Here is a 52,765-nt window from a genome sequence, read left to right on the forward strand (position 1 = left end):
GTGGGAAAAGGCATCTCGTGCGCACCTGATGCAAGGGTGCGGCGCATGACCGAATGGGGAACTGGCCACGAACCAGACCCCGACGAGCTGGTAGATTTCCTGACAAACGAGGGATGCGGCCCGGTGCGAGTGCCGGAGATCACGCCGCACCCAGTCCCGCTTCATGAGTCGGAGGAGGGGTTGATGGATGAGGAGATTTTGCCGTTGTTTCGTGATTGGCAACGAGGGCCGAAAGTAGCTTAGGCTGGCTCTCCACAACCACGAGGAAAGGATTCCGCCATGACTGAGAAAAATCACGAAATCGTTTTGACCGAAGACACAGTTCTTTCGCCGGGGGACAAAGTTAGAGTTGGCCCCAATGTAGACACTCCGTTCAAAAGTAAAGTTGGTGAAAATGGGGAGTGCGTACATTCTGTAAATTCTTCCAAAGGGCTTCCGGTTGAAATACAGTTTGATGATGGCACTATTATCGAGGGCTTCCGTGATGGCTTGATCCTGACGGAATTTCACACGGGCGCAGCTCCCGGCGGAGCTGAATAAGCTGCCCATGTGTACAACCCTGTGGATAGCGGGTACTGTCGCAAAATAACGACACGTAAAAACGCAGGGTGGCGCACGTTTTTGCTGTACATGCGCGGGGGTTTGTGATTCTCTTGGGGGATGAAAAGCCATCGTAAAAAGTGTGCATTTTTCCGCAAGCGTGGGAAAGGTCCATTCTCGCCTAAAGTGAGAGAGCGCGGAGAGCGGGACGATGATTAAGCCGCCATTTTACCCCGGAAACTCCGGAATCTACGCGCCGCCCCGGAACTGGGATGTGGCGTGTGCGCTTTGCAACCTGCGGGCAGGCGTGCCGTTGACTGAGGCACAGAAGGCTTTGGTGATATGTCAATCCGAGAAGGAAGTGATATGAAAAAATACATCATCGTTTCCAATGACAGATGCGAGATGACGGGCGATAGAAAGATGTGGCAATTTTTTGCGGCATCAAAGCGCGGCAAGATGCAGGCGCAGAAAGCGGCGGTCGCATGTGGGATTAATGTCCTGGGTGTATTTGGTCCCAAAGAGAGGAGCGCTGCATTCTCTCTATCCTTGGCCCGATAAGAGGCTTGGAGAAAAATGAACCAGAAACTCAAGAAAGACCTGCTTTCGGTCAAGAAACCCAATAACGGCGATGGAACCGTGACATGGAAAGCGTCAAGTTCCAGAACGCCTCGTTCTGCGCATCAAAACAACGGGATGGTGAGAGCAGATTTGCATCCAATCTCCGAGCCGGTGAGCGATTTTGTGGACGGTCGTTTCAACTGCCGGGGCGACTATGTGACGCGAGGGGGCCGTTAATATGCAGAAAACACTGACGCGCCCACGCTATGAAATCCCCGTTGCCGAGGATAACGGCCCTACGCCCGAGCGGGCGGCTAAGTCGGTGTTTACCAAGGGACCGCCATCAAAAGTCCTGACAGCGGCTCAGTCGTTGCTCAACTCCGAAGAAATTACCCAGGAAGCATTCAATGCTGGCGAGTGCTGGCATCGTGATTGGGTTTTTGCGTATCGCGGGGTGATTGAATTTCCTGATAACCACGCCTCCAATACCGAGGTGCGCCATGATGATGTGTCGTGGCTCATGACCCGCGCCAATGCTGCGGGCAGGCTTCGGGATGTGCGGGATGCCTTGGGCGTATGCGGCGAAGTCAGATTGAAGGCGATGCTTGTGGACGAGCTTAGCTTTGCAAAAATTGGCAAGGCCATCTTCCCTGCGCTGGCCGAAAGTTCTGCTCGGCGCAAGGTTGCCACTCAATGCGCGCTGGTTCTTGAGCAACTCGCTGAGTTTTATAAATCGCAGTGGCGCAAAGAAAAAGAAAAGTCTTGTACCCCGCGCGCGGTTATGGCATCAAATTCATAACAATCGCATACGTGCGAGCAAGAGCCACCTTCGGGTGGATTTTTTCGTTTTTGGCGTTTGATTTAATCACGCTGCATAGCGCAGAAAACTGCCAACGTTTGAAAAACTAATCAAAAGTTTGAATATGGCACAGCGAGGCGGAGCAAGGCCGGGAGCCGGTCGAAAAAAAGGAGGCGTGTCCGAGTTCAAAGAGGTCGGGCGCAAAGTAAGCTCTCGTGTCGCTGGAAAGTTGGCTTCTGAAAACGCAACGCCCCTTGAGATCATGGCCCGCGTCATGGCGGGCGACACAACGGTAACCGAAATGCAGTTCGAGGCGGCCAAAGCGGCGGCCCCCTACATACACCCAAAGCTGTCTGCCGTTCAGATGAATGCAACCGTGCGCAGGTCAGTCGAAGATATGACAGATGAGGAACTTGCCGCGCTCGCAAATGATGGAGAGGGTGAGGGAGAAGGCTAGAGCCGAACTCTCTGCCCGACAGTCTGCCCGGGCAGGCTGCCTCAGTTTCGCGCAATACACGATGCCGGGTTATCGGGTTGGCCCCCAACACAAACTTCTATGCGACAAGCTGGACGCTGTGGAGCGCGGCGAGATCAAGCGCCTTATGGTGTTCATGCCGCCCCGGCACGGCAAGTCCGAGTTAACCAGCAAGCGTTTCCCTGCGTGGTTCCTTGGTCGCAACCCGGATAAACAGATTATCACGGCGTCCTATGGGGCCACGCTGGCGCAGGGTTTCGGGCGCGATGTGCGGAACATTGTTGCGTCTCCTGAGTTTTCGGCCCTGTTTCCCGGCGTTGGTGTTGCCGCTGACAGTTCGGCCCGGGATAACTGGCATACGACCAAGGGCGGCATTTACACCGCCATGGGCGTAGGTGGTGGCCTCACTGGTAAGGGCGCTCATGTTGCACTGATAGATGACCCGATCAAAGACCGGCAGGACGCGGAAAGCCCCGTAATCCGTGAGGCTGCATGGGATTGGTACCGCTCTGTTTTGCGTACCCGGCTAATGCCCGGAGGCGCAATCGTTCTTGTTCTCACGCGCTGGCATCCTGACGATTTGGCAGGGCGCTTGCTGGATGAAATGGAGAACGGGACTGGCGAGAGCTGGGAGGTTCTTTCGCTGCCTGCCATTGCCGACCGTGCGGATGATGCGCTTGGTCGCAGTTTGGGGGAAGCGCTCTGGCCTGATGTATTCCCGCTTTCTGAGTTGAGGAATATTGAGCGCAGTATCGGGCCCCGTGAGTGGTCGGCGCTTTACCAGCAGCAGCCTACTCCCGGCGAGGGCGTCTTGATTAAAACGGCCATGCTTGGCGTGGCTGATGAGGCCCCGGTAGGCGGAACGATTGTTCGCAGGTGGGATTTGGCTGCAACGCGCCAGATGGGCACGCGAGACCCAGACTGGACAGTTGGCCTTAAAATGTCCCGTGCTCCTGACGGTCGTTTTTACATTCTGGATATGGTGCGCTTTCGCGGCGGTCCTGATGAAGTTGAGGCCGCAATCAAGGCCACAGCGGAGCAGGACGGCAGGGGCGTGCATGTCGTCATACCGCAGGACCCCGGGCAGGCCGGTGTGGCGCAGGCTCAGTATCTAGCAAGGCTTCTTGCGCGCTACCGGGTGACCGCAGTCAGGGAAACCGGAGACAAGGCAACTCGTGCCGCTCCGTTTGCCTCTCAGGTCAATGCGGGGAATGTGTCGATGGTTCGCGCGGCGTGGAACCGGGCGTTCATAGAAGAATGCGCCTCTTTCCCGGCTGGCACGCATGACGATCAGGTAGATGCGGCGTCTGGGGCTTTCGAGATCGTGTGCCCGCCCGAGCGGCGCATGCCTCGGTTTACTCCCGACATTGTCAATAAAATAGCCCAACAGGGACGAAGATGAAGCTATCCAACTGGTTCAAGCGCAAGCCGGAGCCTATGCCCGCTTCTGCGCGCGTGGAGCCTGTTGTGGCGACTAAGGAGCGTCGCGCGATGCCGCAGTTCGTCGTCAAGACGCCAGAGGATTTGCAGGCGCTTGCCGAGAAGCTGTTCAAGCCGTACCAGCCGCCCAAGGGTGTGCGTGGTGACGGCACGTCCGGCCTGTCCATGGATAGCGCCCTGTCCTCGTACATGGGCGCGAATTACAACATCGTCAGCAACTTCATTGCCGATGGCCTGAACTTCAAGGGCTATGCAGACCTTGCCGCGATGATGCTGCGCGCCGAGTTCCGCAAGCCTGTGGAGACGATTGCCAAGGAAGCCACGCGCGAGTGGATCAGGTTCCGTTCGACCGATACCGACGAGGACGAAGACGACACGGAAGTTGCCGACAAAATCCGTGAGCTTGAAAAAGAGTTCCTGCGCCTGCGTGTGCGCGATGTGGTGCGCCGTCAGGTCATGCATGGGCTTGGGTACGGGCTGGGGCATATCTGGATTGGGATCAAGGGCAGGCCGCTCACGTCCGCCTATCAGAACCTCCCTTTGAGGATCAGCGCCAACGGCGTGGCCAAGGGGACACTTGACCGGCTGGTGAATGTTGACCCCATCTGGACCAACCCGAACACCTACAACGCGGGTAACCCGCTCAAGGAAAACTACTACCGGCCCGACAACTGGTGGGTGCAGGGCGTGCTTGTCCATCATACCCGCCTGCTGACAGTGGTGCCGTATGAAGTGCCGGACATTCTCAAGCCCGCGTTCAACTTCGGCGGCCTATCCCTGACGCAGCAGCTTGAAGCCTACGTGCACAACTTCCTGCGCACCCGGCAGTCTGTTTCCGACATGGTGAGCAACTTTGCCACCAAGGTTCTGAAAACGGACATGACCGGCAACATGCAGTCCGATGCCTGCATGAGCTATGGCGACATAGACGCGGACAGCGTGACGGGGCGCGTTGCGGCCATGAACGTATGGCAGAGCAACAACGGCACGTTCGTGATCGACAAGGAAAACGAGGACTTCGATATAAAGACCGCGCCACTCTCCGGGCTTGGAGAGTTGCAGGCGCAGTCGCAGGAGTTCATGGCTGGTATCCCCGGCATCCCTCTGGTCAAGCTGTTCGGCATCCAGCCGCAAGGCCTGAACGCCAGCAGCGAAGGCGAGATCAGGGTCTTTTACGATGAGATCGCGGCGTTTCAGGAGGCCAATGTTGGCCCGACTGTGCGCGCCATCTTCAATCTGGCCCAGATCAACCTCTGGGGCGAGATCGACGAGCGGCTTGATTTTGAATTCATCCACCTGTGGCAGCTTTCTGAGAAAGAGGCGGCAGAGGTTGAGAAGATCAAGACCGACACGGATGCGGTGAACGTGCAGGCGGGGGTTGTCGCTCCCGAGGAAGCGCGCAAGCGGCAGGCCGCAGACCCACAGAGCATTTACCGAAACGTCAGTCTGGCCGGGCCACCGCCCGAACCGCCAGACCCTGAAACGGATGGCGCGGGCCTTGAGGGGCTGTTTCGGCGTGGTGAGGAAAGCGAGGACGGTTAGTGGTTCAACTCCGATGTCAGTCAGCGCAGGGCAAGCGCATTGCCCCTGTGCGGGCTAATGCCGGGATCGAGGCGCAATACTACCAAGCCATGCACGCCATGCTCCGGCGGATGCACAAGGAAGTCCTGAACGACCTTGCCAATGCCTACAAGGCTGCGGAACCACAGATCGCGCAGGACGCATCCCCGCTGGCCCGGCTGGTAAAGGTCATGGACCAGCTTACGGCCAAGTGGCGCAAGCGGTTCGATGATGCCGCCGACGACATGGCCGAGCGGTTTGTGAAGTCGGCCCAGACCTACACACAGAGTTCGTTTCAGGCCGAATTGAAGCGCAACGGGTTCACCGTGCAGTTCAAGCCTACGCGCTATGTGCAGAGCATGGTGCAAAGCGCCATTAACGAAAACGTCAATCTCATCAAGGGAATGACGAACGACCACCTCAAGGACATTCGCACGGCTGTAAACCTCTCGGTCCAGAATGGCCGTGACCTGTCCAGCCTGAGTGAAGCGCTCCAGAAGCAATACGGCATCAGCCGCCGCCGGGCAGCCTTCATTGCCCGCGATCAGAACAACAAGGCCACGTCCGTTATCAACCGGGCGCGGCAGACTGAACTGGGGCTGAAAGAGGGCATATGGGTGCACTCATCGGGCGGGAAGCATCCAAGGCCAGACCATGTGAAGGCCGGGAAAGACCGGCTTCGCTTTGATCTGACCAAGGGTGCCTACATCGGGGAGCGCTGGATACACCCCGGCGAAGAACCCAACTGCCGCTGCACTTGGTCGGTGATTATTCCGGGGTTTGATGATGACTGACACAATAATCGCGCTAGACCGCTCTGTGCGGCGCATAGACGCGGACGGACACCTGTTTGTTGAGCGCTGCATCCTCAGCGCCGCAGTGGTGTCCCCATACTATGGCAGGGAAATTCCGGGCGCGGAAGCGTTGGGCCTGAACCCTGACCAGATATACCAGCTTTACCGCGATGCAGACGCTCTGCGCGCCGCTGCCGACACGATGAACGGCAAGCCCATCCTCGACATTCACCAGCCGGTCAATGCCGAGGACCACCCGCGAGAAATTACGGTCGGCTCAGTCAGTAACGCACGGTTTGAAGCCCCCAACCTGGTTGGTGAGCTTTCCGTGTGGGATGGCGATGCGATCAAGGCAATTCAGGATGGCTCCAAACGCTGCGTGTCCGCTGGATACGCATACGATGCCGTTCCGGAAACTGGCGAAATAGACGGCCAGCCCTATACGCTCAAGATGGTGAACATCCGCTTCAACCATCTGGCGCTTGTTGAAAACCCCCGCGTGCCGACTGCCATTATTGGCGATGGTGCGCTTTCACCCAAAAAGGAACAGAGCATGGCCGTACGTGTGCCCATGTCTGCGGTGGCCAAGGTTGCTGCCGCCCTGAAGTCTGGCCGTCTGGCGCTCGACGCATCCGAAGAGGATGTGAAGAAGTGCATGGATGACGATGATACCGAGGCTGAAGACGAAACGCCCGAAGAAAAAGAGGCGCGCGAAAAGGCGGCAGCAGAAAAGAAGGCCGCTGACGAAGCCGCCGAAGCCGAGGCCAAGAAAAAGGCCGAGGACGAAGCGGAAGAAGAGCGCAAGCGCAAAGAAGCTGCTGGCGGTCGCAAGGCCAATGAGGAGCTTGAGGGCGAGGAAAAGGAAAAGAAGCGCCTTGAAGCTCAGGATGCGGCAATCAAGCTGGCAGTGGATGCCGCCATCAAAGCTGAACGCAACCGCAATGGCGAAGCAGAAGAAGCCAAGCGCCTCGTTGCTCCGTTGGTGGGCGAAGTCCACGGCCTCGACAGTGCCGATGCCATTCTCCGCTACGCCCTGAAAGACTGCGGTGTGATGGGTCTGGACGGCGTGAACACGGCGGGCCTCAAGGCGCTGGTGAGCGCGCAGGTTGGCGCGCTTGCTCCCGCCCCGGTCATGGCCACCGACAGCGCGCCTGACAAGGATAGTGTCCTGTCTGGCGTCAAAGCCCCCCGCAAGATGTAAGGAAACAGGCACATGCCTTTTCAGAACACAGTAAATTACACATGGACGGCGGGCTTTCCCGGTCGCTGGGCCAGTGAAAACCCCCGCCGCATCGTGATCCCCGGCCCCAACGGATTCCGGGCTGGCGCGGGCGGCCTGACCATCGCGCGCTTTGCGTGGGTTCAGCCTGACGGCGTGACGCTGCTCAACACAGCACCCACAGCCACGGCAGGCTCTGGGGCCACGGCCACGGCTGTTCTGTCCTCTGCCACGGTTTATACTGTGTCTGCACTGGCGGTGAACGCAGGCGGTACGGGTTACGCTGTAGGGGATACTGAGACCTTCACCGGCGGCACAGCCACGGTTTCGACCATTGGCGCAAGTGGCGTGGTTACTGGCGTTACGATCAAGACCGCCACGGCTCAGTCCACCGACCCCACAGCAACCGGTGTGGCCACCACCAGCAGCGGTGCGGGCACGGGCCTGACCCTGAACGTGACGGCCACTGCCAGCCAAGAATCTGCCGGGGGCGTTGCGTCCATCGCGGTTTCCGATGGGGGCACGGATTATTCCGCAACCCCGATTGTCTCCCTCACTGGCGGTGGCGGGACCGGGGCTACGGCTGTTGCCGTTGTGACTGCTGGCGTTGTGACCGCCATTAACGTGGTCAGCGCAGGGACGGGCTACACGTCCGCCCCCACTGTGGTCATTACGGCCCAGACCGTGCCGAATGGTGCGCCGCAGGGTTTCGTCTATGCCGACCAGCAGGGGCTGGATACCCGGTATCTTCAAGAAGCCACCATGCTACTTCCTCAGGGGTTCATGGCGCAGTTGGCGGCAGGTGGGGACGTGTACGCATACTCCAGCACCCCGGCCCTTATCGGGCAGTCCGTGTTTGCCTCCACCACAGATGGCAGCATCAGCACCGGCACCGCAGGCGCGACCATCGCGGGCTCTGTCGAAACCGCGTGGAAGGTCTCGCAGGGCAACGCTGCTGGCTCGCCCATCATCATCACCGGCCCGGTTGCGGCTGCATAAGGAACCACGAGTATGAACATGTTCCGCAAGGACGCGACCCGGCTTGCACAGGACTGGGGCGTGGTTATGCCCGGCGTGCGCGGGTATTACTCCGAGATGGCAGCTGACGCGCTGCCGCCCGGGCTGCCCGTTACCGCGCCGAATAGCGGTATCCCCGCGATCTTCACGACCTACACGGACCCGAAGATCATCAAGGCGATCATCACGCCTACCAAGTCCGAGGACATTTACGGCAGTGCCAAAAAGGGCGATTGGGTGACTGACACCGCGCAGTTCCCCATGGTCGAACTGTCCGGCTACACCGTGGCGTATGATGATTACAGCCCGGCGGGCGACACGGACGCCAACGCCAACTGGCCCCAGCGCCAGAGCTTCCATTACCAGACGTGGACCAAATGGGGCGAACGCGAGGTTGAGCGCATGGGCGCGGCCAAGATCGACTGGGTGAACCAGAAGAACGAAGCCTCCATTTCCGTCCTGAACAAGAACCAGAACCTGATTAACCTGTTTGGCATGTCGGGGCTGGAACTGTACGGCGCGCTGAACGACCCCAACCTGCCCGCAGCCATTGCCCCGCTGCCCAAGTTGACCGTCTCCGGCACGTCTGGCGGCAATACCTGGCTGGATACGTCCGACCCGATTGCTGTGTACAATGACATTCTGAAAGCGTTTCAGAAACTCACTGTGCAGATGGGTGGCAACCTGACGCTCGAAACGCCCATGACGCTGGTCATTCCGACCGAGCGGCAGCAGTGCCTGCTTTACACTAACCAGTTTCAGGTGGTGTTGAGCGACCTGCTCAAAAAGAACCTGCCCAACCTCAAGATTGAGACCCTGCCGGAAGCCGGGACCACTCTGAGCGGGGGCAACTCCAGCGTAACCATGATGCAGCTTTTTGTTGACGCTGTGGACGGACAGGAAACTGTCACCACCGCGTTTACCGAAAAACTGCGCGCCCATGCCGTTGAACGGTATTCCTCCAACTTCCGGCAGAAAAAGTCTCAGGGCTCTTGGGGAACCATCTGGTTCTATCCCATGGCCTGCGTGACCATGACGGGGATTTAAAAACCAATGACAGCAACATCTTCCAGAAGCGGCGCAACTGTGACCGTTATTTGTCGTATGCCGTCCGGCCTTGTGCTGGACCTGTACGACGAAGGTGCATTGCAGGCTCCAGCGCGTCAGGGTGCGCTGCCTGCCATTAAGGATAGTGTCCGCTTGAAGGGGGCGTGGCGTGACCCGCGCTACCACAAGAAGGACAACATCATGCTGGGAATGGGTGGCCGTACCGAGGTGGCCGCCGATTTCTGGGAGGCATGGACCAAGCAGAACGCCGAGTTTATGCCGCTCAAAAAGGGTCTGGTCTTTGCCATGCCCAAAGAAGCCGATGCCGTCTCCCGCCTTTCTGAGTTGCGGGAGGAACGCACCGGCCTTGAGGGTCTGAACAAGGACAAGATGCCCGGCATTACTCCCTTTGCCCGCGAGGATGACTAATGACCTGCTCGACCACGAATGGTGTTGTCACGTTCGATTACGCGGCGTGGTCGGCCCGGTATCCAGCGCTTGCCCAGAATGTGGATGCAACGCTGGCCCAGTCATACTTTGACGCGGCTACGTTCTACCTGAGCAACACGCCATGCAGCCCGGTGCGCGACCCGACAAAGCGCGCGCTTCTACTCGGGCTTCTGGTGGCGCATCTGGCTACCCTCTACTTGCCCCAATCTCAGGGCGGCACCGGGGGACTGGTCGGGCGCGTGGCTTCCGCAACCCGTGGCAGCGTTTCTGTCGGCACCGATATGGGCAACCAGCAGGAACGGGCCGCGTGGTTTAACCAGACCCAATTCGGCGCATCGTTCTGGGCCGCTACCCGCTACCTGCGGCAGGCCCGGTACGTTCCCGGCTTTCCGCAAAGGCCCCGCATATGGCCGTGAAGATCAAGTCTGTTGGCGGCGTTGGGTTTGATAACGCCGTTAAGCAGTTGCTGGAGAAGCTTGGGAAGGGCGGCCATGTGCGCTCCGGGTTTCTGGAGGGCGCGACCTATCCAGATGGAACGCCAGTGGCGCAAGTGGCCTATTGGGACGAATACGGGACAAAGACGGCACCGCCTCGCCCGTTTATGCGCACGGCCATCGCCAACAACAAGGGCGATTGGGGGCGGCTTATGGAGGCGGCGCTCAAGGCCACGGGGTACAATGTCGATCAGGCATTGGCTCTGGTCGGTGATAAGATCACTGATCAGGTGAAGGAGGAGATCGTTTCTTTCACGGCCCCCGAAAACGCCATGCTGACCAACATCCTAAAGGACCGTTTCCCCAAGGGCGGTTACACCAAGGATGAGTTTTTGCAGGCGGTGAGAGACCTCAAGCATGGGGCCACAGCGCCGCCCGGAAAGCCGCTTGTCTGGTCGGGTGATATGCTTGATGCCACAGCCTACGACATAAAGGACGGCCCGGAATGATCGACATATTCGCCCCAGCCGGGAACCTCTGCGCACCCATCAACCCGCACATAACGGGCACCCTGCAAGGCAGCACAGGCAACGTCATCAACGACGATGGCTCAGTGACGCCCCAATACACCACTGTTTCCGTGGAGATGGAGGTGCAGGCTGTCAGTTCCCAAGACTTGCGGCAGATCGAGAACATCAACCAGCAGGCCGATATGCGCTCAGTTTACGTGCGCGGAGCCGTACGGGCGCTGAACAGGCCGCTCCAGATGGGCGGCGACATTCTCACATTTTACGGCTCTGACTGGCTGGTTACGCAGCAGTTGGAGGAATGGGGCAACGGCGAATGGTCGAAGGTTCTGGTAACGCGGCAGATGCCTACTACGTCATAAGCCCAACAGAGAGCGAGATTTACACGGCCATGCGGGCTTGGCTGATAGCCATTCTGCCCGCAGGCATGGCCGTTGTCCAAGGCCAGCAGAACAGGAACGCCGCTCCGCGCGACCCCTTTGCGGTCATGGTCATTATTGGTCGCCAGCGCATAGCTACAAACGGTTGGACCTATGACGGCGAGGGCACGCGCACCCTGACAGAACAGGTGCAGGTGACCATGCAGGTCAATCTGTTCGGCCCGGCCTCCAGCAATCAGATGCAGATGGTCACAGCCCTGTGGCGCGATATGCAGGCGGTCGATTTCTTCCGCGCATCAGGCGTGCCCATTGCGCCCCTGACCACATCCACCACCCGGCAGCTTGGGTTTGAGACTGGTGAGCGCCAGTACGATGACCTGTGGACCGTGGACCTCACCATGCAGGTGACGCTGACCACCCGCCTGCCACAGCAGTTTGCAACATCCATTCCCTTCACACTGGAGGAGGTCGTAACGACCTATCCACCAACGGAGTAAGTCATGGGCAATATCCCCATTTCTCAAGTTGTCAAAGTCACCCCCGGCGTACTGGCGGCAGGGTCTGGCCTGAATAATCTTTCTGCCCTTTTCGCAACCACAGCGTCCAGCGTATTGGCAGCAGGTGCGGTTATGTCCTTCACGTCTGCTGCTGATGTGGGGACGGCCTTTGGCGAAACCTCCATGCTGTACCAGATGGCGCAGGTCTATTTCTCGGGCTATGAAACCGCCGTCATGACGCCGGGAACGCTGTATGTGGGCGCGATTGCTTCCGCAGGGACCGGGGCGACCGCAACGGCAACGGTAACAGGCGGCGAGGTCACGGGGTTGGTAGTTGGTAACGGCGGGACCGGCTACACAACCGCCCCGCTGGTCGCCATAACGGGTGGGGGCGGAGCGGGCGCCACGGCCACAGCCACAGTATCGGGCGGCGCTGTAACGGGCTTTACAGTGACCAACCCCGGCTCTGGCTACACCTCGGCGCCCACGGTGACGCTGACGCCAGCCGCCACAAGCAATATTGGCCCACAGCTTGATGCCCTGCGCTCTGCCGAGGGCGGGTGGAATGGTCTGGCGTTTGATGCGGAACTGGACGCGGATACCAAGGAAGCCGCCGCGCAGTGGGTAGGTGAGCAGAACAGTCAGGTATTCGCGGCCATTGTGGACAGCGCCACCAGCGCCACGGAAAACGGAAGCCAGACTGCCTTTGGTGTGTGGCTCCAGTCCCAAAGCATCAGTGGCGTAACGGCTTTGTACAGCACGTCCCCTCTGGTGGGAGCACTGGCCATGGCATGGATGGGGTCGATCTCCTTCGCAACAACCAATGGCCGCCAGACGCTGGCCTACGTGACGGATGCCTCAGGGCTGGTTGAGCCGGACGTAACGGATGGGGCAACAGCCTCCAACCTGGTTGCCAATGGCTACTCGTTTTATGGATCCTACGCCAATGGGGCATCCCAGTTCGTGTTCATGCGGCCGGGGCAGGTATCGGGCAAGTTCCTGTGGGCAGACAGCTACATCAACCAGATATGGCTGAACTCCAACCTGACCAGCAACCTTGTGAACCTGCTCCTGACCACGGGGAACATTCCGTACAACACGGAGGGAGACACACTGGTTGAGGCGGCGCTCAAGGACACGATCAATGAGGCTCTGGCATTTGGTGCGATCCGCACCGGCGTGAACCTGACCACGCTCCAGCGCCAGCAGATCAACAACGCGGCAGGCGTTGCCACGGCGGCGGATAGCGTGGTGAACAGCGGGTATTACCTCAAGCCCAACATCAGCACCGCCCCGGCCTCTTTCCGTGTGACGCGCACAACCCCGCCTGCGCGCCTGTGGTACGCGGACGGGCAGAGCGTGCAGTCCATCAACCTGAACAGCGTGGAAGTGCAGTAACATGGCGCTTGATATTACGGCAGCAAACAGCATCTTTGTGATTACGGTCACGTCGCTGTTCAATGCGCCTGTGCGGCTGGAGAACTACGCCGCAGACCGCGCATGGGATGCCCCGGAACTGGAGGTGGCGGAAACGGCCATGTCCATTGATGGCTACCTGAACGCGGGCTGGGTACCGAACCCCGTTGACCAGACCGTATCCCTCTCCCCCGCCAGCTCCAGCATCGCGGTGTTTGAGGCTATCCTGACCGCGCAGCAGACGGCGCGCTCCATTTACCGGCTGGGGGGTGAGGTTACGCTGACCAGCACAGGCCGCAAATACACCATGGTCAACGGCCTTCTGCGCGCGGCATCCGTGCTGCCAGCCGCCGGGCGCGTACTGGAAACACGGACCTTTGCCATCCGCTGGCAGTCCGTAATTCCGGCGGGGGTGTGACATGACAAAATCGGTAACAGTCGTCTGTCCCCATGAAGGGGCGGACAAGGGCAAGCGGTTTGTCATTACCCGCATGAGCGCCGTGGCGGCAGACCGGTGGGGTCGGCATTGCCTGCAGGCGGCGGCGTCCTCAGGGTCAGACATTGCCGGGGTAGCGCAGGGAGGTGGCCTTGCTGCCGTGGCGGCTGCTGGCATTGGCATCTTTGCCGCCATGGACCCGGAGCGTATGGACGCGCTGATAGATCAGCTTCTCCAGTGCGTGCAGATGCAGCCGGACCCGGCCAACCCCGGCGTGTTGCTTGCGTGGGACGTGGTTTCCGCTGGCGGCCAGATTGAGGAAATCCCCACCGTTGGCTGGCTCCAGAAGGAAGCATTTGCCCTGCACGTGGATTTTTTCAAAGGCGTAGGCCAGTTGTTCTCCCTTCTCACGCTCATGCTGGGGACGGAAAGCAACGTCCCTGCGCCCGCGTCTGCAACGTAGATGAACGGCACGCCCTGGTAGTTATGGAGGGGCTTGCGTCCCTCCACGAACTCCAGAGCGTTTACGACAGCGAGGACTTTGAAGACTTGCTGGAAATGGCCGTTGTGAAGCGGTTTAATGGAGGTTAAAGGTGTCTGACACAGCAAAAACACTCCCTCTTACGGTTACTCTTTCATTTTCTGAAGGACTTCCTGAGGGCATCGCGGATCTGGCTGATTTGATCGCTGGCCGCCTGCGTGATTTCGGGCAGGCTATCGTTAATGAATTGCCGTTTTGTATCAGCGAGACGCCCGAGGTGAGCCCCGCAGGACGTACAGACAACCTCACTGTCGTCTGTGGCATCTCTGCGGTCGAATTCGACCGCAAGCTTGAGATTGCCCTTAAACGCGCACTTGAGTCTTTTACGTCTCCTCCATTGACGGAAGATTACGGATCAGGGACGCATGGAGGAAAGGCGTGTGATGGGGATGATCTATAGATCCCATGTTCTTTTGGGATCGCTGAACCAAGCTGACAACTTTGGGGCGCGGTAAGCTGTCCACCCCTTCTTTTTCTGCCGTATGACGATCAATCTGTCATGACTCGGGTAGGGAAGTATTTTCATCATATCATCTATGATTGTTTCGGTTGGTTTTAACGTATCCAAAAACCACACTGATTCCACAGGATGCCTGCACTCATAAGTGCGAAGATAGTCGTAAAGGGCATCGTACCCCTTATCGCCGGGCTTATGCAGATCGTAAGTGACCATAATTACTGACATATGGGATTCTCCTTCCCGCCCAGCCTGCCAGTACACCCAAGCCCCCACCAATCACATTTCCCGAGAAAGCCCTCCCCATGGCCACAGTAATCGACGCCCTCGTTGTCACTCTCGGGCTGGACCCTAATGGCGTGCAGAAGGGAGGGAAGGAGGCTGGAGAGGCTTTTGACAAGACAAAGGCCAAGGCGGAGAAGGTCGGGAAGGATATTGAGGCCAGCGGCGTAAAGCCTGCTGAGTTCTTCACCAAAATGCGCAACAGCGCGCTATCGTTCTTTGCCGTCATGACCGCCGGGAAAACCCTAAAGGCGTTTGTGTCGGATACGGTGGCCAGCAATGCCAGCCTAGAGCGTACTTCTCGCCGCCTGAACATGACGACCAAAGATGTATATGCGCTGCAAAAGGCGGTAGACTCTGTGGGCGGTTCTGGGGATGCTGCAACGGCATCCATACAGAACATTCAGAGCGCCATGACGGACCCGGCGCAGGCCGCCCAGCTTGCGCAAAGGCTCTCCCAGTTGGGGGTGAGTGATGGCATTGACATCAAGACAGGCCAGATCAATGACATTAGCAAGTTTTACCAAAATCTTGCTGAAAATAGGACCAAGCTAGCCAATGCTCCGCGCGTTGGTCTCTTGCAGGATATTGGTCTGGATCAGGGGTCTATTGATCTCGTCCTCAAGGGAGGCAACGCGGTCAAGTCCACGTTTTCCACATATGAATCCTTCGGGAAAAGGATGCAGGAGAACGCGGAAGCATCGGAAAAGCTGCAAGCGCAATACAAGGAACTGATCGAGCAGAACCGGGTGTATGCGCAGGAATTGGAAGGACACCTGCTCCCAGCCCTGACCAGCATTACCGGGGCCATGTCCGACTTTGAAAAAAACAATCCGGGCCTGACCAAAGGGCTGATTGGCACCTCTGCGGCCATTGCTGGCGTTGGAACCGCAATACTTGGCGTTCTCAGCATTGTTGGGGGCGTCCGTTTCCTACGCGCTCTGAAAAACATCGAGCGTCTGGTTGAGGGCGGGAAAATTGCGGGAAAGGCAGAGAAAGCAGCAGAAAAGGGAGCCGGTGAGGCCGCAAAGGAAGCAGCGCCAGCCGCAACCAAGGCATCGCGCGCCGCCAGAATTGGCCGCATAGCCTCCCGCGCCTTTGGGGGACTGAACATTGCCGTTGATGCCTATACAGTGGGCGATATGTTCTGGAACGGGGCATCGCCTTCCCTTTCCAAGAATGACACCAATAATGCCGCGAAAAAGATGTTCCTGAGCAAGCTGGACGCACAATACGGGCTACCTGCTGGGTTTATGGATGCCATATGGGCGCGTGAGAGTTCACGCGGGGCCAATGCTAAGCCATCCTCTGCCGGGGCGCTGGGTGACTTCCAGATCATGCCCGGCGTAGCCAAGGAAGCGGGCGTGGACCCCATGAACTTTGAACAGGCTGCACGCTATGCCGCAAAGCGGTTCCACAACAATTTTGCGAACTATGGCGGTTCCTTGTCTGCAAGCATTGCCGAATACAACTGGGGCGGCGGCAACCTGAGCAAGAGCATGTCTCAGTATGGCGGAGACTGGCAGGCCCATGCCCCGCGTGAGACCCAGAACTATATATCCGGGGTGAACGCGGCCTTGGATGCCGTGCGGGGTATGCCGCGAGGCGCGGCTGATGCGAGCCAGAACACCACGCACAACACGGTTAACGTGGGGGAGATTAAAGTGGTCGCGCCCAGCCCGGAGCGGGCCGGGGACGCTGTGCAGCGCAAGATTGTAGAAATGAGAACAGCGGCTTCATTCTCTAACTCTGGGGCTGCGTAGTTATGATCTTACTTTGCAGGCAATGGCTTATCTACTGTCGCTCCATGGAGAAGCAGCAAGCCTGCTGTATTTCTGCATATCGGCAAGGAAAACTGTGCCTGACAGTCGGACAAAAATTTGTCCCTCTCGCCGCTGCACCCCAGCATGGCATCGGCCAGAGTCTCTCTGGACTCAGCAAACCCGTGCTTTTCTCCGAATGAGCGCGCGCATGAATGCAAGGCAGATACATCGCCGTTATGATTGGCATTCATGTATCCCATAGATGCCGCTGTATTCCGCATAGACTCTTGCTCTGCGGGCGTGAAGTCCTGCCCCCACCCCACCCCCGGCACCGCAAGGGCCGCGATCACAAGCAGTAAACGTCTCAAATCCGCCTCCATTACATTTTGGTAGGGAGGATAGCGGGGATCAGGGGAGGTGGGGAGGGTTATTTGGAGAGGCGGATGGACATAAAAAAGCCCGCACTAGGCGGGCTTAGTTTTTAGCAGGGCATCGTGCGGGTTCGGCGTAGAACTCTGCGAGATATCTTCTCTTCTATGCAAAGCTCTGCAGGAGCGCGCCACCCTCGGCCCTCAATCCTTTCTCCGCTATTGGGCATCACCAAAATGAGCAGAGGTGCAGATAGGCAGCAGACAACCAAGAATACGGCGGCCAGAAATGGATTAGCGGCAAATGCACTCACAATAGAATCGTTAGCAATTTGCTCCACTTCTTTCCTGCGATATGCTGGCAAGACATGCTCACGCCCCCGCTCTTTAACTGCAATTGCCAGAAAAATCGGGAAGAGAAGGATAATGGGGAGAAATGTCCAAGGACTTACGGAATCTTTTATCGCCGTTTTTACATATATGCGCGAGATCGTCGGAAGGTTAGTATCCTCTAGAAGCTCCCACGCCTTTTTCCTTAGCCGTTTCCTCGGCTCTTGCACCATTTCTCCGGCGAGTCGGGCCGCAATAGGGTACAGAAAACCCAATACGACTACCGTGCCCAAGGCGACAGGTAACTCGTTGGTCATGGGTGTTTTCCTTTTCCACTTTTATGCGAATGATGAGTGGTGGAGTGCGTGCTGGCAGGGGGTGTTAGCATAGTCTTTTTTTGATTAGCGTTCCAACTATCATACATAATCCAGTTTATAAGGATAAAGAAAGCAGATACTAGCGTCACAGATATGCGATTTTGCCCAACAAAAATATGGAATGTCTCATCGAATCCATAAAGCCAAGAAATGCCTTGCATAGCAGTTAAAACGATAAAAAATCGCTTTAAGCTCGCAAAAAAAGCCTTCACGTTTCCTCTCAACCGCACGGCGTTGAACGGTCGAAATCCGAACTCTCCATGCTTTGCATCATTGAATTTGCGCGAAGTAGTGATGCAGTTGGGGAGGCCCGTCAAGACGGTTTAGAATTTAAACGCGTAAATGCGCAGTGAAGTTCCGCTGCGTCATATAATTTATATGGTGATTTGGCGATTGTATTTTCAAGGCCCCAAGGGAGCAATACAGCCATTGTTACCTAAAATTCTCACAGCCCGAGCGCAGCGTCAAGCCCTCCTTGTACCCACCCCCCAACCTGTACTACGCTGCCTCCACCATTCAGGAGCCATTCATGGTCATGCAAACGGTGGCCCAGCCGGTCACAGCCAATGTTATTCCGGGCGCGGGCGTTCCCAAACTCTGGTCCACGGTCATTTCCGATGCGGAGGCCGTGGCCTCGGTCGAACTGGACACGCTGCTGCAAAACTACCTGATCCAGCAGGCAGACAAGCAGTGGGGTATTTTCGACAGTAAGGGCGTGGCCGTGGTCACGTCTGGCCGGGTGCGGGCGGTGGATATTCGCGCCGGGTATATGATCTCTGACGCGCCGTTAGAGGATGGCGCGTTCATGTCCTACAACAAGGTCAAGCGGCCGAGCGAGATCATGGTGGAAATGCTGTGTGATGGTACCGCCATGAGTTACGGGAACCTGAGCGCCATTAGCAACCTGTTGTCAGCTACAGGTATTGCTGGCCCCTCCAAGGAGCAGAAGGCCCGTACCAGCTTTACCAAAGCGCTTGATGCGCTGGTGGCGGACCTGAACCTCTACCATGTGACCACGCCCGAGCAGAGCTACACGAACATGAACGTGGTGGAGTATTCCCTGCGCCGTTCGGTTGAGCGCGGGATAACCCTGCTGTGGGCAGATGTTCGGTTGCAAGAGGTGCGGTTGACCTCCTCCAACCAGCTGACAAAAACCGTAAAGCCTAGTGGCGAGGACAAGGCTTTTTCTGGTCCGGTTTCGACCGAGACCGCAACCAGCGCTCAAGCTGCTTCTATAAGTGGGTGAAAAATGGCTGATCCCGTTGTTATTCCCCTGAACGCCGTTGCCCAGCAATCGGTTCAGGTCACTTTATCCAGCCAGTCTGTGCAGCTTGATATTCAGCAGCGCACCACCGGCCTGTACATGAATATCTGGCTGAATGGGACAATGATTATCGCCGGACTGTTGTGCCAGGACAGAACGTGGATTGTGCAGAAATCCTATTTCGGCATGCCCGGAGATATGATGTTCGCTGACCAAGAGGGGAAAAGTGACCCAGATTACTCCGGCCTTAGCGGTCGATATGTTCTGATGTATCAGGAGGGTGTGAATGTCTGAAACAAACGATCCCCCAATTGAAGTTGTTGGAAAACTGACATCTGGAAAACTTCACATCCGCAAACTGGATGTGAATTTCAATCTCGTTACGGGAGGCTTTGGGCCCGGAGGCAAAGATAACTTGACCCTTTCGGGGCATAGGGTCCGCGCTCACATCACAAACGCAGGTATGGCTTCGGGTTCATCTCTCTCCCTGCGCATCGAGGGGATGACATTAAGCGAAATGAACAGAATGTCTGTTATTCGTGCGCGGCAAACTTGGCAGAACGCAAACCGGATAACCCTTTATGGGGGCGATGAAAAAACGCCCATGACTACTATATTTTCAGGTTATGTTACTGCTGCCTTTACAGACTTTACTGGTGCACCCAATGCGGCGTTCCAAGTGGAGGCAAATAATTTGTGCTTGGCTGCGGCAAAAATCATTCCGACAATCTCATTTTCTTCCGCAGTCTCTCTGGTGACAGTGGCTTCTGTTGTTGCGAACGCAATGGGATGGACGCTTGTGAACCACGGCGTACACACTGTTTTTCCCAGCTTCTATGGATGGGGTGACGCCAGAAGTATTTTGGAGCGCCTTGCCTTGGCGGCAAAGGTAGTTTTCCATGTAAACGAAGATCTGGAATCATTGCATATATGGCCCTTAGACAGTGTGGACATATCCGCAGAAAAAGACATGCCGGATATTAGCGCCAAGAATGGCCTTATCGGCTACCCGGCTTACAGTGATGCGGGCGTTCTGTTCGAGTGCCTGTTCAACCCCAATATCCGGTACAATTCCCCCCTTCGCCTCAAAAGCGATTACGCCCCGGCTGGGTGGGTTGATAACCAGAATGGGCAGGTGCCAGTCCAGACATCCCCGGCCAATGGCATCTGGACCCCGTACATCATCGAGCACAATCTGGAATCAGAAGTGCCGGACGGACAATGGACAACCTTTGTAGGAGCAACGCGCGGTGACAACCCCACAAACTTCAAGTTCGGGTAATCTCCCCGGCTCTTGGCAGCGGCCAGATGGGGCTTCCGGCTTCAACGTCACCAATGCCGCAATCCGCCGCATCCTCGCCATGATCGGCGCAGATACGCTAGTGCAGGTAAAGGGCGTCCACGCCACAGGTCTGGAGCCGGTCGGCACGGTGGACGTGCAGATTATGGTGCACCAGCAGGACGGGGCGGGGCGCACGGTACCGCACGGCATTATCTACGGTATTCCCTATTTCCGCCTACAGGGCGGCACGAGGGCGGTGATCTGCGACCCGGCTGTAGGGGACATTGGCGCGCTCATTGTGTGCGGTCGGGACATATCCGGCGTAAAGGCCAACCGCGCCCCGTCCGCCCCCGGCAGCTTCCGCCAGCATGATTACGCGGATGCGCTATACATCGGCGGCTTTCTCAATGCGGCCCCGGTGGAATACATCGGCTGGGTCGGAGGCGATGTGCACGTCAAGACGGCTGGCAAGTTTGTGGTGGATGCTGCCGAGTGCGACATTAACTGCAATGTGAACGTGGCCGGGTCCGTGACAGCCACCGGGGACGTGAAGGCGGGTAGCATCAGCCTTGAGGGCCACAAGCACTCGGGCGTGCAGACGGGCAGCGGGAATACAGGAGGGCCGGAGTGATGGGGTTTTTATCAAATGGAGGGTATTTGGCCGTTGCCTCTATCACCATTTGCGCCTGTCAGTGGATGATACTTGTTACCATTAAAGACCTTGGCCGCCTATTACGCGACTTGCGGGATATTTCGAGAGGGGCTTCTCATGCCAAGCAACACTGATCTTGACTTGCCCATAGACTGCATCGGGAGTTTATCGGAGGGGTTTCCTTTTCACCCCTTCGATAACATGGCAGATGTGCCGCGCAAGGTGCCGGACTTTGCTCTTGATTACATGCGGCCTAATGCCTGTATCTGCTACCAGTTGGACGAAAAGGCGATCTGGGCAGTGGTCGGGTGGCGTTTCCACACCCGTGCGGAGCTGGATGCATGTCTAGCGGATCATCCGGACTTGCCGATCCTTAAGTTTTCTCGAAACTGAGTGAATGTATCCATCGCTTTTTTGCATGAGAAAAAGCGGTCGTTGTCTCGAGCCTTGCATTTAATTTGCTCATCAATGGGGACAATAAATCTCCCGTCTGGCCGCAAAACAATTTTAGCCCCGCAATCAGGGCAGGTTAAATCTGACATTATGAATCCTCCATAAAGGAGAACCCTGCCAGTACCCGGCCGCCCCCAAAAGGTACACAGATGGGGAACATCTATCTCTTGTACCCGCGCGCGGTTTTTGGCATAGTTCCTCTACCGTTGCGCGGGCTACGCAGATACCGCTTGTACCCGGTACCTTTTTACGGTAGTTTTTCCTTACTCTCTCATAATTCTGTCAGCCGTCCTTTGGGGCGGCTTTTTTGTTGGTGAAGCCATGAACACGCTGTTGCTCGACCGAAGCACGTGGGACCTGCTGCTTGACCACGATGGAAACATAGCCGTGGCCTCCAGCGCCTATGCAATAGGGCAGGATATATCTTCCGCCGTGCGGGTGTTTCAGGGCGAGTGCTATTACAACACGGATGCCGGGCTGTCTTACCTCGGTAATATCCTGGGTAAAAATCAGTCTCTTTCCGTTTTTCAGGCGCAGGCCGAGCGGGAGGCCGCAGCAGTGCCGGAAGTGGCCGAGGCGCGGTGCCTTGTCTCCAGCCTGAGTTATGACCGGGTTCTTTCCGGAGCAATCCTTTTCACCACCACAGACGGAACCACCAGCAATGTCGGGCTCTGATTACGGCACAACGTCAGTACCCGCGCCGTCCTTTACGGAGGCGGGGTTTGTGGCCCCGGCTGAGAGCGACATGCTCACCGGCGCTCTGGCGGACCTGAACGCGGCCATGGGTGGCAACCTGAATACCGCTCTGACCACGCCACAGGGCCAGCTTGCCATGTCGCTCACGGCCATTCTGGGGGATGCGTATGACCAGATGCTTGCCATCTTCAACGGCGTGGACCCGGACCGGGCATCTGGCCGCATGCAGGACGCTATTGGCAACATCTACTTTATCAGTCGCAAGGGCGCGACAGCTACGGTTGTTGGCGTTACCTGCGTGGGTGCGGCCGGAACGGTTGTGCCAGAGGGAACGCTCATTCAGGATGGCAGCGGCAACTATTACGCGGCAGACGGGGCCATAACGCTGGATGCGACCGGTACGGGCACGGGGTCATTCTCCTGCACTACCACGGGCGTGATCTATTGCCCGGCCAACAGTGTGTCTGTTTACCAGTCCGTTACGGGGCTGACCTCGGTGAGCAATCCCGTTGCGGGCGTGACCGGGAGTGCCGAGGAAGGGCGACAGGCGTTTGAGGCCCGGCGTGCGGCAACGGTGGAGGGTAATGCCGTTGGTCCCCTCAATGCCATCGCAGGGGCTGTGCTGAGTGTTGACGGGGTGACGGACGCCTACGTGACCGACAACAGCACTGATGCTGCGGTAACGACTGGAGGCGTCTCCATTGCCGCGCACAGCCTGTTCGTATGCGTCAACGGCGGCACGGACGAGGCTGTGGCTCTGGCTATTATCAGCAAGAAGCCGCCCGGGTGCGGCTACACGGGCACAACCAGCGTGACCGTGACCGACCCCAATAGCGCCTACCACACGCCCCCGACCTATACGGTGCAGTTCACACGGGCCACGGATACGCCTGTGTTTTTCGCTGTCTCATTGCAGAAAAACAGTGGCGTCCCGGCAACGGCGGCGGCAGAGGTGCAGGCCGCCATACTGGCAGCATTTGATGGCATGGAAGGCTCCCAGATCGGTCAGACCCTTTACGCCAGCAGCTTTTATTCCGCCGTGGCCGCCCTTGGGTCGTGGGTAAAGATTGTTGAGATCACCATAGGCACGTCCAGTCTTCCGGTCGGGTTTACGGCGCCTATGGATATTGACCAGATTCCCACGCTGGAGGCGGCAAACATCAACGTATCGGTGGACTGATGCAGGACGTAAGCCAAACCATTCTGTCGCAATATGCGAACAGTCCGGCGCTCTGCTCGTTTATTGAGGCGTGGAACCAGATGCTGGACCCATCCGCCATGATAAACGATTGGTACAATCTGGTCTGGAACGTGCAAACGGCGCAGGGCTATGGGCTGGATGTATGGGGCCGCATTGTTGGGGTTTCTCGCATCCTCAGTATTACCTCAGTCAAATATCTGGGCTGGCGTGAGGCCAATGACCTGACGGAAGACAGCTTCAATCAGGCCCCTTGGTATCGGGGCGTGGATGCCACGAGCAATTATCGTCTGTCTGATGATGGATACCGCCAGCTTATTTACGCCAAGGCGCTGGCGAACATTTCTGACGGCTCAATTCTGTCTCTCAACCGGATATTGACCACGCTCTTTGCCGGGCAGGGCGATGCGTATGTGCATGATGGGGCCGACATGAGCATGACGTATGTGTTCAAGTTTGTGCCGACTGACGTGCAAGTGAGCATCATCCAGAACAGTGGCGTGTTGCCCCGGCCTGCGGGTGTTTCAGTTTCCTATTCAATTCAGAGCGACTGACCATGAAAAGCACAGATGACCGCAAGCTGTTTGGCTCTCCCATTGGGGCGTCTGCGGCTACGGGGAATATTGCGGTTATTCCGCAAACACAGGCTACGGCGGGCGATGGCACGGCCTCGGTCGCACTTGGCTTCCCGCCTGAGACGTTTATTTCCCGCGCTGCCGGGGGCGAGCCGCCCCGTGGGCAGGACATGAACGGCCTGCTCAACCTGCTTTCCAGCGCCACACAGGTGTTGCAGGCAGGCTACCTTGGCCCGTTTGATGCGACCTTTGCGCAGGACATTGGCGGTTATCCTGCCGGGGCCATCGTGTCCGGGGCAACTGCTGGCACTTTCTGGGTCAGCACGGCAGATGCCAATGTTTCCATTCCTGGTGCTACCGGAGCAGCTTGGCAGAGTCTGTTCAATGGCTACGCCACGCAGGCATGGGCAAACGGGCAATTCCTCCAGCTTGCTAATCCTAATCCTCAGGCCGTAACCGGACCAGTAGCGTTTTCTGGAAAAACCACTGTTCCCAACCCACCCGGTTTCACTGGGGGGGATTCGCTTAATGCTGTTTCTGCCGAGGGGCGTTACGTTAAATCCATCCCTATCGCTGGCAGCGGGAATATCCGAATAACCGACCTATGGGAAAATTCAGACGGACGCGCGGTATTCGGAGATGGGACAAAGGCACCTGTTCTGGCCAATTTGGCTGACCTGCCGTTTTCGGATACCGGCCTGAAGGAACAGGCTTTTGTGCAATGGGCACCACTGGACCAGTATGGGCACGGTATTTTCACGTTCCCGACTGCATTCAGGGCTGGAACGGTGCCGGTTGTAACACTGACGATAGATTGTGAACCGACTGGAACATGGGTAGGGCACAGTCGCACATACACATTCGTAAGAAATGGTACCGCCCCATCCATCAGCAATACCGGATTTATGATTGCGGTCGGCGTAACGGACAGTGGTGGCGTTTATGTATCAACCGTGCCGGTAATCGCACACATCAGGGCAGTGGGGTATTTCTAATGGAAAATGCAGAATTAAACACAATCAAAGCCGCTTATCCGGATCAGTATTATGCCACAGTTTCGGCAGGGGTGGTGGATCAGCTTTTTGATGCCTGGGCCAGCCAGCAGACGAACGACCCGACCCTACCAGCCGCAGCAGATATGGTGGTCATTACATCAGACCAATGGGGACTGGCGCAGGTTCCGTCCTACAGTGGCAGTCTGAAAATTCCAGTGTCTGGAACCACAATCCAGTATCCGGCCCGATTTTACTGCGACAAAAACACCCCGTGCTCAGTTTTTGATATGTGGGGGTATTTAAGTGCTCCCACCAGCCCGGCCATTGGAGACCTGTATGCCATCACCCCGGCACAGTATGCAGACCGCCTGCTGAACCCGCGCAACCAGTATTACAACGCAGCGACAGGACAACTGGCAGATTACGTTCCGCCACCAGTCGTGATCCCGCTGAAAACACAGGCGACCTCGGCAATGGTATGGATACAGCAGCAGGCCAATCTGGCCTCTGCCATGGGGCAGGTCTTTACAGTGGATATGAAGGCGTATGTGAAAGCCATCGCCGCCATAGCCAGCGGTACGGATACCACCAGCACGGCACTGCCTGCCCAGCCTGCGAACGTGATGACCGCCAGCAGCCCTGCGTCCTGAGCCGAGCCAGCGCATCCCGTAGACCCGCCGCCCTTTGAGGTGGTTTTTTATGCCCGGATAAAACAGATGACTGAAACACAGTGCGCGGGACCCTGCGCGGCTGATGATGACCTGCGCGTGATCGTGGACAGCCACGCCCGCCGCCTTGATGGGCTGGAGGACGATGTGGACACACTCAAGTCTGGCCAGAGCGCCATGATGGAGAAGCTTATCTCTGTTGAGGCACAGGGGCAGGAGCGCGAGCGCAACCGGGCTGTTGAAGCATCGGACACGCGCAAAGCGCTGACGGACCTGACCAAGCAGATAGCCGAACACACGGGCGCGCAGAAGCGTCAGAACCAGCTTGCCGAGGACAGCCTCCGGCGGTGGCGGAAACTTGCCGTGGTTGTCGGGCTGGCCTGCACCATTGGGGCCGCTGTGGGGTCTACGCTGCTTTCCGATCAGGAGGTGGCCAGTACCATATGGGTGCGCTGGCTGCACCTGCGCGAGCCGTGGGACGCGGCTCAGGGAGGGCAGGCCAATGCCGCAAGCCTCTCTACTCACTGACCCCCTGCAGGTCTCGGCCCGTACCGCATGGGGCGAGGCGCGGGGGGAGGGCCCGACCGGCATGCAGGCCGTTTTGTGCGCAGGCATGAACCGTCTGGCCCGGCCCGCTTGGTGGGGGAGCGACATATGCGGGGTGTTCCTGCACCCGTGGCAGTTCTCCTGCTGGAACAGCACAGACCCCAACCGGGCAAAGCTTCTGGCCGTGACCAGTGCGGACCCACAGTTCCAGACCGCCCTTGCGCTGGCTCAGCGCCTTGTGAGCGGCACCCTTACCGACATCACCAGCGGGGCAGACAGCTACTATGACACGCGCCTTCCGAACGCGCCTGCATGGGCTGCTCCCCGCTTCTATCGCTGCACGATTGGTCACCATGCGTTTTACCGCGTGGGGCCTTTTGGAGAAGGATAATCCCATGGCTGATACGCCATCCACTAAAACCACAGTGGCCCAGACTGCAACGGCAGTGACAGGCGGACTGTCCCCGCTTGCTCTGGCTCTAGCGCTTCCCCAGCCGGAAGCCACATGGCTGCTCTATGCGTGCGCCGTGTTCGCGGGGGCCGGGTTTGCAGCAACACAGATTCCTCTACCTGCGAACCAGACCGGCAAGCTCTGGCTGCTGTATCGGGTCATCAACTTTCTGGCCCTGAACTGGAAATATGCGGCCAATGCCGCCTTTGCCCTGCGTTCCAGCACGGCCACCACCGTTCCCAAAGCGGCCCCTCTGACTGGGCCGGGCTCCGTTATCAACATTCCTCAGGACACACCGAAATGACCAATCTTTCCCGCCGCAACTTCTTGCGGAATTCTGCCCTGCTCGGGGCCACCGCTCTGACTGCCTGCACTGTTGCCACCAATGGCAGCACCACCACCATCACGCTCAACACGGCCAAGGTGCGCGCTTACGGTCAGGCTGGTATTAACGCCATCGCCACGATCCTGAGCATCACCGTGATTGCAACCGCCATGGGTGCGCCAGCCGTGGCCCTGATCGAGACGGCAGGAACGGCGCTCGCTGCCAGCCTTACCGCGTTCTCCAGCGCGACCAACGGCACGCTGACCATCACGTATGACGATACGAACTGGAAAACCAAGGTCGATACGATTCTGGTTGACCTTAACGGCGTGGCCTCGGCCCTGCGCTCGGGTCTCACGGCTGCCCAGTCCACCGTGACGAACCCGATCATCAACACCGCTATCGTGGCTTTCAATTCCCTGCTGACCGTGCTGGATGCGTTTATGGGCGTTCTAGGTATCAACCTGTCCAGCGTGACGGATGCGCAGGAGGCTACTGCACTCAAGACGCTGGCGGTTGCTCAGTGACGCCTGATAACGAGTTCTTTCTCCTACTCGGGGGTGCGTTTGTCGGCCTCGGCACGCTCCTGCTGGCGCTCATATGGCGCTGGCGGGCAAGCGCGGGCAGCTTCTGGGGCCAGCTTACGAAAGGGCAGGATGATGCGGATTAAGGCGCTGACCTGCCTTCTGGCTCTCTCGTCCTGCGCCAATGTCCCGCTACAGGCCAAACGTGATCTTGTCGGCATGGCCCGCTCGGACCTTATCGCCTGCGCCGGGGTGCCGGACAATACCGCGGCACTGCCAGACGGCGAGGTGCTGCAATGGCGGCAGGATCAGCAGGTTCAAGGGCCGTTTACGCTCAAGGGGCCGATGAGCCTAGAACTGGACCTATCCGGTCATGGCACCTGCCACCTTGTCGTCCGGTTGCAGCAGGAGCGCGTGGCGCAGGTGGAATACACCGGACCGAGTGGGACGCTGATGGGGCCATACTCAGCTTGTCGTCCGCTGGTGTTATCCTGTGAGCAGCAGGCGCGGCAGGTCAGGCGCTCATTGCCATCCGGGCGATAAATCCCGAACGCGTTTCGCCTTCCTCTTTGGCCCTACGGTCCAGGCGTACGAGAACGCGGCGCGGCAGGGTAATATTTACGCGCTCTGCTGATGTGTCGAACAGCATGGGGTCCACATCAGCAAGGGCGAAAATCCAGCCTTTCCATTCCGGGTTGCCCCGTACAGCATCAAACGAGGACGGAGGCGGCACAGCTACCCCTTGATCAAGTGCATCTTCAATCCACAGCGCAGCGGCTTCAGAGGCGTTCTTGATAGCTTCGTCCAGAGTATCTCCAGCAGAAAAGCAGCCGGGCAGGTCGGGGAACACAACGCCGAATGCGGTTGTTTCCGATCCGGGCTCAATGACAATAGGGTAGCGCATTTTGTTTGCTCCTTGCCGGACTATTTCAGCCCGGCCTGTTTCCTAATCGCAGCAACCAAGCCTTTGCCCAGTTCTTTTTTGGGGTGGGGCACTGTGACCGTGTGATTGTGGTCAGGGTGCCGGAACTGGTGGTGTGAGCCGCGAACCCGGACCTCTTGCCACCCGGCCTTTTTCATTTCTTTGATGAGTGCTGCGCTGTTCATAAATTATATATACACACGATACACACCAACCGCAAGGGAATAATGCGCATGATGTGTATTAAATTGTGCGAGTTAAGACCATTTCCCTGATGTCGGGAAAATGGCCAGACCAACGGCGCTCATGGGCAGCGGAGAGCCGTTGGCTTGGCTGCTATAGCATGGGGATTACGGCAGGAGTGAGGGGGGGGGGAACTATTGGGGATTCCCCAATGGGTGGCGGGCTTCCACCGCCTGCTCGCCGCGTCCGCAGCTATCTGATGGCTTCTTGTGTTCAACCAACGAGCACAACGACTGCAATCCGCCGTACGACTTTTTTGCTACGGGCCGGGCTTGATACCGGCTTTCTCTGCGAAGGGAGAGCTTTCCTTGACCGCCTCATGCAAGACTGAGCCGGTAATTTCCCGCGTGCCCATCCACGCCGCCGTAGCCCGTTTAGGGTAGTACAGGTTTGGGGTGTTGTACAAGGGGAAAATGGTTATAAAAAAACGGCGTAAGCTACTGATATTATTAGGGGCCATATTAGAAGTTATAAACTGTAAGTTATTGATATTTAAGGATTGGTTTAGTCCCTCCCGGCTCACCATTTCTTCCCAAAAAGTGCTAAAACTACCAATCCGCTCAGGGTTATAAAATCACGCTGGCGAATGACCCGCCTTTACATATCTGGGTCAATCTCTCTTCCCGCCTGCACCTCGGGGTCATTTGCAAAAGCGTCGAGGATGGCAGACCAGAACGCCCGCAAGGTTGGAAAACTGCCCCAGTTCGGTGGTTCTTCAACTTCTTCAGTAGGACTTATGGCGATCAAAGCATAGCTCGCATGGTCGATTTCTGCATCATTGCAAGCCAGTAAATTCTTTAATTCGTTGATTGTTTGCTGTTTGAATAGCAGGTCATGACCTTGCGGTGCATTTTCAATAACTTCTGCCAATGTATCGCCAAAAATATCAGCATCCTCGCCGAAGGAACTGGCGCCCAGATTTTTTATACGCGGGAATATGTCGCGAATATCATTATTTGTACATTTTAGCAGTTTGGACATAGTAAACTAACCCATTGTGCTCTTTTTTGATAATTACAATTTCGATCTTTAGTGGGATCTTGCGCTGACGGTCGGCTTTTTCAATGACAACGGTTTCCCTTTCAGAGATATTTTCGTCAAGCGATATTTGCGCTCCCTCTTTGGCATTTTTGAGCCAGGTATCAAGCTTGGAAGCGTTATTTTTGAGTACTTTGTGAATAATACGCTCGGCTGCTGCCTGTGTGGTGAAGAATGAAATCACCGGGCGCTTTTCCTTTGTAAACCGACGTTCAATATATTCGTCGCTGAGAGCGACGTGTTTTCGTAATATATGGCCCCCTACCTTAAGATTATGCGGTAGTGATTCATTACGGTCACCATCAAATCTCTTCTGCCTGTGATGTGAGATGAGATTCTGGTTGGCGCCTGATCTGGCTGGCTGAGACGCGTAAGGTGAAGGACGGTGGAAGTGTTCCCAAGTGATGTCAGCGTGCCTGAAGGTCAGTCGGTACGCATCTGCTGATGCCACGCGAATGGCCCGTGTTGCTGCAAAAGAGCTTACCGCATGCAGCAGGCTGCCAGGGATTAGGGCGTCTGCGGCCGCACCTGCCAGCCCCGCAACAGCGGGAGAAGCATGTGCCCTCAGGGCCGCGTTGCGGACGGCGCGTTCGGTCCGGGTTTGTGATGGTGTGCCTGTATTCCACGCACACCGACCGGCAGCCATCATGTCAACGCCATGGGCAGCAAGGGCAACTCCTGCCACTTTACTGAATACAGGCTCAGGCGCGCCCAGCAGGCTAGTGGCTCCGGCCATTTCCGCCGCCCCAAAGCCGATCGTGGCTAGTCCTTCGATCCGGTTGAGAGTTTGTGGGCTTGGCAGATAGCGCCTAACGATGCTGATGAGTTGATGTTCGCTCATGACAAAAGTCAGAGCGGGATGTTGGTTGGTATTCGGCATGGCGTGTCCTGAAATGCAGACACAAAAAAGCCCGCCGGTGAGGGCGGGCTTTGCGTGTCGCAGGGGGAATCTGCGCTATGATCTATGCCGTAGCACTTTTTATGCGGGGTCATAAGTTTGTGAAAAATCCAGATCAGTGAACACCACTATCTGAACTGTGTTTAATATGTAGCAAAACCCGTGCGCAGATACCAGATGGAAAATGGGCCGATCTGATCTCTATCAATGCTCAGTCTGACAAAATTTTCAGCCATTCGCGAATATCCAAGATGACGGTGGAGGTATAAATTTGTGCGGGCGAATGACCCGCCTTTACATATCTGAGTCAATCTCTTTTCCCGCTTGTACCTCGGAGTCATTTTCAAAAACGTGGAGGACGGCAGACCAGAACGCCCGCAGGGTTGGAAAACTGCCCCAATTAAGTGGTTCTTCAACCTCTTCAGTGGGACTTATGCGGATCAAGGCAAAGCTCGCATGGTTGAGTTCCGCCTCATTGCAAGCCAGTAAAATCTTTAATTCGTTGACTGTCTGCTGTTTGAACAGCAGGTCATGACCTTGTGGCGCATTTTCAATAGCTTCTGCCAAGGTATCGCTAAAAATATTAGCATCCTCGCCAAATGAGCCAGTACCCAGATCGGTCAGGCGCGGGAATAAGTCAATAATACCAAATTTAGTCAAGTCTAGCAGTTTGGACATAGTAAACTAACCCATTGTGTTTTTTTTGATAATTGTAACGCAAATATACCGTACAGTCTTACGCTGACGATTAGCTTTTTCAATGACAACAGTTTCTCTTTCAGAGATGTTTTGGTCAAGCAGCATTTCCGATCCATCTTTAGTATTTTTTAGGCAGGCATCAATATTGGAAGCATTATTTGTGAGTATTTTGTGAATAATCCGTTAAGCCGCTGCCTGTGTAGTAAAGTATGAACATACTGGAAGTTTTTACTTTGTGATCCGACGTTTAATATATTCGTCGCTGAGAGCGATGTGTTTTCGTAGTATATGGCCACCTACCTTGAGATTATGCGGTCGTGATTCATTACGGTCGCCATCAAATCTTTTCTGCCAGTGATGTGAGATGAGATTCTGGTTGGAGTCTGATCTGGCAGGCTGAGACGCGTAAGGTGAAGGATGGTGGAAGTGTTCCCAAGTGATGTCAACATGCCTAAAGGTCAGTCGGTATGCATCTGCAGATGCCACGCGAATGACCCGCCTTTACATATCTGAGTCAATCTCTTTTCCCGCCTGTACCTCGGGGTCATGTTCAAAACTGTGGAGGGTGGCAGACCAGAATGCCCGCAAGGTAGGAAAATTGCCCCAATTAGGTGGTTCTTCAACCTCTTCAGTAGGACTTATGGCGATCAAAGCAAAGCTTGCATGGTGGAGTTCTGCCTCATTGCAAGCCAGTAAAGTCTTTAATTCGTTGACTGTTTGCTGTTTGAACAGCAGGCCATGACCTCGTGGTGCATTTTCAACAACTTCTGTCAACGTATCGCCAAAAATATCAGGATCCTCGCCGAAGGAACAGGCACCCAGATCGGCTAGACGCGGAAATATGGTACGAATATCATGATTTGTACATTTTAGCAGTTTGGACATAGTAAATTCACTCGTGGGGTTCTTTTTGACCATTGCAATACGGATATACCGCGCAGTCTTACGCTCCATCTTGGGCATTCTTGAGCACTTTGTAAATAATATGTCCGGCGGACTTCCTGCATAATAAAAATGAAATGACTGGGTATTTTTCCTTTTTTAAACAGACGTTCCATATATTTGTTGGTTGGAGCGGCTTATTTTAGGAGCATATAGTCACCCACACTTGAGAGTGTGCGGTCGTCTTCTGAGGGGGTATCTCTCGTGTTATGGCCGGGTTTGCGCGGTGGGTGTTGTTGCTGGGATGTGTGGCAGAATAAAAAACAGTGTTTATGCGCGCAAAGTGTGGCATAGGTTTTTTATCGTCGCCTGTTCTGCGCCCTTTGGGGCAATGCCGTAGCGTTACGCCAGACACGCAAGACGCCCCTTTTACCCCTTCCGCCTTATACTCCTTGCTCACCTGTTCCTGCCTGTCAGGGGCAGGTTTTTTGCATTCAGGGTATGGAAGAATTCCATGCGCGGCACGCGGGGTGTGGCCTTGGGTCTGGCGGGCAGTGGCAGACGATCAATCCGTCAAATGGAGGTTCTGAGCATGGCCGATACTGGCCACAATGTGCCCGCTATGGGGTCCGTCACGCGCAATACAGCCAAGGTTGCTGCGATTATTGCTTTTATTCCCTCGTTTTTTTCTGTTCTGCCACAGAACGTGGCGCTTGTTATCTGCGCAGGTATGGTCACCTGTGCGGCCATAACGGCTGCTGTGCCCGCCCCCGTGCACGGGCGACTGCTGGTTGCGCTGTACCAGATGGTGCGGGTAACAGGGCTGGGAGTGCAGTACGCTATGCCGTATATGGCTACTCATCTGGTCAAGACCCCATCTGCCAGCGAGCCCGCTGCGGAGGCTGATGCTGCGGCCACGGAATGTGTGGTTACAGAGAAAACCACACCGTAAAAATTTTCCTTTCAGGAACAATAAGTATGAAAAATCATGTCAAAGCGGGCAGCCTTGTGGCGCTGTGCCTGCTATGTTCGTGCGCGCAAACCGCGCAGGGCAAGCTGCGTCAGGCGGTGTATGATACGGCCAGTGCGTACCACCTGCTGGCCAGCCCCATGCCCGATGTTATGGCCGGGCGTGTGCCCGGCGTAAGCTTGAGTGCCGGACAAAAAGCCCTTGCCCGCAAGGCCAGCCAGAGTGTGCTGGACGAACTGAGCGCGCTTGAGCAATCCATACAGGCCGGGAACACGCTGGCCGAAACAGCCGTTGCAGCCCTGCAGGCGGATTTTGCCGCGTTTTCCACCTGCTGGAGCGGGCTTACGGGGGGGAGTACTCCGGCTGCGTGCACTATGGCTACGACTGCAGGCACGACAACAAACACGACTACCGTGACGACCACCACGCAGGCCGATGCGGATATGTCCGTATCCACCAATGGGAAGGAATGAACCATGACTGCAGCAGAAATTAGTGTCATACTGGGTATTGTGGGGACTGTGGTCTCTCTGGCGGAAAAATATGGTCCCGAAGCGTATGACACGGTTTTGAGCGCCATTGAGCAAAGCAAAAGCGGTACAGGCCCGAGTGATGCGGATATTGCGGCACTCTTTGCCAAATGTCAGGCTGACAACGCGGCTATTCAGGCATCATGAGTGTGGATTTTGAGTGCGGTATGGTGCTGGGTGGGGGGCTTGTAGGGCTGGTGGGGGTTGCGTTGGCCGTAACCCTGCGCCTGCTCGCCCAGCGCGACGGTGGCTGGCCAGACTAGGCCGGAATAACGGGGGAGAGGGGAGTGCGGGCCGGTACCTTATGCCGGTCCGGCTGCCAGCGTGGCATTACCCCAAAGGCTGTTGTTGGCGCTCCAGCAGGTCACGCACGGTTTGTACAATCTCGCCTATGCTTTCCTCGCAGTAGCGGTGCTGGTCGGCAGCAAAGGTGGTGTTGGTGTAAAAAGGCCATTGCAGGCTGTGGCTGGCTGCGCGCAGGTGCAGGATGGCCTGCTCGTAACGGGCAAGCTCCTGCGCCGTGGCGCTGGGCAGCATATCGGTGCTGAACAGGCCGCGCCGGGCAGCGTGGGTATAGGCATCGACCTGCGCCACGTGGCGGTGGTCGGGGCAGGGCGGGTGCGCTTCCAAAGTGTTCTCCCTCAACAACACACGGCCAGTATGTGCGTAATAAATGCACAGCGCAAGACCTGATAACACGCATATGTGCGCGGGGGGAGTGCGGGCTTATGGAGGGCTGGGCGTTACTTCCAGGTCCATTTGCCCACAACACGGCCGTTAATGCTGATTTCGTCCAGTGTGAGTTCGTAGGTGGAGTAGGCGCTGTTAATGCTCATGATCCGTACCCGCCGGGGCTCCTCCATGCCGGGGATCAGTTCCAGACGTTTGAGCACAAGGCCAAACCCGTCCCACAGAACATACACACCGGGGGGGGAGGGAATACGGTGGGCTGTGTCCACCAGCACCCTGTCTCCGGACTGGTAGTCCGGCTCCATGCTGTCCCCCGCCACGCGGACAATGGCCAGCGTGTCTGGTGTTTCGGAAAAAGCCGCAACGTAGCCACGCGGCAGGGTCCAGTGTTCCACCGGGCGCAACCCGTCCTGCGGGGCGCACAGAACCGGCACACAGCCCGGCCCGGCCGATGTGATGACATCATATTCAGGTATGGCAATGCGGCCGGAGCCCGCCGGGGGCAGGGTATCGGGCTGGGGGGGGGCTGGCGCGGGCGTAGGCTGGGGGGGCATTTTGGCCACAAGGCCAGCTTCCCCCATGCTTACACCGGCAAGGTTCCATACCTCGTTGGCGGTAATGGGCGGGTCCCCCCTGCCATTGAGCAATGGCACCATGGATTTGACCATGGGTAAGGGCAGCACATCCTTTTTGTAGGAGGTCTCATACATGCGGTAGGAGGAAAACTTCTCTCCGTACCCCAGGTCGCGCGCAAACTCACGAATCGTATAACCGGCGCGCTCGCGCAGGGTTTTAAGCCTGTCCGTGATCCGATTCTGGTTCATGCCTGCATTGTGGTCAAAAGTGTCGTGCATGTCAGTGCGTAAAAACCGCTTGCAGTTTGTATTTTTAATACGCACATTATGTGCATGAACAACGCACATACCAGCCTGCCGGATGCGGTGCAAGAGCCGCCCCGGCCTTTTCCCGCCCCAATGACCCCACCGCAGAGCGATTTGCGGGGTCTGCCCTTTATGCCGCTCGATACCTGCCGTCTGCTGGATAGCGACCTGTTCGCCCTGAGCACGGGGGACGGGTTTAAATGCGCCGTAGCCTTGTGGTGCAAGGCATGGCAGCAGGTGCCAGCGGGCAGCCTGCCGCATAACGACCGGGTTCTGGCGCATCTGTCCGGTGCGGGCGGGCGGTGGCCTACGCTGCGCACGGTGGCCCTGCATGGGTGGGTCGTCTGCTCGGATGGGCGGCTGTACCACCCCGTTATTGCGCAAAAAGCCAATCAGGCCTGGAAGGCCCGTCTGGCCCAGCGTGCCCGTGCGGCCCGCCGCTGGGGGCATACGCCGGAGGAGAGTGCTCCCCCCATACCGGCCCCCGCGTGCCACGGCACAGCCCACGCAGATGCAAGGGAGAGTGAGAGGGAGAGCAAGAGTCGCTCACTGCGTTCGCGGGGGAATAATCAGGCGGATTTAGCGCGGGGGCGTTCCAGCAAGGCGCATGTGCCACACCCGCTGGAGGAGCAGGCCGCGCGGTTGAGGCAGCGCAGCGCGGCCCGCAAACAGGGGCGGGAGCCAGCGCGTAACACGCCAGAGGCGCAGCCCCACATGGCGGGTGATGACAAACCCGGTGGTGCGGAATGTTGAGCCTGAACGCGCAGGGCCACGGCACAGCGGGCCTGCCCCAGCCCAGCCCCGCACTGGCTGGCCAGCTGGAGGCGTTCCGCCCCGGAGGGTTTGCTCCCCCGGCTGCCCTTGTGGACGAGGCACGTGCCCTTCTGCCAGCCTATACCCGCGCCCTGTCCCCCCTACCTGTGCTGGAACTGACCAGCAGGGTAGAGGAGTTTGCCGAAATGCTGAACGCGGGCGTGGTTAACCCACTGCCCGGCGTGGCCCTGCAACTGCGTTGTGTCGCGCTGGTTACAGCCTGCGCCACAGTGCCAGCACTGGCATGGAGCGAGGCCACTGTGCGCCGTGCCCTTATGGCGTTTACGTTTTTTCCATCCGCGGCACAGTTGGTGGCGTTGCTGGAGGCACAGTGTGGCGAGGCCCGCGCCACGCAGGGCCGGTTGCGCCTGATGGTGGCAGAGGCCGACCGGCGCATGGCGCGCGCACAGGCGCAGGAGCTGCGCTGGGCACAATGGGAGCAGCACCATGCGCCGCAGCCTGTGTACAACCCTGTGGATAATGTGGATTGTATGCAAAATCGGACCTGATTGCGCGCCACTTTACAAAAAATTGAACAGTTTATAGCCCGTTTTCCCCAAAAAGGTGGAAAAGGCAGGGTAGGCAAGGATTTTATGCAAATGAATGCATCCCACACGCAGGTTTCCCAAAAGCAGGGTGGAGCACCCCATGCGGGTCTTTTATCCGCGCAGGCAGGGTGCCAGCCCACGGCCGAGCGGATGGAAAAGTCCATCTTTGCGGTGGACACAGCAACCCCGGGCGCCCCGTTGCGGGTGCTGGGTACGGTGCAGGCGCTGCTGAATGCGCGTGACATTACCCAGGATGCCGCCAATGCAGCGGAACGCTGGTATAGGGACTGGGTGTTTGCCTATGTGGGGCATATTGAATACCCCACAAACCATACGCCCAATACCCTGACCCGGCATGATGATGTGTCCTGGCAGATGACACGTGCGCACGCCGCTGGCCGTCTGGCCGATGTGCGCCACGCTCTTGGTTTGTGTGCCGATGTGCGGCTTAAACTGATGCTGGTGGATGAGCTGTCATTCATGCAGATGGGGCGTGTTCTTTTTCCGCATTTGTCAGATGCGCGGGCGCGGCTCAAGGTTTCTGCCCAGTGCGCCATGCTGCTGGAGCAGCTTGAAGGGTTTTATAACAGTCTGCGCCGGGCAAACCAGAACCGTAAAAAACCGCGTTCCGGTGTGGCGGCAGGCTAGGACGGTCAGGAAAAAAGCTGGTGCAAGGCATGGATTTGTAAAAAATATGCACAATGTGCGTTTTTTTAACTTGCCATGTGCGCGCAGCCTGCGTATGTAAATACCTACATTGGAATTCCTGCGCCAGACCGCAGCAAGCCGCCCCACCGGGCGGCTTTTTTTATGGGCTGGGCGCTACGCGGCATACAGGGCCGTATTCGCCATTTGTGGAAAAATCATGATCCAGTCAGTCAGCTATGCCGATGTGGTGCGTCTGCACCGCACGGATGCCGTGTGTGTTGGCCTGCGTGCGGGCCTGCCCTTGCTCTGCTTTTTGGTGCCCGAGGCGGAAAATACACGCCACAGGGCCGATGTTCCCCTTTCGTGGTGCGAGAGTGCGCAGGCCAACCTGCCGCCAGAGGTGCGCGTGCGCTGTGTGGTGCGCGAGCGGGCGGTACGTGGTTCGATTGTGGGCCAGCTCCCCCAGCCTGCCATGCAGCGCATTCACGCCATGATCGCGCGCGAGCGTACCAGCCAGACGGTGGAAGGAGGCTGGCCGCACAGGACCACGCCCCACAATAAGGCCAGCACCCATGCCTGCATGCAAAAAAACACCAGTTCCCGCCACAGTACTGCCCGAACCGGCTATTACGCCTGAGGTCTGGGAGCATATCTTCAGTCAGGCGGAGGAAGGCCACACCCTGCGCCAGATCAGCACGGGGACGGGCATGCCAACATGGGAGCATATGCGCGCCAGCCTGCGTGCAAGCCCCACACTGGCCAGTCGCTACGCCCGCGCAAGAGTGCTGGCAGCAGAAGCGTTTGAGGACCGGCTGTTGCAGGAGGTCCATAGCATTAGCGGGGAAGATACAGCCGCCATGCGCCTGCGGATTGATACCCTCAAATGGATCATGTCCAAGCGTGCGCCTGCCCGCTACGGCGAAAAAGCAGCAGGTGAACCACAGGAGCCCCCCGCGGCCCGGCCCGATGGCAGGCCCCGCACCATTCGCCGTGTGATTGTGGACCCGCAGGTGCGAGAAGCAGTAAAAAATGAGCAGACCAAGCCTTAAAATACCCACGGCAAGGGTGTTCGCACCCCTGCTGGCTCCGTGCCGTTACAAAGGCGCTTATGGGGGGCGGGGGTCTGGCAAGTCGCATTTTTTTGGCGAATGCGTGGTGGAGGAGCATCTGCGGCTGGCAGGGCACCGCACAGTGTGCATCCGGGAGGTGCAGAAATCCACCCAGTTGTCCTCCCGCCAGTTGATTATTGATAAAATCAGCCAGTTTAACCTGCAACAGTATTTTGATGTGCAGGACAGGGCCATTCGCACACCGGGGGATGGGTTGATTGTGTTTCAGGGCATGCAGAACCACACGGCAGAAAGCCTGAAGTCACTTGAAGGGTTTGACCGGGCATGGGTGGAGGAGGCGCAGTCCGTCTCCGCCCTGAGCTGGCGTATGCTGCGGCCCACTTTACGCAAAAAAGGGGCGGAAATCTGGGCATCATGGAACCCTCATGCTCCAACCGATGCGGTGGATGCGTTTTTCCGTGGTGCTGGCTCGGACCGGGCGGACCTTGTGGCCGTGCGGGCCAACTGGTCGGATAACCCGTGGTTTGATCAGGGCACCTTGCCAACAGAGCGGCTGGAGGACCAGCGCACCCGCCCCGATGAATACGGGCATGTGTGGGAAGGGGATTACCAGAGTTTTTCCGCAGCCCAGATTTTTGCAGGACGGGTGCGGGTGCAGGACTTTGCAGTGCCCGAGGATGCACGGTTTTACTACGGTGTGGACTGGGGTTTTGCCAAAGACCCACTGGCCGCTCTGCGCTGCTTTATTGCGGGCAATACAGTGTATATCGACCATGAAGCCGGAGGCATTGGCGTGGAGCTGGATGCCATACCCGCCGTGCTGGGGCAGGTCCCCAATGCCGGGCAATGGCCATGGAAGGCCGATGGCGCCCGACCGGAAACCATAAGTTTTCTTGCCCGCACATATGGGTTTCGTATCAGTGCCGCCAAAAAATGGCCCGGCAGCGTGGAGGACGGCATAGCCCGGCTTAAAGCGTTTGATGCCATTGTGGTGCACCCGCGCTGCAAGCGGGTTGCGGAGGAATTTCGTTTGTATTCCTACAGAATAGACAAGGACACAGGGGATATTCTGCCCATTGTGGAGGACGCGCATAACCACTGGATAGATGCGCTGCGCTATGCGCTGGACGGGATTATTCACAACCGGCGCACCATGCCCCGCTTTAACGCCGGAACGCTCCGGCACATTCTGCACGCCAGCAGGGACGGAAAAAACGGATGACAAACTGGTTGGCCCGCCTGCGTGGGCATTCAGGCGCAAACCCTGCGCAGGGTGGGGGAGTGCGCGCAGCCACAGCGGCGCAACGGGGCAAGGCTGGGCGCATGGAGCCATTTTTGCCCCATAACCCGCCCGCTGCGGCCCCATCATCCACCCGCCCGCCAACCCACCCGCACACAGGGCATGGCGGGGGTAAGCGGCGTTTGGGCTTGAGTGCCCTGTCTGGCTTTGGCGGGCATGCTCTGGAGGAGCCTTCCCCCACCATACAGGACCGGGCGGCGGCCCTGTTTCTGCCTTACCAGCCCCCACGCGGGGTGCGCGGGGCAGGGGCGGCTGCACTGGCTATGGATGAAGGGCTGGGGGCGTATGCCAGCGCGCAGTATGGCATGGTCTCAAGCTTTGTGGAGCAGGGGCTTGCCTTTAAAGGCTACCCCACTCTGGCCGCCATGATGCTGCGGGCCGAGTTTAGAAAACCCGTGGAAATCATTGCGCGTGAGGCAACACGGGCATGGATCCGCTTCCGCTGCAACGGCGTGCAGGCCGATGCCACCCAGACAGCCGCGCGCCTGCGTGCGGTGGAGGTGGAGTTCCAGCGCCTGCATGTGCGCGATGTGGTGCGCCGCCAGATTGTGCATGGTCTGGGCTTTGGCGTGGGCCATATATGGGTTGGCCTGCGTGGTGTACCCCTGAACGACGCCGGGCAGGCCGTTCCTTTGTGCCTAACCCCGCACGGCATGGCGCGAGGCCAGCTTGAACGGTTGGTGAACATAGACCCCATATGGACCACCCCCAACAGCTATAATGCGGATAACCCGCTGCGGGCGGATTACTATCGCCCGGCGGACTGGTGGGTGCAGGGGGTGCTGGTCAACAGTTCGCGCCTGCTGAGCGTGGTGCCGTTTGAAGTGCCGGATATTCTCAAGCCCGCCTTCAACTTTGGCGGTCTGGCCCTGCCGCAGATGCTGGAAACCTACGTGCACAATTTTTTGCGCACGCGGCAGTCAGTATCGGACATGGTGAGCAACTTTGCCACCAAGATTCTGAAAACGGATATGAGCGGCACCATGCAGTCCGATACCGGCGTGCAGTATGCCGATATTGATGCCCAGAGTGTTACCGCACGTGTTGCGGCCATGAATGCCTGGCAGAGCAACAACGGTACGTTCGTGCTCGACCGCGAGAGCGAGGATTTTGACATAAAGTCAGCCCCGCTCAGCGGTCTTGCGGAACTTCAGGCCCAGTCGCAGGAGTTCATGGCCGGTATTCCCGGTATTCCGCTGGTCAAGCTGTTTGGGATCCAGCCGCAGGGTCTTAATGCGTCCTCGCAAGGGGAAATCAGGGTTTTTTATGACGAGATCGCAGCTTTTCAGGAGGCCCACATGGCCCCCGTGCTGCGGGCTCTGTTTCACCATGTTCAGCTTAACCTGTGGGGGCGCATAGACCCCGATCTGGATTTTGAGTTCGTTCCCCTGTGGCAGATGTCCGAGCAGGAAGCCGCCGCAGTGGAAAAAACCAAAACCGACATGGATACGGCCAATATCCTCTCGGGCAAGATCACCCCGCACGAGGCCCGTGCGCGTGAGGCAGCGGATGCCCAGAGCCTGTACCGCACCGCAGGGCTTGCCCACCCCATGCCCGGTGGTGGGCCGGATGCGGATTTTGTCAAAACGCCACAGGCAAAAAGAGCAGAACAGCATGAATGACACACTCGCCCATGACCGCATGGGCTCGGTCCGCATGACCGATGAGGACGGACGCCTGCATGTGGCCGCAACCCCCATAAGCAAGGCGTGCGTTAACGCCTATTACGGGCGCGAAATACCCGGTGCAGATGCGCTGGGCCTTGCCCCGGACAGGCTGTACAACCTGCTGCGTGACCCCGCGGAACTGGCCCGCGCAGCGCCCAGCTTTAACGCCCTGCCGGTGCTGGCCGAACATGCCCACGTTACCGCTGCCGCCCCTCGGGCCGATCTGGTTGTGGGCACCACGGGCACCAATGCGCGCTTTACCAGCCCGTATCTGACCAATTCCCTGGCGATCTGGAATGCCGGGGCCATTCATAACATCCGCTCGGGCGCGCAGCGCGAACTCTCCTGCGCGTACCGCTACACGCCGGTCATGGAGGCAGGCCAGTTTGAAGGCCAGCCCTATGACGGGCGCATGACCAACATTCGCGGCAACCACGTGGCTCTTGTGCCCAGTGGGCGTGCCGGGCCGGATGTTGTGGTGGCGGATGCCAAACCAAAGGATATTGCTATGGTTCAAACACATGCAGCCCCCACGGCGGGGCAGGTTTTTGCCCGCCTTGGCACGGCTTTTGCCACAGGCGCACTGGCCATGACCGCAAGCCTGAGCGAGCTGGAAACATGGCTCAGGCATACCGGCATAGCCAGTGCGCAGGGCACGGCAGAAGGAGCAGCCCCCCCGGTGCCGCCGGATAATGGCGCGGCAGAGGCAGGGGCGGGTGGCACAGGCCCCGCAGCCCACACCACTGCGGGCAGCCCTTCCCTATCCCCGGAGCAGAAGCCCGCCCGTTCGGCCACCGAGCAGGACCAGGCGGCACAGCCTGCCACTGCGCAGGACAGCGCGGTGCAGAGTGCCGTTGCCGCAGCTCTGGCCGCCGAACGCACCCGTGCCGCAAGCGCGCAGGAAGCCCGCAGCCTTGTCCGCCCGCTGGTGGGTGATGTGCTGGGCATGGATAGTGCGGCCGATATTCTGCGCTACGCTCTGGGTGAGCAGGGTGTGGGCACGGAGGGCGTAAACGAGCCGGGGCTCAAGGCCCTTGTGCTGGCCTGCCTTGGCACGGCGGCTACCCCCGCCGCATCCGGCATGGGGGATCGCGCGGGGCATGCGCTGGGCGCGGCCGATCATGCGGCCCCCCATGCGGCGCATCTGGCAACCCGCTTTGGCGTGTCTGCGCCGCGTAAACTTTAAAACAAGGAGGAAAAAGCAATGCCTTTTCCCAATACAGTGCATTATGGCTGGCCTGCCGGGTTCCCCGGTGCATGGGCCAGCCAGAACCCCCAGCGCATGGTTGTGCCCGGGGCTAACGGGTTTTGTGCCGGGGCGGGGGGTGTGGTTGTGGCCGCCTTTGCCTGGGTACAGGCTGACGGCACCACTGTGCTGAACAAGCCTGACCCGACAAACCCCAAGGCAGCACCGACAGGTTTTGTTGTGCGCGCCCAGCAGGGGCAGGCCACGCAGTATATGCAGCAGAACACCATGACCATTGCGCAGGGCTTTATGGTGGGGCTGGCCGAAGGGGGGGATGTGTTCGCTCAGGCGACCACGGCCTCGGCCACGGGGCAGGCGGTTTATGCCTCCCTTAGTGATGGCACGCTCCAGTGTGCGGCCGCAGGGGCGGCCCCTACCGGCACGGTGGATACGGGCTGGTCGGTGGCGCAGGGGGCGGCTGCGGGGCTGCCGTTCATTATCACCGGCCCACTTGCGGGTGCGCGTAGCGCGCTTTCCTCCACCTCTGGTACAGGGAACTAACAGGGTATGAGCACTTTTTTCCGGAACGATGCACCAGCCCTTGCGCGGGACTGGGGGATCCATCTTGGTGGTGTCAGCCGCTATTTTTCCGAACTGGCGCAGGATGCGGCCTTGCCTGCCAATATGGCGGTGACCGCGCCCAATAGCGGTATTCCCGCCCTGTTCACCACCTATACCGACCCGGTGGTTATTCGCGCTCTGGTAACGCCCACCCGCTCGGAGGCCATTTACGGCACCGCCCGTAAAGGGGACTGGACAACCGATACCGCACAGTTCCCGGTTGTGGAACTCTCCGGTTATGCCGCAGCGTATGATGATTACAGCCCCGCAGGCACGGTGGATTCCAACGCCAACTGGGTGCAGCGCCAGTCTTTTTACTACCAGACCTGGACCCGCTGGGGCGAGCGTGAGGTGGAGCGTATGGGCGCTGCCAAAATTGACTGGGTCAACCAGAAGAACCTTGCCTCTGCCTCGGTCCTGAACCGTAACCAGAACCAGATCAACCTGTTCGGCGTTGCCGGGCTGGAACTGTATGGTGCGCTCAACGACCCCAACCTGCCGCCCGCCATTGCCCCCACGCCCAAATTTGCGGCGTCCGGCACGGCAGCAGCAGGGAACACATGGGCGGATACAACGGACCCCGTTCAGGTTTATGCTGATATTCTCAAGGCTTTTGGCACGCTGTCTGCACAGATGGGGGGTAACCTTACGCTTGAATCGCCCCTTACGCTGGTTATTCCCACCGAGCGGCAGCAGTGCCTGCTCTATACCAACCAGTATCAGGTCGCGCTGAGTGACCTGCTGAAGAAAAACCTGCCCAACCTGACCATCCAGACCCTGCCCGAAGCCGGGGTCACGTTGGGTGGCGGGCAGGCGGCTACCACGCTCATGCAGCTGTTTGTCAGCGAGGTGGAAGGCCAGCAGGCCGTGACCACCGCCTTTACCGAAAAACTGCGTGCCCATGCGGTGGAACGGTATTCTTCCAGCTTCCGGCAGAAAAAATCGCAGGGCACATGGGGGACCATCTGGTTCTACCCGCAGGCCTGCGTCACCATGGCAGGGGTTTAAAACCAATGGCAGCAGCATCTTCCAATGCCTCCCGCGCAGGGGGCACGGTTACGGTTATCTGCCGCATGCCCGCAGGGCTTGTGCTGGACCTGTATGACACGGCCGAACTGGCCGCGCGGGCCCGTGCGGCTACCCCGGTTATGGCGCCGCCCAAACCCAGCACGTGCGTGCGGCTGAACGGGGCCAAGGCAGACCCGCGCTACCATGCGCGGGACAACCTGTTGCTGGGCATGGGGGGGCGTACACAGGTGGATGCCAGCTTCTGGCAGGCATGGCTGGCGCAGAACCCCAACTTTCTGCCGCTCAAGAACGGGCTGATTTTTGCCCAGCCCGATACGGATGCCGCCGGGGCGGAACTGGCCGAGCGTGGCCAGCACCGCACCGGGCTGGAAGGGCTGGAGCCCACCAGCCTGCCCGGTGTAACACCCTTTGCCCGGGATGCCGCCTGATGTCCGACGCCACCACAACCCCTGTACCTGCAACGGCGGTCCCCACAACAGGTGCCGCCATGCCGGGCGTGGTCGTGTTTGATTACACGGCCTGGTCGGCCCGGTTCGCGGGGCTTGCGGCCAGTGTGGGGGCAACGCAGGCACAGGCCTGTTTTGAGCAGGCTACGCTGTACCTGCCCAATACCCCCACAGGCCTGGTGCCTGATACAGGGCGGCGCGCGCTGCTGCTGGGGTTGCTGGTGGCCCATATTGCCACGCTTGAGCTGCCACAGGAGCAGGGCGGCAATGGCGGGCTGGTGGGGCGTGTGGCCTCCGCCAGCAGGGGGAGTGTGTCGGTCACAACCGATTATGCCACCCAGACCGAGCGCGCGGCATGGTTTGCCCAGACCCAGTACGGGGCGGCCTTCTGGGCGGCCACGCGGGGGCTGCGGCAGGCACGCTACGTGCCCGGTGGACCGCAGATGCCACGGATATGGCCCTGATTTTTGTGTAACCGGAGTGTTCCGCCATGCAGATTTTTGCACTGGCTGGTCGGCTGAGTGGTGCGGTCAACCCCTGTGTTGCGGCAACCCTGCTGGCCAGCACGGGGAGTGTAACCAACCCCGATGGCAGCCAGACCCCCACCTACACCGCACTGGATTTGCAAATAGAGGTGCAGGCCGTAGCGGGGGAGGACCTGCAACTGGTGCAGAATATTGCCCAGCAGGCGGACAGGCGCGTGGTGTACCTGCCTGCTGCCGCCCGTGCGCTTAACGGCGCATTGCAGTGCGGGGGCGATATTTTGCAGTTTTACGGAGCGGACTGGCTCATTACCCAGTCCCTCGAACAATGGGGGGAGGGGGAATGGTCCAAGGTTCTGGTGATACGGCAGAACAGCCCACAGGCGTAACCTTTCCCGATGATGGGCAGATTTATGGGGCCGTGCGCAACTGGCTGCTCAGCACCCTGCCTTCATGCGTGCAGGTGGTGCAGGGCCAGCAGAACCGCGTGGCCCCACCTTTAGCCCCTTTTATTACCATGACTCTGGTGGAGCGTACCCGCCTTGCCACCAATAGCTGGAGTTACACGCCCACCACGCGGGAGGTGCGCGAACCCGTAAAGCTGGGCGTGCAGCTTGGTGTGTTTGGCTGTGGTGCGGGGAGCTACGTGCAAACCATAGCCGCCCTGTGGCGCGACCCGCAGGCCGGTGCCTTTTTTATGGGTCTGCCCTTCCCGCTTGCCCCGCTGGATGTGGAAGCCCCCATCCAGTCCGGCTTCAGGGACGCCGAACATCAGTATGAAGAAAACTGGACTGTAACCCTGCACATGCAGGTCACATTCAGCCTGAGTATTGCTCAGGATTTTGCAACAACCCTTTCGGTCATCGCACTCAGTGCCGATGTATCCGACCCGCCAGAGGAGTAACGCTGTGGCTGGCATTCCCATTTCCACCATTGTCAAGGTCACCCCCGGTGTACTGGCCGCCGGTGGCAGCCTGAACGCCCTGACCGGCCTTGTCCTGAGCACCAATGCCGCTGTTGTGCCCGTGGGCACCGTAAAGGACTTTACCGCCGCAGCCGATGTGGGTGCGGCATTTGGTATGGAGTCCGTAGAATACCAGATGGCCTGCGTATATTTTGCAGGCTACACCAATGCGGCCCTGACGCCCGCCCGTCTGTTGTTTGGGGGGTACGCAAACCCCGCAACCGGGCAGAGCGTGGCCGAGCAGCTAACCGCCCTGCGCGCCACCAATGCCGCATGGAATGCCCTGACCCCCGCTTTTGAGCCTGATCTGGCGGACAAGCAGGCCATGGCCCAGTGGGTGGCCACTCAGGGGAACACCATCTGGGCCGTGCTGTGGGATACGGACACCCAGGCCACCACCCAGAACAGCACAACCGCATTTGGCGTATGGCTTAAAAACCAGAACCTGAGCGGGGTCAGCGCTGTGTACAATGACCCGCAGACAGCGGCCCTCTGCCTTGGGTGGATGGCGTCCCTCTCCTTTGGCACAACGGCGGGGCGGCAGACGCTGGCCATGGTGCAGGATGCATCGGGGCTGATTGTGCCGCCTGTGATGGATGGCACAATGGCCGCAACACTGCTGGATAACGGCTACAATTTTTACGGTGCGTATGCCAACGGTTCCAGCACGTTCCAGTTCATGCGGCCCGGTTGTGTGTCTGGCCCGTTCCTGTGGGCGGATAGTTACGTCAACCAGATCTGGCTCAATGCCAGCCTGACCTCGGACCTGATCACCCTTTTGCTCAATACCGGGCAGATTCCGTACAATACGGAGGGCGATACCCTGGTGGCGGCTGCCGTGCAGGGCACCATTACGCAGGCATTGGGTTTTGGGGCCATTCAGCCCGGTGTGGCGTTAAGCACGGCGCAAAGGCAGCAGATCAACAATGCCTCGGCCGTGGCTACGGCGGCGGACAGCGTGGCCACGCGGGGGTGGTATTTTATGCCCAACGTGTCCAGCGCTGCGGCGTCCTTCCGTGTGGCGCGTACCACCCCGCCCGCGCGCCTGTGGTACGCGGATGGCCAGAGCGTGCAGGCCATTACCCTGAACAGTGTTGAGGTACAGTAATTATGGCGCTCGATATTTCGGCAGCCAATGCCATTTTCACCATAACCGTGCCGGGCCTGTATAATGCGCCCGTCACACTCAAGAACTTTTCAACCGACCGGGCGTGGGATGTGGCGGAGCAGAACTGCGCGCATACCCAGATGTCGATAGATGGTTACCTGAACGCGGGTTTTGTGCCCGAACCCGTGGAGCAGTCCATTACGCTTTCTGCCGCGAGCGAGAGCGTCATCGTGTTTGAAGCCATTATGACCGCCCAGCAGACCGCGCGCACGCTTTACCGTCTTGGGGCGGAAATTACGCTCACCGGCACAGGTCGTAAATACACACTGGTCAATGGCGTTCTGCACGGCGTGTCCCCCATGCCCAGTGCCGGACGTTTGCTGGCAGACCGGCATTTTGCCGTAAGCTGGCAGGCCATTTACCCGGCGGGGCTGTAATGGCTATCCGCCAGACCAGCGTGACCGTCCCGCTTGAAGGGGCGGATTACGGCAAGGTGTTTGTCATTACCCGCATGTCCGCCATGGAGGCGGACCAGTGGGGGCGGCACTGCCTGCAGGCAGCCATTGCCTCGGGCGCGGACATTCCGGGGCTGGAGGTGGATGCCGGGCTGGCCGGGCTTGCAGCCGTGGGGCTGGGCATTTTTGGTGCCATGGACCCCGAGCGGATGGACAGCCTGCTGGAGCGGCTCATGCGGTGTGTGAGCGTACAGCCCGACCCGCGCAACGCCGCCGTGCGCCGCCCGCTGGATGAGAGCGATCTGGAGGAAATCCCCACCGTTGGCTGGCTCCAGAAGGAAGCTTTTGCCCTGCATGTGGATTTTTTCAAGGGCGTCGGCCCGTTGTTTTCCCTTCTGTCGGCCCTGCTTCAGACAGAACCCGGCGCGCCGCCGCCCGATGCCCCAATGTAAGCGAGCGGCACGCGCTGGTCATGCTCGAAGGGCTGGCCAGCCTGTGCGAGCTGCAAACCGTTTATGACAGCGAGGATTTTGAAAACCTGCTGGAAATGGCTCTTATCAAACGCTTTAACAGGTAAAACGCAATGGCAACGCTAACACAGTGCCTGACTGCCGCCTTGGTGCCCCGGTATTCCGGTGGGGCAGGCGCGGTGCCGGTGCATGCTGCAATGGCGCGGGCGGTGCTGTCTGTGCTGGTGGGGGCCGCGCAGGGCGGGGCTTCTCCGCTCAGGTCGGGGGGCGCGCACGGGCGGGGTGTGGTGGCAGCCCTTATGGCTGCGCTTCCAATGGTGCGGGCAGAAGGGGCCGGGCTGGCCGGGGCACAGGTGCCCGGTATGGCAGCATTCTCTCCCGGAATGTCCTTCCCTGCGGTGCAGCCATTGGAGCAGGTTGGAAAAAGCCAGCCCGCTTTAAGCGGATTTTTGCAAAAATTGTGGCAGGACCGCCCAGTATCGCCCGCCCTGTGGCAGATGCCACAGCAATTTGTGGCACCAGATGGAGCGGTGCAGGTTATGGCAGCCCGGCAGGATGGGGCCTTACCCGGTATGGCCTTTACCGGAACTGCGCCGCAGGGGGCTGGCGTGCTGAGGAGTGCTGCGCTGCTGGCTCCCTCCGAGCCGGTATTTGTGCAGTCCTTCGCTACCCACCAGTCTTCCTGTCTGGTGCCCGATGCTGGAGGGGGGAGGTCTATGTGCGCCATTGCAGGCGGGTATGGGCAAAAGGTTTACGTTCCGGCCGGGCATGGCGTGGCCATGCTGCTGGGGCATATGGCGGCCACACAGGCACAAAAAAATGCGGCGTTTGGGGCTGTGCACAGGATGTGCGGTGTTTACGACACAATGCGCGCCATGCCGCACCATGCCGGGCTTATGGCAGATGTTCTGCACCATGCGGGTGTGTCTGGGGGGCTGGAGGGAGCAGCACAGGGGGCACTCCCCCCTGTGCCAGATTACCTGCATGCCATCAGCCGGGCCGTGGGGGTTGCCAGTATGGTGCTCCCCTCCACGGCTTCCGCCCCTGCGGTGCAGGCACAGATTACAGTCAATGCCCCCAACAGCACCCCACAGGCTATCGGGAATGAGGTCGCCCACCGGATGAGCACGCTGCGCATGCAGGCGCGGCAGGCCAATATGGGGCAGTTCTAGGCTCTGTATCGTTGAGCGGTGCAAGGTGCTGGCATGGTCTATCATGCGGGCAGGAAACTGGTTTATGGTGCGCCCCATGCGTGTGGTACTGGCTTTTTTTGTATGGTGTTCTGTTGCTGTTCCCGCTTGGGCGGTGGAGGAACAATGCCAGGCATTCGGGGTAAATGCCCAGTTGCCAGCACTGACCAACCGCCAGTTGGAACAGGGAACGACCCTGCTGTGTAACCTTGGGTATGCGGCCCTTGTGTCCACCGTGTCGCACGGACCGTTATGGGCGGCGGAACACCTGCGGGCGAATGATCTGGCCGCTGCGGCTGACCTGCCGCGCAAAGGGCATTTTTATGCCGACCCGCGCTGGCCCGGCGGTGCCGCGCTGAGCGATTACAGGCGCACAAAACCTTATGACCGCGGGCACATGGCCCCCAGTGGGGACCAGCCAACCCTACAGGCCCAGCAGGAAACCTATGCCCTGTCCAACATTGTTCCTCAGGCCTCTGTGCTCAATAAGGGGATCTGGGCACGCATGGAGCACAAGGTGCGCCTGCTGGCCGAGCGTGAGGGCGAACTGTATGTGGTTACAGGCCCGGCTTTTCATTTACGCCCCATTGCCATGCAGGGGCATGACCATGTGTATGTGCCAAGCTCGGTATGGAAGGCCGTTTACTCCCCCACGCGGGGCAGGGCGGGGGTGTATGTGTGCAAAAACCGCCCCGTTCACCCTCATTGCGATCAGGTAAGCGTGCAGACCCTTATCCGCAATACGGGGGTGGACCCGTTCCCTGCCGTTCCTGCGCAGGTCAAGGCACAGGTGTGGCATCTGCCCTCCCCCTGAATGTTGTGTGGCTCCCTCCCTTTGGGGCAGGGCGGGTAGGAGGGTTTGTAACGTGCAACAGGCGGCCCCAGTGGCCGCTTTTTTGTTGCGTTCCCCCTTGCCGCCCATTCCCACGGCCTCGTGCCTCGTGCCCTCCATAGGGCATGTACTGGCGCAGCCCTTTTCCCCTTTGTTTTTGTCATTTCACAGGATGGAGTTTGCCATCATGCCCATGCTTCCCATCAGTCTGCCCCCCGTATGGGATGTGCCCGTGGCGGCAGGGGTGCCTGCCCTTCTGGGCCAGTCGGTTAAGGCAGGGGTTTCGGCCTCGGCCTCCACAGCCGTGGCAACCATGCTGAATGCCGCTGTTCTGGCGCAGGCCGAGCGGCAATGGGGTGTTTTTACGCCCGATAACAGACCGGTCCTGACATCGGGGCATGTGCGCGCGCTGGATGTGCAGAGCCAGTGCCGCATTGCCACTGCCCCGCTGGAGAACGGGTCCTTCCTATCCTACAACAAGGTGCGCATGCCCGGCCAGTATGGGGTGGAAATGCTGTGCGACGGGTCCAGCATGGAACTGGGGAGTGCGAGTGTGCTGGGGGACCTGCTCAGCACACTGGGTATGCCCGCCCTTTCTGGCGGGTTGCAGGCGCGTGCGCTGTTTGTGGCGGCACTGGATGCGCTGGTGGCCGACCTTGGCCTTTACCACATTGTTATGCCCGAGGCGGTTTACGCCAATGTCAACGTAACCGGCTACCGGATCCGGCGAGATGTGCATGCAGGGGTGAGCATGCTGGTGGCCGAACTGGTTGTGCAGGAGGTGCGGCTGGGGGCCAGCGCAACATATGCGGGCACCGCCACCCCGCAGGGGCAGGCTGTGCGGAACGGAGGGCACGTGCAGGCCCTTACCTCCAACATGAGCGTGGCGGGGTTTTTGTAATGGCGGTTGTTATTCCCCTGAGCGCGGTTGCCTATCAGAGCCTGCGTGTGCCGCTTTCGGGGCAGGCATGCAGGCTGGATGTGCAGCAGCGCAGCACTGGCCTGTACGCCGCCCTGTGGGTGGATGACAGCCCCGTCCTGGCAGGCGTGCTGTGCCAGGACCGCACATGGCTTGTGCGCCAAAGTGCCACCACCTTGCCCGGAGACCTGGCCTTTGCAGATACGCAGGGCACGCAGGACCCCGATTACACCGGCCTTGGCAGCCGTTTTGTGCTTGTTTACGCGGAGGACGCCAATGACTGAGACCGCACAGGACAGCACGGTAGCCGCCGGGGGTACGCTGGGGGTGCAGGGGGGTACACAGCCAGCCGCCTTGGCCAACCGGCAGGTGGACGTGGTGTTCACTCTGGCGCAGGACGGGTTTGGCCCCGGCGGGGCAGAAACAATAACTCTGAGCGGCTATTGCGTGCACTGCCAGATCATGAGCACAGGGCTGGAAAGCGGGATGACCTGCGCCTTGCGGGTGGAAGGGCTGGCGCAGCCTCTGCTTAACCGCCTTTCGCTCATGCAGGCGGGTATGGCGGCGCAAACGCGTAATACGGTGACCATTATGGCGGGGAACAGTGCCGCGCAGGGCAGCCTGCCGGTTGTGTTTTCTGGCGGCGTGGTCGAGGCTTTTGTGGATTACGCCAACAGCCCCGATGTAACGTTTGAGGTCCGTGCCCTCTCAGGCGCATTGCCAGCGGCCGTGCCGGTGACCTCAACGTCGTTTGGGGGGGATGTGCCGGTTGCTACGGTCATGCAGGCGCTGGCCAGCAAGGCGGGGCTGGGTTTTGCCAATTATGGCGTGCAGATCCTGCTGCGCGGAGGGGTGTACTACAAGGGGTCCATAGCCGAGCAGGTGGATAGCTGTGCGCGCGCGGCCCGTATTTCCTACCAGATCGGGGTGGGGGTGCTGGCCATCTGGCCTGCGGGCATGGAGGCGGATGGGCCGGTGCACCCTGTTAGCGTGGCGACCGGGCTGGTGGGTTACCCGAGTTACAGCCAGTATGGTGTGGCGTTCCAGACCGTGTTCAACCCCGACATCCGGTTCAGGGATACGGTCAGCCTGCAAACCGGAACCGCCACGCAGGCCACGGCAGGGGGTGCTGCGGGATTTGCCTCCACACAGGCCGGGTCTGCGCAGGCCAGCCAGATGCGCACCGGTGGCAGTCCGCTGCCCACAGGCGGGTTATGGGTTGTGCAGAACGTGCATCATGACCTGCAAACCGAACGGCCCGATGGGTCATGGTTCACAACAGTAGAGGCGGCAAGGCCAGACTTTGCCGGACAGGCATTTGCAAGATAAACTGGTAGGCTCCCTGCGGGCCGAGGATGGGGCCAGTGCGTTTAACGCCACCAATGCGGCCATTCGGCGGGTGCTGGCCATGCTGGGAGCTACGGCTCTTGTGCAGGTAAGGGCCGTGCGCGGAACAGGGCTGGAGCCGGTGGGCATGGTGGATGTGCAACCCATGGTCCACCAGCAGGACGGGGCAGGCCGCACCACGCCGCACGGGCTGATTCACAACGTGCCCTACCTGCGCCTGCAAGGGGGCCGACGCGCGCTGATCTGTGACCCGGTGGTGGGGGATATCGGGGCCATTATTGTCTGCGGGCGGGATATTGCCAGCGTAAAAAGCACCCGCCAGCCAGCAGCCCCCGGCTCCTACCGCCAGCATGATTATGCAGACTCCCTGTATATTGGCGGGTTTTTAAATGCTCCCCCGCAGGAATACGCCGGTTGGGTTGGGGAGGACTTTGTGCTGAATACCACAGGCCGCTTTGTGGTGAATGCCAGCCAATGCCAGATCAACTGTGCAGTACAGGTGCAGGGTGGGTTGAGTGCGCAGGGGGATGTGCAGGCCGGGCAGATCAGCCTGCAAAACCATACCCATGCAGGCGTGC

At 58.8% G+C, this 52,765-nt stretch carries 73 protein-coding genes (1 of these 73 cut by a window edge); 64 read left to right on the forward strand and 9 right to left on the reverse strand.

Annotated features, from left to right (window positions below):
• The 22 genes from HNR55_RS16760 to HNR55_RS12195 all read left to right on the forward strand — a co-directional run.
• Window positions 1-243: hypothetical protein (locus HNR55_RS16760; protein WP_221441737.1), on the forward strand; the 243-nt coding region annotated here is incomplete at its 5' end.
• 36 nt (window positions 244-279) lie between these two features.
• Window positions 280-540, forward strand: coding sequence for a hypothetical protein (locus HNR55_RS12095; RefSeq protein WP_166115751.1), 261 nt, complete (start codon window positions 280-282; stop codon window positions 538-540).
• Between the two features lie 366 nt (window positions 541-906).
• Window positions 907-1,101, forward strand: coding sequence for a hypothetical protein (locus HNR55_RS12100; protein WP_166115753.1), 195 nt, complete (start codon window positions 907-909; stop codon window positions 1,099-1,101).
• A gap of 15 nt (window positions 1,102-1,116) precedes the next feature.
• Window positions 1,117-1,338 carry a hypothetical protein gene (locus HNR55_RS12105; RefSeq protein WP_166115755.1) on the forward strand — a complete coding sequence of 74 codons (222 nt, stop codon included), beginning with the start codon at window positions 1,117-1,119 and terminating at the stop codon, window positions 1,336-1,338.
• A 1-nt stretch (window position 1,339) separates the two neighbouring features.
• Window positions 1,340-1,900 carry a hypothetical protein gene (locus HNR55_RS12110; protein ID WP_184382708.1) on the forward strand — a complete coding sequence of 187 codons (561 nt, stop codon included), beginning with the start codon at window positions 1,340-1,342 and terminating at the stop codon, window positions 1,898-1,900.
• A 175-nt stretch (window positions 1,901-2,075) separates the two neighbouring features.
• Window positions 2,076-2,357 carry a hypothetical protein gene (locus HNR55_RS12115; RefSeq protein WP_264813700.1) on the forward strand — a complete coding sequence of 94 codons (282 nt, stop codon included), beginning with the start codon at window positions 2,076-2,078 and terminating at the stop codon, window positions 2,355-2,357.
• Window positions 2,332-3,777, forward strand: coding sequence for a phage terminase large subunit (gene terL, locus HNR55_RS12120; RefSeq protein WP_166115914.1), 1,446 nt, complete (start codon window positions 2,332-2,334; stop codon window positions 3,775-3,777). Before HNR55_RS12115 ends, terL begins: the two co-directional genes overlap by 26 nt.
• Complete coding sequence (locus HNR55_RS12125; protein WP_166115757.1) at window positions 3,774-5,357, forward strand: phage portal protein; 1,584 nt, start codon at window positions 3,774-3,776, stop codon at window positions 5,355-5,357. Before terL ends, HNR55_RS12125 begins: the two co-directional genes overlap by 4 nt.
• Window positions 5,357-6,169, forward strand: coding sequence for a phage head morphogenesis protein (locus tag HNR55_RS17200; protein WP_166115759.1), 813 nt, complete (start codon window positions 5,357-5,359; stop codon window positions 6,167-6,169). Before HNR55_RS12125 ends, HNR55_RS17200 begins: the two co-directional genes overlap by 1 nt.
• On the forward strand, window positions 6,162-7,370 hold the full coding sequence (locus HNR55_RS12135; RefSeq protein WP_166115763.1) for a DUF2213 domain-containing protein: 1,209 nt from the start codon (window positions 6,162-6,164) through the stop codon (window positions 7,368-7,370). Before HNR55_RS17200 ends, HNR55_RS12135 begins: the two co-directional genes overlap by 8 nt.
• A 12-nt stretch (window positions 7,371-7,382) precedes the next feature.
• Window positions 7,383-8,387, forward strand: a complete 1,005-nt coding sequence (locus HNR55_RS12140; protein ID WP_166115765.1) for a gp53 minor capsid family protein — start codon at window positions 7,383-7,385, stop codon at window positions 8,385-8,387.
• 12 nt (window positions 8,388-8,399) lie between these two features.
• Window positions 8,400-9,452: a DUF2184 domain-containing protein gene (locus tag HNR55_RS12145; RefSeq protein ID WP_198911924.1), complete on the forward strand. Its 1,053-nt coding sequence runs from the start codon at window positions 8,400-8,402 to the stop codon at window positions 9,450-9,452.
• A 6-nt stretch (window positions 9,453-9,458) separates the two neighbouring features.
• Window positions 9,459-9,881: a hypothetical protein gene (locus HNR55_RS12150; protein WP_166115767.1), complete on the forward strand. Its 423-nt coding sequence runs from the start codon at window positions 9,459-9,461 to the stop codon at window positions 9,879-9,881.
• Window positions 9,881-10,318 (forward strand): DUF4054 domain-containing protein, encoded by a 438-nt coding sequence (locus HNR55_RS12155; protein ID WP_166115769.1) that lies wholly within the window; start codon window positions 9,881-9,883, stop codon window positions 10,316-10,318. Before HNR55_RS12150 ends, HNR55_RS12155 begins: the two co-directional genes overlap by 1 nt.
• On the forward strand, window positions 10,309-10,845 hold the full coding sequence (locus HNR55_RS12160) for an HK97-gp10 family putative phage morphogenesis protein (protein ID WP_166115771.1): 537 nt from the start codon (window positions 10,309-10,311) through the stop codon (window positions 10,843-10,845). The genes HNR55_RS12155 and HNR55_RS12160 overlap by 10 nt, the downstream gene beginning before the upstream one ends.
• On the forward strand, window positions 10,842-11,225 hold the full coding sequence (locus tag HNR55_RS12165; RefSeq protein ID WP_166115773.1) for a hypothetical protein: 384 nt from the start codon (window positions 10,842-10,844) through the stop codon (window positions 11,223-11,225). The genes HNR55_RS12160 and HNR55_RS12165 overlap by 4 nt, the downstream gene beginning before the upstream one ends.
• A complete protein-coding gene (locus tag HNR55_RS12170; RefSeq protein ID WP_166115775.1) occupies window positions 11,180-11,740 on the forward strand; it encodes a phage neck terminator protein in 561 nt (186 codons plus the stop codon). Before HNR55_RS12165 ends, HNR55_RS12170 begins: the two co-directional genes overlap by 46 nt.
• 3 nt (window positions 11,741-11,743) lie before the next feature.
• Window positions 11,744-13,138, forward strand: a complete 1,395-nt coding sequence (locus HNR55_RS12175) for a DUF3383 family protein (RefSeq protein WP_166115777.1) — start codon at window positions 11,744-11,746, stop codon at window positions 13,136-13,138.
• A gap of 1 nt (window position 13,139) precedes the next feature.
• Entirely contained in the window at window positions 13,140-13,574 is a 435-nt protein-coding gene (locus HNR55_RS12180; RefSeq protein ID WP_166115779.1) for a phage tail fiber protein, read from the forward strand.
• Between the two features lies 1 nt (window position 13,575).
• The gene (locus HNR55_RS12185; RefSeq protein ID WP_166115781.1) at window positions 13,576-14,055 is read left to right on the forward strand and encodes a phage tail assembly chaperone; all 480 of its coding nucleotides are present in this window, start codon (window positions 13,576-13,578) and stop codon (window positions 14,053-14,055) included.
• Window positions 14,056-14,185: 130 nt separating this feature from the next.
• The gene (locus HNR55_RS12190; RefSeq protein WP_166115783.1) at window positions 14,186-14,533 is read left to right on the forward strand and encodes a hypothetical protein; all 348 of its coding nucleotides are present in this window, start codon (window positions 14,186-14,188) and stop codon (window positions 14,531-14,533) included.
• A gap of 362 nt (window positions 14,534-14,895) precedes the next feature.
• Window positions 14,896-16,635: a transglycosylase SLT domain-containing protein gene (locus HNR55_RS12195; protein ID WP_166115785.1), complete on the forward strand. Its 1,740-nt coding sequence runs from the start codon at window positions 14,896-14,898 to the stop codon at window positions 16,633-16,635.
• A 481-nt stretch (window positions 16,636-17,116) separates the two neighbouring features.
• On the opposite strand, the gene HNR55_RS12200 is transcribed toward HNR55_RS12195, so the two are convergent.
• The gene (locus HNR55_RS12200; RefSeq protein WP_166115787.1) at window positions 17,117-17,650 is read right to left on the reverse strand and encodes a hypothetical protein; all 534 of its coding nucleotides are present in this window, start codon (window positions 17,648-17,650) and stop codon (window positions 17,117-17,119) included.
• A gap of 589 nt (window positions 17,651-18,239) precedes the next feature.
• Here HNR55_RS12200 and HNR55_RS12205 point away from each other — a divergent pair.
• The 16 genes from HNR55_RS12205 (at window position 18,240) to HNR55_RS12280 (ending at window position 27,882) form a co-directional block, all read left to right on the forward strand.
• A complete protein-coding gene (locus HNR55_RS12205; RefSeq protein ID WP_166115789.1) occupies window positions 18,240-18,956 on the forward strand; it encodes a phage baseplate protein in 717 nt (238 codons plus the stop codon).
• 3 nt (window positions 18,957-18,959) lie between these two features.
• Complete coding sequence (locus tag HNR55_RS12210; protein WP_166115791.1) at window positions 18,960-19,268, forward strand: phage baseplate plug family protein; 309 nt, start codon at window positions 18,960-18,962, stop codon at window positions 19,266-19,268.
• Window positions 19,261-20,256, forward strand: a complete 996-nt coding sequence (locus HNR55_RS12215; RefSeq protein ID WP_166115793.1) for a baseplate hub protein — start codon at window positions 19,261-19,263, stop codon at window positions 20,254-20,256. Before HNR55_RS12210 ends, HNR55_RS12215 begins: the two co-directional genes overlap by 8 nt.
• Window positions 20,225-20,887, forward strand: a complete 663-nt coding sequence (locus HNR55_RS12220; protein WP_264813698.1) for a Gp138 family membrane-puncturing spike protein — start codon at window positions 20,225-20,227, stop codon at window positions 20,885-20,887. Before HNR55_RS12215 ends, HNR55_RS12220 begins: the two co-directional genes overlap by 32 nt.
• Before the next feature lie 138 nt (window positions 20,888-21,025).
• The gene (locus HNR55_RS12225) at window positions 21,026-21,301 is read left to right on the forward strand and encodes a hypothetical protein (RefSeq protein WP_166115795.1); all 276 of its coding nucleotides are present in this window, start codon (window positions 21,026-21,028) and stop codon (window positions 21,299-21,301) included.
• 381 nt (window positions 21,302-21,682) lie between these two features.
• Complete coding sequence (locus HNR55_RS12230) at window positions 21,683-22,036, forward strand: hypothetical protein (RefSeq protein ID WP_166115797.1); 354 nt, start codon at window positions 21,683-21,685, stop codon at window positions 22,034-22,036.
• Window positions 22,023-23,237, forward strand: a complete 1,215-nt coding sequence (locus tag HNR55_RS12235) for a baseplate J/gp47 family protein (protein WP_166115800.1) — start codon at window positions 22,023-22,025, stop codon at window positions 23,235-23,237. Before HNR55_RS12230 ends, HNR55_RS12235 begins: the two co-directional genes overlap by 14 nt.
• Window positions 23,237-23,809: a DUF2612 domain-containing protein gene (locus HNR55_RS12240; protein ID WP_166115802.1), complete on the forward strand. Its 573-nt coding sequence runs from the start codon at window positions 23,237-23,239 to the stop codon at window positions 23,807-23,809. The genes HNR55_RS12235 and HNR55_RS12240 overlap by 1 nt, the downstream gene beginning before the upstream one ends.
• Window positions 23,810-23,811: 2 nt before the next feature.
• On the forward strand, window positions 23,812-24,825 hold the full coding sequence (locus tag HNR55_RS12245) for a hypothetical protein (RefSeq protein ID WP_166115804.1): 1,014 nt from the start codon (window positions 23,812-23,814) through the stop codon (window positions 24,823-24,825).
• Entirely contained in the window at window positions 24,825-25,475 is a 651-nt protein-coding gene (locus tag HNR55_RS12250) for a hypothetical protein (protein ID WP_166115806.1), read from the forward strand. Before HNR55_RS12245 ends, HNR55_RS12250 begins: the two co-directional genes overlap by 1 nt.
• Before the next feature lie 66 nt (window positions 25,476-25,541).
• Window positions 25,542-26,021 carry a hypothetical protein gene (locus HNR55_RS12255; protein WP_166115808.1) on the forward strand — a complete coding sequence of 160 codons (480 nt, stop codon included), beginning with the start codon at window positions 25,542-25,544 and terminating at the stop codon, window positions 26,019-26,021.
• Window positions 25,996-26,430 (forward strand): cell wall hydrolase, encoded by a 435-nt coding sequence (locus HNR55_RS12260; protein WP_166115810.1) that lies wholly within the window; start codon window positions 25,996-25,998, stop codon window positions 26,428-26,430. The genes HNR55_RS12255 and HNR55_RS12260 overlap by 26 nt, the downstream gene beginning before the upstream one ends.
• Before the next feature lie 4 nt (window positions 26,431-26,434).
• Window positions 26,435-26,794 (forward strand): hypothetical protein, encoded by a 360-nt coding sequence (locus HNR55_RS12265; protein ID WP_166115812.1) that lies wholly within the window; start codon window positions 26,435-26,437, stop codon window positions 26,792-26,794.
• Window positions 26,791-27,342 carry a twin-arginine translocation signal domain-containing protein gene (locus HNR55_RS12270; RefSeq protein WP_166115814.1) on the forward strand — a complete coding sequence of 184 codons (552 nt, stop codon included), beginning with the start codon at window positions 26,791-26,793 and terminating at the stop codon, window positions 27,340-27,342. Before HNR55_RS12265 ends, HNR55_RS12270 begins: the two co-directional genes overlap by 4 nt.
• On the forward strand, window positions 27,339-27,485 hold the full coding sequence (locus tag HNR55_RS12275; protein ID WP_166115816.1) for a hypothetical protein: 147 nt from the start codon (window positions 27,339-27,341) through the stop codon (window positions 27,483-27,485). Before HNR55_RS12270 ends, HNR55_RS12275 begins: the two co-directional genes overlap by 4 nt.
• A complete protein-coding gene (locus HNR55_RS12280; protein WP_166115818.1) occupies window positions 27,472-27,882 on the forward strand; it encodes a hypothetical protein in 411 nt (136 codons plus the stop codon). The genes HNR55_RS12275 and HNR55_RS12280 overlap by 14 nt, the downstream gene beginning before the upstream one ends.
• Here HNR55_RS12280 and HNR55_RS12285 read toward each other — a convergent pair.
• The 6 genes from HNR55_RS12285 to HNR55_RS12310 form a co-directional block, all read right to left on the reverse strand.
• Window positions 27,854-28,243 carry a type II toxin-antitoxin system HicB family antitoxin gene (locus tag HNR55_RS12285; RefSeq protein WP_166115820.1) on the reverse strand — a complete coding sequence of 130 codons (390 nt, stop codon included), beginning with the start codon at window positions 28,241-28,243 and terminating at the stop codon, window positions 27,854-27,856. The genes HNR55_RS12280 and HNR55_RS12285 overlap by 29 nt on opposite strands.
• 20 nt (window positions 28,244-28,263) lie before the next feature.
• The gene (locus HNR55_RS12290) at window positions 28,264-28,446 is read right to left on the reverse strand and encodes a type II toxin-antitoxin system HicA family toxin (protein WP_166115822.1); all 183 of its coding nucleotides are present in this window, start codon (window positions 28,444-28,446) and stop codon (window positions 28,264-28,266) included.
• Window positions 28,447-29,101: 655 nt separating this feature from the next.
• Entirely contained in the window at window positions 29,102-29,485 is a 384-nt protein-coding gene (locus tag HNR55_RS12295; RefSeq protein WP_184382710.1) for a hypothetical protein, read from the reverse strand.
• Window positions 29,457-30,422 carry an RNase A-like domain-containing protein gene (locus tag HNR55_RS12300; protein ID WP_242005581.1) on the reverse strand — a complete coding sequence of 322 codons (966 nt, stop codon included), beginning with the start codon at window positions 30,420-30,422 and terminating at the stop codon, window positions 29,457-29,459. Before HNR55_RS12300 ends, HNR55_RS12295 begins: the two co-directional genes overlap by 29 nt.
• 312 nt (window positions 30,423-30,734) lie before the next feature.
• Complete coding sequence (locus HNR55_RS12305; protein ID WP_166115824.1) at window positions 30,735-31,118, reverse strand: hypothetical protein; 384 nt, start codon at window positions 31,116-31,118, stop codon at window positions 30,735-30,737.
• Window positions 31,119-31,640: 522 nt separating this feature from the next.
• Window positions 31,641-32,024: a hypothetical protein gene (locus tag HNR55_RS12310; protein ID WP_184382716.1), complete on the reverse strand. Its 384-nt coding sequence runs from the start codon at window positions 32,022-32,024 to the stop codon at window positions 31,641-31,643.
• A 511-nt stretch (window positions 32,025-32,535) separates the two neighbouring features.
• Here HNR55_RS12310 and HNR55_RS12315 point away from each other — a divergent pair.
• The 3 genes from HNR55_RS12315 to HNR55_RS12325 are packed head-to-tail and all read left to right on the forward strand — an operon-like array spanning window position 32,536 to window position 33,668.
• Entirely contained in the window at window positions 32,536-32,973 is a 438-nt protein-coding gene (locus HNR55_RS12315; protein ID WP_166115825.1) for a hypothetical protein, read from the forward strand.
• Between the two features lie 26 nt (window positions 32,974-32,999).
• Window positions 33,000-33,464, forward strand: coding sequence for a hypothetical protein (locus HNR55_RS12320; protein ID WP_242005582.1), 465 nt, complete (start codon window positions 33,000-33,002; stop codon window positions 33,462-33,464).
• 3 nt (window positions 33,465-33,467) lie between these two features.
• Window positions 33,468-33,668 (forward strand): hypothetical protein, encoded by a 201-nt coding sequence (locus HNR55_RS12325; RefSeq protein WP_166115827.1) that lies wholly within the window; start codon window positions 33,468-33,470, stop codon window positions 33,666-33,668.
• 183 nt (window positions 33,669-33,851) lie between these two features.
• Here HNR55_RS12325 and HNR55_RS12330 read toward each other — a convergent pair whose 3' ends face one another.
• A complete protein-coding gene (locus HNR55_RS12330) occupies window positions 33,852-34,151 on the reverse strand; it encodes a hypothetical protein (protein WP_166115829.1) in 300 nt (99 codons plus the stop codon).
• 113 nt (window positions 34,152-34,264) lie between these two features.
• Entirely contained in the window at window positions 34,265-35,065 is an 801-nt protein-coding gene (locus tag HNR55_RS12335) for a LexA family transcriptional regulator (RefSeq protein ID WP_242005583.1), read from the reverse strand.
• A 54-nt stretch (window positions 35,066-35,119) separates the two neighbouring features.
• On the opposite strand from HNR55_RS12335, the gene HNR55_RS12340 reads away from it, so the two are divergent.
• The 23 genes from HNR55_RS12340 to HNR55_RS12450 all read left to right on the forward strand — a co-directional run.
• The gene (locus HNR55_RS12340; RefSeq protein WP_166115830.1) at window positions 35,120-35,845 is read left to right on the forward strand and encodes a DUF1376 domain-containing protein; all 726 of its coding nucleotides are present in this window, start codon (window positions 35,120-35,122) and stop codon (window positions 35,843-35,845) included.
• Entirely contained in the window at window positions 35,839-36,414 is a 576-nt protein-coding gene (locus tag HNR55_RS12345) for a hypothetical protein (protein ID WP_166115832.1), read from the forward strand. The genes HNR55_RS12340 and HNR55_RS12345 overlap by 7 nt, the downstream gene beginning before the upstream one ends.
• A gap of 90 nt (window positions 36,415-36,504) precedes the next feature.
• Entirely contained in the window at window positions 36,505-37,101 is a 597-nt protein-coding gene (locus tag HNR55_RS12350; RefSeq protein WP_166115834.1) for a hypothetical protein, read from the forward strand.
• Between the two features lie 217 nt (window positions 37,102-37,318).
• Complete coding sequence (locus HNR55_RS12355; protein WP_166115836.1) at window positions 37,319-37,738, forward strand: hypothetical protein; 420 nt, start codon at window positions 37,319-37,321, stop codon at window positions 37,736-37,738.
• Complete coding sequence (locus tag HNR55_RS12360) at window positions 37,674-38,150, forward strand: terminase small subunit-like protein (protein WP_166115838.1); 477 nt, start codon at window positions 37,674-37,676, stop codon at window positions 38,148-38,150. Before HNR55_RS12355 ends, HNR55_RS12360 begins: the two co-directional genes overlap by 65 nt.
• Entirely contained in the window at window positions 38,131-39,393 is a 1,263-nt protein-coding gene (locus tag HNR55_RS12365) for a PBSX family phage terminase large subunit (protein ID WP_166115840.1), read from the forward strand. Before HNR55_RS12360 ends, HNR55_RS12365 begins: the two co-directional genes overlap by 20 nt.
• Window positions 39,390-41,093 (forward strand): phage portal protein, encoded by a 1,704-nt coding sequence (locus HNR55_RS12370; protein WP_166115842.1) that lies wholly within the window; start codon window positions 39,390-39,392, stop codon window positions 41,091-41,093. Before HNR55_RS12365 ends, HNR55_RS12370 begins: the two co-directional genes overlap by 4 nt.
• Window positions 41,086-42,324, forward strand: coding sequence for a DUF2213 domain-containing protein (locus tag HNR55_RS12375; protein ID WP_166115844.1), 1,239 nt, complete (start codon window positions 41,086-41,088; stop codon window positions 42,322-42,324). Before HNR55_RS12370 ends, HNR55_RS12375 begins: the two co-directional genes overlap by 8 nt.
• Before the next feature lie 18 nt (window positions 42,325-42,342).
• Complete coding sequence (locus HNR55_RS12380) at window positions 42,343-42,885, forward strand: structural cement protein Gp24 (RefSeq protein ID WP_166115846.1); 543 nt, start codon at window positions 42,343-42,345, stop codon at window positions 42,883-42,885.
• Between the two features lie 6 nt (window positions 42,886-42,891).
• A complete protein-coding gene (locus HNR55_RS12385; RefSeq protein ID WP_166115848.1) occupies window positions 42,892-43,953 on the forward strand; it encodes a DUF2184 domain-containing protein in 1,062 nt (353 codons plus the stop codon).
• A 5-nt stretch (window positions 43,954-43,958) separates the two neighbouring features.
• Window positions 43,959-44,402 carry a hypothetical protein gene (locus tag HNR55_RS12390; protein ID WP_166115850.1) on the forward strand — a complete coding sequence of 148 codons (444 nt, stop codon included), beginning with the start codon at window positions 43,959-43,961 and terminating at the stop codon, window positions 44,400-44,402.
• Window positions 44,402-44,884 carry a DUF4054 domain-containing protein gene (locus HNR55_RS12395; RefSeq protein WP_242005584.1) on the forward strand — a complete coding sequence of 161 codons (483 nt, stop codon included), beginning with the start codon at window positions 44,402-44,404 and terminating at the stop codon, window positions 44,882-44,884. The genes HNR55_RS12390 and HNR55_RS12395 overlap by 1 nt, the downstream gene beginning before the upstream one ends.
• Before the next feature lie 26 nt (window positions 44,885-44,910).
• Window positions 44,911-45,291: a hypothetical protein gene (locus tag HNR55_RS12400; protein WP_166115852.1), complete on the forward strand. Its 381-nt coding sequence runs from the start codon at window positions 44,911-44,913 to the stop codon at window positions 45,289-45,291.
• Window positions 45,246-45,806, forward strand: coding sequence for a phage neck terminator protein (locus HNR55_RS12405; RefSeq protein WP_166115854.1), 561 nt, complete (start codon window positions 45,246-45,248; stop codon window positions 45,804-45,806). Before HNR55_RS12400 ends, HNR55_RS12405 begins: the two co-directional genes overlap by 46 nt.
• Before the next feature lie 4 nt (window positions 45,807-45,810).
• Window positions 45,811-46,974 carry a DUF3383 family protein gene (locus tag HNR55_RS12410; protein ID WP_166115856.1) on the forward strand — a complete coding sequence of 388 codons (1,164 nt, stop codon included), beginning with the start codon at window positions 45,811-45,813 and terminating at the stop codon, window positions 46,972-46,974.
• Between the two features lie 2 nt (window positions 46,975-46,976).
• On the forward strand, window positions 46,977-47,411 hold the full coding sequence (locus HNR55_RS12415) for a phage tail fiber protein (protein WP_194300270.1): 435 nt from the start codon (window positions 46,977-46,979) through the stop codon (window positions 47,409-47,411).
• On the forward strand, window positions 47,411-47,881 hold the full coding sequence (locus tag HNR55_RS12420) for a hypothetical protein (RefSeq protein ID WP_166115858.1): 471 nt from the start codon (window positions 47,411-47,413) through the stop codon (window positions 47,879-47,881). The genes HNR55_RS12415 and HNR55_RS12420 overlap by 1 nt, the downstream gene beginning before the upstream one ends.
• A 131-nt stretch (window positions 47,882-48,012) precedes the next feature.
• Window positions 48,013-49,071: a hypothetical protein gene (locus tag HNR55_RS12425; RefSeq protein ID WP_166115860.1), complete on the forward strand. Its 1,059-nt coding sequence runs from the start codon at window positions 48,013-48,015 to the stop codon at window positions 49,069-49,071.
• A 64-nt stretch (window positions 49,072-49,135) separates the two neighbouring features.
• On the forward strand, window positions 49,136-49,903 hold the full coding sequence (locus HNR55_RS12430; protein ID WP_166115862.1) for a DNA/RNA non-specific endonuclease: 768 nt from the start codon (window positions 49,136-49,138) through the stop codon (window positions 49,901-49,903).
• A 205-nt stretch (window positions 49,904-50,108) separates the two neighbouring features.
• Entirely contained in the window at window positions 50,109-50,822 is a 714-nt protein-coding gene (locus HNR55_RS12435; protein WP_166115864.1) for a hypothetical protein, read from the forward strand.
• On the forward strand, window positions 50,822-51,124 hold the full coding sequence (locus tag HNR55_RS12440) for a phage baseplate plug family protein (protein ID WP_166115866.1): 303 nt from the start codon (window positions 50,822-50,824) through the stop codon (window positions 51,122-51,124). Before HNR55_RS12435 ends, HNR55_RS12440 begins: the two co-directional genes overlap by 1 nt.
• Window positions 51,117-52,169: a baseplate hub protein gene (locus tag HNR55_RS12445; RefSeq protein WP_166115868.1), complete on the forward strand. Its 1,053-nt coding sequence runs from the start codon at window positions 51,117-51,119 to the stop codon at window positions 52,167-52,169. Before HNR55_RS12440 ends, HNR55_RS12445 begins: the two co-directional genes overlap by 8 nt.
• Window positions 52,159-52,765 carry the 5' portion of a Gp138 family membrane-puncturing spike protein gene (locus HNR55_RS12450; RefSeq protein ID WP_242005585.1) on the forward strand. 35 nt of this gene lie beyond the right edge of the window, so the window shows 607 of its 642 coding nt (coding positions 1-607); the start codon lies at window positions 52,159-52,161; its stop codon lies off the right edge, out of view. The genes HNR55_RS12445 and HNR55_RS12450 overlap by 11 nt, the downstream gene beginning before the upstream one ends.

Source organism: Acetobacter lovaniensis, assembly GCF_014207635.1.
Classification (GTDB): Bacteria; Pseudomonadota; Alphaproteobacteria; order Acetobacterales; family Acetobacteraceae; genus Acetobacter; species Acetobacter lovaniensis.

Bases quoted from the DNA above. Each gene is read 5' to 3' on its own strand.
- HNR55_RS12095 (WP_166115751.1), top strand. From the start codon at position 280: ATGACTGAGAAAAATCACGAAATCGTTTTGACCGAAGACACAGTTCTT.
- HNR55_RS12100 (WP_166115753.1), top strand. From the start codon at position 907: ATGAAAAAATACATCATCGTTTCCAATGACAGATGCGAGATGACGGGC.
- HNR55_RS12105 (WP_166115755.1), top strand. From the start codon at position 1,117: ATGAACCAGAAACTCAAGAAAGACCTGCTTTCGGTCAAGAAACCCAAT.
- HNR55_RS12110 (WP_184382708.1), top strand. From the start codon at position 1,340: ATGCAGAAAACACTGACGCGCCCACGCTATGAAATCCCCGTTGCCGAG.
- terL (WP_166115914.1), top strand. From the start codon at position 2,332: ATGGAGAGGGTGAGGGAGAAGGCTAGAGCCGAACTCTCTGCCCGACAG.
- HNR55_RS12125 (WP_166115757.1), top strand. From the start codon at position 3,774: ATGAAGCTATCCAACTGGTTCAAGCGCAAGCCGGAGCCTATGCCCGCT.
- HNR55_RS12135 (WP_166115763.1), top strand. From the start codon at position 6,162: ATGACTGACACAATAATCGCGCTAGACCGCTCTGTGCGGCGCATAGAC.
- HNR55_RS12140 (WP_166115765.1), top strand. From the start codon at position 7,383: ATGCCTTTTCAGAACACAGTAAATTACACATGGACGGCGGGCTTTCCC.
- HNR55_RS12145 (WP_198911924.1), top strand. From the start codon at position 8,400: ATGAACATGTTCCGCAAGGACGCGACCCGGCTTGCACAGGACTGGGGC.
- HNR55_RS12150 (WP_166115767.1), top strand. From the start codon at position 9,459: ATGACAGCAACATCTTCCAGAAGCGGCGCAACTGTGACCGTTATTTGT.
- HNR55_RS12155 (WP_166115769.1), top strand. From the start codon at position 9,881: ATGACCTGCTCGACCACGAATGGTGTTGTCACGTTCGATTACGCGGCG.
- HNR55_RS12160 (WP_166115771.1), top strand. From the start codon at position 10,309: ATGGCCGTGAAGATCAAGTCTGTTGGCGGCGTTGGGTTTGATAACGCC.
- HNR55_RS12165 (WP_166115773.1), top strand. From the start codon at position 10,842: ATGATCGACATATTCGCCCCAGCCGGGAACCTCTGCGCACCCATCAAC.
- HNR55_RS12170 (WP_166115775.1), top strand. From the start codon at position 11,180: ATGGTCGAAGGTTCTGGTAACGCGGCAGATGCCTACTACGTCATAAGC.
- HNR55_RS12175 (WP_166115777.1), top strand. From the start codon at position 11,744: ATGGGCAATATCCCCATTTCTCAAGTTGTCAAAGTCACCCCCGGCGTA.
- HNR55_RS12180 (WP_166115779.1), top strand. From the start codon at position 13,140: ATGGCGCTTGATATTACGGCAGCAAACAGCATCTTTGTGATTACGGTC.
- HNR55_RS12185 (WP_166115781.1), top strand. From the start codon at position 13,576: ATGACAAAATCGGTAACAGTCGTCTGTCCCCATGAAGGGGCGGACAAG.
- HNR55_RS12195 (WP_166115785.1), top strand. From the start codon at position 14,896: ATGGCCACAGTAATCGACGCCCTCGTTGTCACTCTCGGGCTGGACCCT.
- HNR55_RS12200 (WP_166115787.1), bottom strand. From the start codon at position 17,650: ATGACCAACGAGTTACCTGTCGCCTTGGGCACGGTAGTCGTATTGGGT.
- HNR55_RS12205 (WP_166115789.1), top strand. From the start codon at position 18,240: ATGGTCATGCAAACGGTGGCCCAGCCGGTCACAGCCAATGTTATTCCG.
- HNR55_RS12210 (WP_166115791.1), top strand. From the start codon at position 18,960: ATGGCTGATCCCGTTGTTATTCCCCTGAACGCCGTTGCCCAGCAATCG.
- HNR55_RS12215 (WP_166115793.1), top strand. From the start codon at position 19,261: ATGTCTGAAACAAACGATCCCCCAATTGAAGTTGTTGGAAAACTGACA.
- HNR55_RS12225 (WP_166115795.1), top strand. From the start codon at position 21,026: ATGCCAAGCAACACTGATCTTGACTTGCCCATAGACTGCATCGGGAGT.
- HNR55_RS12230 (WP_166115797.1), top strand. From the start codon at position 21,683: ATGAACACGCTGTTGCTCGACCGAAGCACGTGGGACCTGCTGCTTGAC.
- HNR55_RS12235 (WP_166115800.1), top strand. From the start codon at position 22,023: ATGTCGGGCTCTGATTACGGCACAACGTCAGTACCCGCGCCGTCCTTT.
- HNR55_RS12240 (WP_166115802.1), top strand. From the start codon at position 23,237: ATGCAGGACGTAAGCCAAACCATTCTGTCGCAATATGCGAACAGTCCG.
- HNR55_RS12245 (WP_166115804.1), top strand. From the start codon at position 23,812: ATGAAAAGCACAGATGACCGCAAGCTGTTTGGCTCTCCCATTGGGGCG.
- HNR55_RS12250 (WP_166115806.1), top strand. From the start codon at position 24,825: ATGGAAAATGCAGAATTAAACACAATCAAAGCCGCTTATCCGGATCAG.
- HNR55_RS12255 (WP_166115808.1), top strand. From the start codon at position 25,542: ATGACTGAAACACAGTGCGCGGGACCCTGCGCGGCTGATGATGACCTG.
- HNR55_RS12260 (WP_166115810.1), top strand. From the start codon at position 25,996: ATGCCGCAAGCCTCTCTACTCACTGACCCCCTGCAGGTCTCGGCCCGT.
- HNR55_RS12265 (WP_166115812.1), top strand. From the start codon at position 26,435: ATGGCTGATACGCCATCCACTAAAACCACAGTGGCCCAGACTGCAACG.
- HNR55_RS12270 (WP_166115814.1), top strand. From the start codon at position 26,791: ATGACCAATCTTTCCCGCCGCAACTTCTTGCGGAATTCTGCCCTGCTC.
- HNR55_RS12280 (WP_166115818.1), top strand. From the start codon at position 27,472: ATGATGCGGATTAAGGCGCTGACCTGCCTTCTGGCTCTCTCGTCCTGC.
- HNR55_RS12285 (WP_166115820.1), bottom strand. From the start codon at position 28,243: ATGCGCTACCCTATTGTCATTGAGCCCGGATCGGAAACAACCGCATTC.
- HNR55_RS12290 (WP_166115822.1), bottom strand. From the start codon at position 28,446: ATGAACAGCGCAGCACTCATCAAAGAAATGAAAAAGGCCGGGTGGCAA.
- HNR55_RS12295 (WP_184382710.1), bottom strand. From the start codon at position 29,485: ATGTCCAAACTGCTAAAATGTACAAATAATGATATTCGCGACATATTC.
- HNR55_RS12300 (WP_242005581.1), bottom strand. From the start codon at position 30,422: ATGCCGAATACCAACCAACATCCCGCTCTGACTTTTGTCATGAGCGAA.
- HNR55_RS12305 (WP_166115824.1), bottom strand. From the start codon at position 31,118: ATGTCCAAACTGCTAGACTTGACTAAATTTGGTATTATTGACTTATTC.
- HNR55_RS12310 (WP_184382716.1), bottom strand. From the start codon at position 32,024: ATGTCCAAACTGCTAAAATGTACAAATCATGATATTCGTACCATATTT.
- HNR55_RS12315 (WP_166115825.1), top strand. From the start codon at position 32,536: ATGCGCGGCACGCGGGGTGTGGCCTTGGGTCTGGCGGGCAGTGGCAGA.
- HNR55_RS12320 (WP_242005582.1), top strand. From the start codon at position 33,000: ATGAAAAATCATGTCAAAGCGGGCAGCCTTGTGGCGCTGTGCCTGCTA.
- HNR55_RS12325 (WP_166115827.1), top strand. From the start codon at position 33,468: ATGACTGCAGCAGAAATTAGTGTCATACTGGGTATTGTGGGGACTGTG.
- HNR55_RS12335 (WP_242005583.1), bottom strand. From the start codon at position 35,065: ATGCACGACACTTTTGACCACAATGCAGGCATGAACCAGAATCGGATC.
- HNR55_RS12340 (WP_166115830.1), top strand. From the start codon at position 35,120: ATGAACAACGCACATACCAGCCTGCCGGATGCGGTGCAAGAGCCGCCC.
- HNR55_RS12345 (WP_166115832.1), top strand. From the start codon at position 35,839: ATGTTGAGCCTGAACGCGCAGGGCCACGGCACAGCGGGCCTGCCCCAG.
- HNR55_RS12350 (WP_166115834.1), top strand. From the start codon at position 36,505: ATGAATGCATCCCACACGCAGGTTTCCCAAAAGCAGGGTGGAGCACCC.
- HNR55_RS12355 (WP_166115836.1), top strand. From the start codon at position 37,319: ATGATCCAGTCAGTCAGCTATGCCGATGTGGTGCGTCTGCACCGCACG.
- HNR55_RS12360 (WP_166115838.1), top strand. From the start codon at position 37,674: ATGCCTGCATGCAAAAAAACACCAGTTCCCGCCACAGTACTGCCCGAA.
- HNR55_RS12365 (WP_166115840.1), top strand. From the start codon at position 38,131: ATGAGCAGACCAAGCCTTAAAATACCCACGGCAAGGGTGTTCGCACCC.
- HNR55_RS12370 (WP_166115842.1), top strand. From the start codon at position 39,390: ATGACAAACTGGTTGGCCCGCCTGCGTGGGCATTCAGGCGCAAACCCT.
- HNR55_RS12375 (WP_166115844.1), top strand. From the start codon at position 41,086: ATGAATGACACACTCGCCCATGACCGCATGGGCTCGGTCCGCATGACC.
- HNR55_RS12380 (WP_166115846.1), top strand. From the start codon at position 42,343: ATGCCTTTTCCCAATACAGTGCATTATGGCTGGCCTGCCGGGTTCCCC.
- HNR55_RS12385 (WP_166115848.1), top strand. From the start codon at position 42,892: ATGAGCACTTTTTTCCGGAACGATGCACCAGCCCTTGCGCGGGACTGG.
- HNR55_RS12390 (WP_166115850.1), top strand. From the start codon at position 43,959: ATGGCAGCAGCATCTTCCAATGCCTCCCGCGCAGGGGGCACGGTTACG.
- HNR55_RS12395 (WP_242005584.1), top strand. From the start codon at position 44,402: ATGTCCGACGCCACCACAACCCCTGTACCTGCAACGGCGGTCCCCACA.
- HNR55_RS12400 (WP_166115852.1), top strand. From the start codon at position 44,911: ATGCAGATTTTTGCACTGGCTGGTCGGCTGAGTGGTGCGGTCAACCCC.
- HNR55_RS12405 (WP_166115854.1), top strand. From the start codon at position 45,246: ATGGTCCAAGGTTCTGGTGATACGGCAGAACAGCCCACAGGCGTAACC.
- HNR55_RS12415 (WP_194300270.1), top strand. From the start codon at position 46,977: ATGGCGCTCGATATTTCGGCAGCCAATGCCATTTTCACCATAACCGTG.
- HNR55_RS12420 (WP_166115858.1), top strand. From the start codon at position 47,411: ATGGCTATCCGCCAGACCAGCGTGACCGTCCCGCTTGAAGGGGCGGAT.
- HNR55_RS12425 (WP_166115860.1), top strand. From the start codon at position 48,013: ATGGCAACGCTAACACAGTGCCTGACTGCCGCCTTGGTGCCCCGGTAT.
- HNR55_RS12430 (WP_166115862.1), top strand. From the start codon at position 49,136: ATGGTGCGCCCCATGCGTGTGGTACTGGCTTTTTTTGTATGGTGTTCT.
- HNR55_RS12435 (WP_166115864.1), top strand. From the start codon at position 50,109: ATGCCCATGCTTCCCATCAGTCTGCCCCCCGTATGGGATGTGCCCGTG.
- HNR55_RS12440 (WP_166115866.1), top strand. From the start codon at position 50,822: ATGGCGGTTGTTATTCCCCTGAGCGCGGTTGCCTATCAGAGCCTGCGT.
- HNR55_RS12445 (WP_166115868.1), top strand. From the start codon at position 51,117: ATGACTGAGACCGCACAGGACAGCACGGTAGCCGCCGGGGGTACGCTG.